The sequence below is a fragment of the Streptomyces sp. NPDC058086 genome, assembly GCF_042885015.1.
Taxonomy (GTDB): domain Bacteria; phylum Actinomycetota; class Actinomycetes; order Streptomycetales; family Streptomycetaceae; genus Streptomyces.
In genome coordinates this window covers 1-57,356 of record NZ_JBHVST010000039.1, presented here as the reverse complement: position 1 = coordinate 57,356, position 57,356 = coordinate 1, and the positions used below count along the sequence as shown (strand labels likewise).

44 protein-coding genes, 3 tRNA genes and 1 pseudogene (1 of these 48 running past the window's edge) are annotated in these 57,356 nt (G+C 71.4%); 24 read left to right on the top strand and 24 right to left on the bottom strand.

The features are described from left to right. A protein-coding gene (locus tag ACFVWD_RS27945) for a vancomycin high temperature exclusion protein (RefSeq protein WP_389599961.1) crosses the window boundary here: on the bottom strand, positions 1-546 show its 5' portion. The gene continues 162 nt to the left of window position 1, outside the view; only the first 546 of its 708 coding nucleotides appear in the window; the start codon lies at positions 544-546; its stop codon lies beyond the left edge, outside the window. Between the two features lie 355 nt (positions 547-901). Here ACFVWD_RS27945 and ACFVWD_RS27940 point away from each other — a divergent pair, with 355 nt between their 5' ends. The 5 genes from ACFVWD_RS27940 (at position 902) to ACFVWD_RS27920 (ending at position 7,910) form a co-directional block, all read left to right on the top strand. Beyond that, positions 902-1,726, top strand: coding sequence for a sirohydrochlorin chelatase (locus tag ACFVWD_RS27940; RefSeq protein ID WP_389599960.1), 825 nt, complete (start codon positions 902-904; stop codon positions 1,724-1,726). Positions 1,727-1,788: 62 nt separating this feature from the next. Next, on the top strand, positions 1,789-3,102 hold the full coding sequence (locus ACFVWD_RS27935) for a deoxyguanosinetriphosphate triphosphohydrolase (RefSeq protein WP_389599958.1): 1,314 nt from the start codon (positions 1,789-1,791) through the stop codon (positions 3,100-3,102). A 91-nt stretch (positions 3,103-3,193) separates the two neighbouring features. After that, positions 3,194-4,459: an NAD(P)/FAD-dependent oxidoreductase gene (locus tag ACFVWD_RS27930; protein ID WP_389599957.1), complete on the top strand. Its 1,266-nt coding sequence runs from the start codon at positions 3,194-3,196 to the stop codon at positions 4,457-4,459. A gap of 56 nt (positions 4,460-4,515) precedes the next feature. Next, a complete protein-coding gene (gene dnaG / locus ACFVWD_RS27925) occupies positions 4,516-6,420 on the top strand; it encodes a DNA primase (protein WP_389599955.1) in 1,905 nt (634 codons plus the stop codon). 179 nt (positions 6,421-6,599) lie between these two features. Beyond that, positions 6,600-7,910: an RNA polymerase sigma factor gene (locus tag ACFVWD_RS27920; RefSeq protein ID WP_389599954.1), complete on the top strand. Its 1,311-nt coding sequence runs from the start codon at positions 6,600-6,602 to the stop codon at positions 7,908-7,910. 169 nt (positions 7,911-8,079) lie between these two features. Here ACFVWD_RS27920 and ACFVWD_RS27915 read toward each other — a convergent pair whose 3' ends face one another. The 4 genes from ACFVWD_RS27915 to ACFVWD_RS27900 form a co-directional block, all read right to left on the bottom strand. Then, the gene (locus ACFVWD_RS27915; protein ID WP_389599952.1) at positions 8,080-10,008 is read right to left on the bottom strand and encodes an ABC transporter ATP-binding protein; all 1,929 of its coding nucleotides are present in this window, start codon (positions 10,006-10,008) and stop codon (positions 8,080-8,082) included. Further along, positions 10,008-11,741 carry an ABC transporter ATP-binding protein gene (locus ACFVWD_RS27910; protein ID WP_389599951.1) on the bottom strand — a complete coding sequence of 578 codons (1,734 nt, stop codon included), beginning with the start codon at positions 11,739-11,741 and terminating at the stop codon, positions 10,008-10,010. Before ACFVWD_RS27910 ends, ACFVWD_RS27915 begins: the two co-directional genes overlap by 1 nt. Before the next feature lie 202 nt (positions 11,742-11,943). Further along, a complete protein-coding gene (locus ACFVWD_RS27905; RefSeq protein ID WP_389599949.1) occupies positions 11,944-13,398 on the bottom strand; it encodes an FGGY family carbohydrate kinase in 1,455 nt (484 codons plus the stop codon). Positions 13,399-13,610: 212 nt separating this feature from the next. Beyond that, positions 13,611-13,916, bottom strand: coding sequence for a hypothetical protein (locus tag ACFVWD_RS27900; RefSeq protein WP_054233549.1), 306 nt, complete (start codon positions 13,914-13,916; stop codon positions 13,611-13,613). A 145-nt stretch (positions 13,917-14,061) separates the two neighbouring features. Between ACFVWD_RS27900 and ACFVWD_RS27895 the strand changes: the two genes are divergently transcribed. The 3 genes from ACFVWD_RS27895 (at position 14,062) to ACFVWD_RS27885 (ending at position 14,451) form a co-directional block, all read left to right on the top strand. After that, a tRNA-Asn gene (locus tag ACFVWD_RS27895) sits at positions 14,062-14,134 on the top strand. A 5-nt stretch (positions 14,135-14,139) separates the two neighbouring features. Then, positions 14,140-14,212 (top strand) — tRNA-Asn (locus tag ACFVWD_RS27890). A 165-nt stretch (positions 14,213-14,377) separates the two neighbouring features. Then, a tRNA-Ile gene (locus ACFVWD_RS27885) sits at positions 14,378-14,451 on the top strand. 163 nt (positions 14,452-14,614) lie between these two features. Here the strand turns inward: ACFVWD_RS27885 and ACFVWD_RS27880 are convergent. Together ACFVWD_RS27880 and ACFVWD_RS27875 are read right to left on the bottom strand one after the other, a co-directional pair. Then, positions 14,615-17,902: an NPCBM/NEW2 domain-containing protein gene (locus ACFVWD_RS27880; protein ID WP_389599947.1), complete on the bottom strand. Its 3,288-nt coding sequence runs from the start codon at positions 17,900-17,902 to the stop codon at positions 14,615-14,617. 334 nt (positions 17,903-18,236) lie between these two features. After that, the gene (locus tag ACFVWD_RS27875) at positions 18,237-19,316 is read right to left on the bottom strand and encodes a glycoside hydrolase family 5 protein (protein WP_389599946.1); all 1,080 of its coding nucleotides are present in this window, start codon (positions 19,314-19,316) and stop codon (positions 18,237-18,239) included. 1,086 nt (positions 19,317-20,402) lie between these two features. On the opposite strand from ACFVWD_RS27875, the gene ACFVWD_RS27870 reads away from it, so the two are divergent. Next, complete coding sequence (locus tag ACFVWD_RS27870; protein WP_389599944.1) at positions 20,403-21,320, top strand: class I SAM-dependent methyltransferase; 918 nt, start codon at positions 20,403-20,405, stop codon at positions 21,318-21,320. A gap of 90 nt (positions 21,321-21,410) precedes the next feature. Further along, a complete protein-coding gene (locus ACFVWD_RS27865; protein ID WP_389599942.1) occupies positions 21,411-22,166 on the top strand; it encodes an SDR family oxidoreductase in 756 nt (251 codons plus the stop codon). Positions 22,167-22,181: 15 nt separating this feature from the next. On the opposite strand, the gene ACFVWD_RS27860 is transcribed toward ACFVWD_RS27865, so the two are convergent. From ACFVWD_RS27860 to ACFVWD_RS27850, 3 genes are all read right to left on the bottom strand, one after another. Continuing rightward, a complete protein-coding gene (locus ACFVWD_RS27860) occupies positions 22,182-22,931 on the bottom strand; it encodes an SDR family NAD(P)-dependent oxidoreductase (protein WP_389599941.1) in 750 nt (249 codons plus the stop codon). 119 nt (positions 22,932-23,050) lie between these two features. Continuing rightward, positions 23,051-24,544: a GAF domain-containing protein gene (locus ACFVWD_RS27855; RefSeq protein WP_389599940.1), complete on the bottom strand. Its 1,494-nt coding sequence runs from the start codon at positions 24,542-24,544 to the stop codon at positions 23,051-23,053. 26 nt (positions 24,545-24,570) lie between these two features. After that, a complete protein-coding gene (locus ACFVWD_RS27850) occupies positions 24,571-25,608 on the bottom strand; it encodes a rod shape-determining protein (RefSeq protein ID WP_389599938.1) in 1,038 nt (345 codons plus the stop codon). 297 nt (positions 25,609-25,905) lie between these two features. Here ACFVWD_RS27850 and ACFVWD_RS27845 point away from each other — a divergent pair. Continuing rightward, positions 25,906-26,613 (top strand): annotated as a pseudogene (locus tag ACFVWD_RS27845) (peptidase S8); the annotation flags it as partial. Between the two features lie 114 nt (positions 26,614-26,727). Here ACFVWD_RS27845 and ACFVWD_RS27840 read toward each other — a convergent pair. From ACFVWD_RS27840 to ACFVWD_RS27830, 3 genes are all read right to left on the bottom strand, one after another. Then, a complete protein-coding gene (locus ACFVWD_RS27840) occupies positions 26,728-28,224 on the bottom strand; it encodes a carboxyl transferase domain-containing protein (protein WP_389599936.1) in 1,497 nt (498 codons plus the stop codon). After that, positions 28,217-29,734: an acyl-CoA synthetase gene (locus ACFVWD_RS27835; RefSeq protein WP_389599935.1), complete on the bottom strand. Its 1,518-nt coding sequence runs from the start codon at positions 29,732-29,734 to the stop codon at positions 28,217-28,219. Before ACFVWD_RS27835 ends, ACFVWD_RS27840 begins: the two co-directional genes overlap by 8 nt. A 98-nt stretch (positions 29,735-29,832) precedes the next feature. Then, positions 29,833-30,303 (bottom strand): O-methyltransferase, encoded by a 471-nt coding sequence (locus ACFVWD_RS27830; RefSeq protein WP_389599933.1) that lies wholly within the window; start codon positions 30,301-30,303, stop codon positions 29,833-29,835. A gap of 254 nt (positions 30,304-30,557) precedes the next feature. Here ACFVWD_RS27830 and ACFVWD_RS27825 point away from each other — a divergent pair, with 254 nt between their 5' ends. The 3 genes from ACFVWD_RS27825 to ACFVWD_RS27815 are packed head-to-tail and all read left to right on the top strand — an operon-like array spanning position 30,558 to position 33,016. After that, positions 30,558-31,172 (top strand): transcriptional regulator, encoded by a 615-nt coding sequence (locus tag ACFVWD_RS27825; RefSeq protein WP_389599931.1) that lies wholly within the window; start codon positions 30,558-30,560, stop codon positions 31,170-31,172. Beyond that, positions 31,169-31,786 carry a toxin-antitoxin system, toxin component gene (locus ACFVWD_RS27820; RefSeq protein ID WP_389599929.1) on the top strand — a complete coding sequence of 206 codons (618 nt, stop codon included), beginning with the start codon at positions 31,169-31,171 and terminating at the stop codon, positions 31,784-31,786. Before ACFVWD_RS27825 ends, ACFVWD_RS27820 begins: the two co-directional genes overlap by 4 nt. Before the next feature lie 6 nt (positions 31,787-31,792). Next, a complete protein-coding gene (locus ACFVWD_RS27815) occupies positions 31,793-33,016 on the top strand; it encodes an MAB_1171c family putative transporter (protein WP_389599928.1) in 1,224 nt (407 codons plus the stop codon). A 1-nt stretch (position 33,017) separates the two neighbouring features. Here ACFVWD_RS27815 and ACFVWD_RS27810 read toward each other — a convergent pair whose 3' ends face one another. Further along, positions 33,018-34,094 carry a MerR family transcriptional regulator gene (locus ACFVWD_RS27810; RefSeq protein WP_389599927.1) on the bottom strand — a complete coding sequence of 359 codons (1,077 nt, stop codon included), beginning with the start codon at positions 34,092-34,094 and terminating at the stop codon, positions 33,018-33,020. A 144-nt stretch (positions 34,095-34,238) separates the two neighbouring features. Between ACFVWD_RS27810 and ACFVWD_RS27805 the strand changes: the two genes are divergently transcribed. After that, entirely contained in the window at positions 34,239-35,156 is a 918-nt protein-coding gene (locus ACFVWD_RS27805; RefSeq protein ID WP_389599925.1) for a RimK family alpha-L-glutamate ligase, read from the top strand. Here ACFVWD_RS27805 and ACFVWD_RS27800 read toward each other — a convergent pair. The 10 genes from ACFVWD_RS27800 to ACFVWD_RS27755 form a co-directional block, all read right to left on the bottom strand. After that, positions 35,137-35,742, bottom strand: coding sequence for a hypothetical protein (locus ACFVWD_RS27800; protein WP_389599923.1), 606 nt, complete (start codon positions 35,740-35,742; stop codon positions 35,137-35,139). The two genes, ACFVWD_RS27805 and ACFVWD_RS27800, sit on opposite strands and share 20 nt — an antisense overlap. After that, positions 35,711-36,529 carry an FkbM family methyltransferase gene (locus ACFVWD_RS27795; RefSeq protein WP_389600006.1) on the bottom strand — a complete coding sequence of 273 codons (819 nt, stop codon included), beginning with the start codon at positions 36,527-36,529 and terminating at the stop codon, positions 35,711-35,713. Before ACFVWD_RS27795 ends, ACFVWD_RS27800 begins: the two co-directional genes overlap by 32 nt. A gap of 32 nt (positions 36,530-36,561) precedes the next feature. Beyond that, positions 36,562-36,813 (bottom strand): Trm112 family protein, encoded by a 252-nt coding sequence (locus tag ACFVWD_RS27790; RefSeq protein WP_389599922.1) that lies wholly within the window; start codon positions 36,811-36,813, stop codon positions 36,562-36,564. Further along, on the bottom strand, positions 36,810-37,715 hold the full coding sequence (locus ACFVWD_RS27785) for a hypothetical protein (protein ID WP_389600004.1): 906 nt from the start codon (positions 37,713-37,715) through the stop codon (positions 36,810-36,812). The genes ACFVWD_RS27790 and ACFVWD_RS27785 overlap by 4 nt, the downstream gene beginning before the upstream one ends. A gap of 15 nt (positions 37,716-37,730) precedes the next feature. Next, a complete protein-coding gene (locus ACFVWD_RS27780; protein WP_389599920.1) occupies positions 37,731-38,501 on the bottom strand; it encodes a methyltransferase domain-containing protein in 771 nt (256 codons plus the stop codon). Next, complete coding sequence (locus tag ACFVWD_RS27775; protein ID WP_389599918.1) at positions 38,498-39,904, bottom strand: condensation protein; 1,407 nt, start codon at positions 39,902-39,904, stop codon at positions 38,498-38,500. The genes ACFVWD_RS27780 and ACFVWD_RS27775 overlap by 4 nt, the downstream gene beginning before the upstream one ends. After that, positions 39,901-44,514, bottom strand: a complete 4,614-nt coding sequence (locus ACFVWD_RS27770; protein ID WP_389600002.1) for an alpha-(1->3)-arabinofuranosyltransferase family protein — start codon at positions 44,512-44,514, stop codon at positions 39,901-39,903. Before ACFVWD_RS27770 ends, ACFVWD_RS27775 begins: the two co-directional genes overlap by 4 nt. Next, on the bottom strand, positions 44,511-45,290 hold the full coding sequence (locus tag ACFVWD_RS27765) for a class I SAM-dependent methyltransferase (RefSeq protein WP_389599917.1): 780 nt from the start codon (positions 45,288-45,290) through the stop codon (positions 44,511-44,513). Before ACFVWD_RS27765 ends, ACFVWD_RS27770 begins: the two co-directional genes overlap by 4 nt. Before the next feature lie 5 nt (positions 45,291-45,295). Next, on the bottom strand, positions 45,296-46,447 hold the full coding sequence (locus ACFVWD_RS27760) for a glycosyltransferase family 4 protein (protein ID WP_389599915.1): 1,152 nt from the start codon (positions 46,445-46,447) through the stop codon (positions 45,296-45,298). 252 nt (positions 46,448-46,699) lie between these two features. Next, positions 46,700-47,677 (bottom strand): DUF3068 domain-containing protein, encoded by a 978-nt coding sequence (locus ACFVWD_RS27755; protein WP_389599913.1) that lies wholly within the window; start codon positions 47,675-47,677, stop codon positions 46,700-46,702. A 296-nt stretch (positions 47,678-47,973) separates the two neighbouring features. Here ACFVWD_RS27755 and ACFVWD_RS27750 point away from each other — a divergent pair, with 296 nt between their 5' ends. The 9 genes from ACFVWD_RS27750 (at position 47,974) to ACFVWD_RS27710 (ending at position 57,192) form a co-directional block, all read left to right on the top strand. Next, on the top strand, positions 47,974-48,126 hold the full coding sequence (locus tag ACFVWD_RS27750; protein ID WP_167552120.1) for a hypothetical protein: 153 nt from the start codon (positions 47,974-47,976) through the stop codon (positions 48,124-48,126). 62 nt (positions 48,127-48,188) lie between these two features. Further along, positions 48,189-49,412: a helix-turn-helix domain-containing protein gene (locus tag ACFVWD_RS27745; protein WP_389600001.1), complete on the top strand. Its 1,224-nt coding sequence runs from the start codon at positions 48,189-48,191 to the stop codon at positions 49,410-49,412. 162 nt (positions 49,413-49,574) lie between these two features. Beyond that, the gene (locus ACFVWD_RS27740; RefSeq protein ID WP_389599911.1) at positions 49,575-50,351 is read left to right on the top strand and encodes an IclR family transcriptional regulator; all 777 of its coding nucleotides are present in this window, start codon (positions 49,575-49,577) and stop codon (positions 50,349-50,351) included. Beyond that, positions 50,348-51,241: an SMP-30/gluconolactonase/LRE family protein gene (locus tag ACFVWD_RS27735; protein WP_389599909.1), complete on the top strand. Its 894-nt coding sequence runs from the start codon at positions 50,348-50,350 to the stop codon at positions 51,239-51,241. The genes ACFVWD_RS27740 and ACFVWD_RS27735 overlap by 4 nt, the downstream gene beginning before the upstream one ends. A 201-nt stretch (positions 51,242-51,442) precedes the next feature. Beyond that, the gene (locus ACFVWD_RS27730; RefSeq protein ID WP_389599908.1) at positions 51,443-52,801 is read left to right on the top strand and encodes an extracellular solute-binding protein; all 1,359 of its coding nucleotides are present in this window, start codon (positions 51,443-51,445) and stop codon (positions 52,799-52,801) included. Beyond that, positions 52,798-53,748, top strand: a complete 951-nt coding sequence (locus ACFVWD_RS27725) for a carbohydrate ABC transporter permease (RefSeq protein WP_389599906.1) — start codon at positions 52,798-52,800, stop codon at positions 53,746-53,748. Before ACFVWD_RS27730 ends, ACFVWD_RS27725 begins: the two co-directional genes overlap by 4 nt. After that, positions 53,745-54,602, top strand: a complete 858-nt coding sequence (locus tag ACFVWD_RS27720) for a carbohydrate ABC transporter permease (protein WP_054233582.1) — start codon at positions 53,745-53,747, stop codon at positions 54,600-54,602. Before ACFVWD_RS27725 ends, ACFVWD_RS27720 begins: the two co-directional genes overlap by 4 nt. A gap of 21 nt (positions 54,603-54,623) precedes the next feature. Further along, positions 54,624-55,592, top strand: coding sequence for an arabinan endo-1,5-alpha-L-arabinosidase (locus ACFVWD_RS27715; RefSeq protein ID WP_389599904.1), 969 nt, complete (start codon positions 54,624-54,626; stop codon positions 55,590-55,592). Positions 55,593-55,686: 94 nt separating this feature from the next. Next, positions 55,687-57,192, top strand: a complete 1,506-nt coding sequence (locus ACFVWD_RS27710) for an alpha-N-arabinofuranosidase (RefSeq protein WP_389599902.1) — start codon at positions 55,687-55,689, stop codon at positions 57,190-57,192. The last annotated feature ends 164 nt before the right edge of the window (positions 57,193-57,356 follow it).

Genomic DNA, 57,356 nt, shown 5'->3' with positions numbered 1-57,356 from the left:
GATGCCGTACGACCGCACGCCCGCCGCCCGGCACAGCGCGACGGCCCGCCGGATGTGGAAGATCTGGCTGATCAGCACGGCCTCGTGGACGCCGAAGATCTTCCGGGCCCGCACGCAGGAGTCCCAGGTGTCGAACCCGGCGTAGTCACTGACGATCCGCCGGTCCGGCACCCCACGCTTCGTCAGATAGGCCCGCATCGCGTCCGGTTCGTCGTAGTCCTTGCGGCTGTTGTCCCCGGTGACCAGCACGGCCTCGATCCGCCCGGCCCGGTACAGTTTCGCCGCCGCGTCCAGCCGGTGCGCGAGGTACGGGGACGGCTCGCCGTTCCACAGCCCGGCCCCGAACACCACCGCGACCTCGGTGCGCGGCGCGTCGGCCGTCGTGCGCAGCCCGTCGGCCGTGCTCACGTACAGCCAGGTCACCGGAAGCAGCGCCAGCACGCACAACAGCATGACCGCCTGCACGGCCCGCCGCTGTCCGGCGCGGGTGCGTGGCAGGCGGGGCAGCCGCGGTCTGAGGATCCTCGGGTGCGGCAGGCGCGGCATGGTTGTTCGTCCCCCCGGTGGCGTCCGATCGCGTCGGTATTCGACAGATGGGGACGCAGCGTAAGCCCGTTCGGTTCGCCCGGGTACCGTGACCGGGCTCACTCGGCGCCGCGCAACCGCAGGTGGGAGGCGCTCACACCGCCACGGCACCGGGCCGTGAACCCCCGGAAAACACCTGACACGTCCGTGCAACCGCGCGGCAACCTCGCACCGTCACCATCGGTTCATGACGGCGTCGAAACCCTCTCACGACGAGTCCAGGACCCTCTCCCACTCTCGGCTCCGTCCGAGCGGGGGGACCCCCACCGGCGGGCAGCCGCTCGGTGGCGCCCACCTCGACAGTACGGCGCAACTCATGAACGCGATCACCAGCCAGCTCGGCAGTCAGCTCAGCCTCGTCTCGCTGAACGGGGCCCGCCGCCCCGCGCCGCCGCCGCTCGTCCTCGTCGCGCACGGCAGCCGCGACCCGCGCGCGCTGAGCACCGTACGCACCCTGATCGAGCGCGTCCGCGAGCTGCGCCCGCACCTGTCCGTGCACCTCGGTCACATCGAGCTCAACGAACCGCTGCTGGCCGACACGCTCGCCTCCCTCGACACCGGGGACGGCGCCGACGGTGCCGTTCTCGTGCCGCTGCTGCTCAGCCGCGGCTACCACGTCAAGCGGGACATTCCCGAGGCCGCGGCCGCCGTCCCGGGACTGCGGGCCCGTATCGCCGCCCCGCTCGGCCCGCACCCCCTGCTCGTCGAGACGCTGTACGCGCGGCTCGTCGAGGCCGGCTGGCGGACCGGGACGAGCGACGCAACCCGGCGTGCCGGCGGGGTCGTGCTCGCCGCCGCGGGCTCGCGCGACCCGGAGTCGATCACCGACACCCGCCGCACCGCCCAACTGCTGGCCGAACGCCTCGGCGTGCCCGTCGTCCCCGCGTACGCCTCCGCCGCCGCGCCCACCGTCGCCGCCGCCGTGCGCGCCCTGGCCGCGCGTGGCCGCCACCGCATCGCCGTCGCCTCCTACTTCACCGCGCCCGGCCGCTTCGCCACCGAGTGCGCCGCGGCCGCCCCCTGGATCGCCGCCGCCCCGCTGGGCACCCACGCCGCGATGGCCCGCCTGATCCTGCACCGCTACGACCAGGCCGTGGCGACCCCCGAACCCGCCCCGGAACGCGAGCTGGCCTCGGCCTGATCCACGCCTCCCGACGGTAGGCCGCGCCCCGTTTGTCACTGCCTGCGTTTACTGTCGGGTACATGGACGGCACCGCACCCCTCTCCGACGAGTACGACCCGACGTCAGTCGAGCGCTGGGCCGTAGAACCCGACAAACGTCCCGGCCGCACCGCCTTCCAGCGCGACCGCGCCCGCGTGCTGCACTCCTCCGCGCTGCGCCGCCTCGCGGGCAAGACCCAGGTCGTCACCCCGGGCACCCGCAGTCAGGCCTGGGACGCCAGCGCCCGCACCCGCCTCACCCACTCCCTGGAGTGCGCCCAGGTCGGCCGCGAGCTCGGCGCCGCCCTCGGCTGCGACCCCGACCTCGTCGAGGCGGCCTGCCTCTCCCACGACCTCGGCCACCCACCCTTCGGGCACAACGGCGAACAGGCGCTGAACGAGTTCGCGGAGGACTGCGGCGGCTTCGAGGGCAACGCGCAGTCGCTGCGCCTGCTGACCAGGATCGAGCCCAAGCGCTTCGTCCACTCGGAAGAGACGGGCGAACTCGTCAGCGTGGGACTGAACCTCACCCGCGCCGCCCTCGACGCCGCCACCAAGTACCCCTGGCCGCGCGGCGCCCACCCCACCGACCCCGCCTCGCCGAAGTTCGGGGCCTACGAGGACGACCGGCCGGTCTTCGACTGGATCCGCAAGGGCGCCCCCGGCACCCGTACGTGCTTCGAGGCCCAGGTCATGGACTGGTCCGACGACGTGGCGTACTCGGTGCACGACGTCGAGGACGGTCTGCACGCCGGCCACATCGACCCCAACTGCCTGCACGCCGAACCGGAGCGCGAGGAGATCTTCAAGGTCGCCATCGGCCGGTACGTGCCCGCCGACACCGACCCGGCCGAGCTCTCCGAGGCCCTCGACCGGCTCCTGGAGCAGGAGTGGTGGCCGCACGGGTACGACGGATCGGCCGTCGCGCAGGCCCGGTTGAAGGACGCCACCAGCCAGCTCATCGGTCGCTTCTGCCTGGCCGCCGAGGGCGCCACCCGCGCGCGGTACGGCGCCGGCCGGCTCACCCGGTACGCGGCGGAGCTGGTCGTCCCGCGCGCCGCCCGCCACGAGTGCGCCGTCCTCAAGGCCGTCGCCGACCGGTACGTCATGCAGCGTGCCGAGCAGGAGCGGCTGCGCGCCGATCAGCGGATCGTCGTCGCCGAGCTGGCCGGGGCCCTCACCGCCCGCGCCCCGGACGGTCTTGACCCGCAGTTCCGGGCGCTGTTCGACGAGGCCGGGGACGATCGCGCGCGCAAGCGGGTGATCGTCGACCAGATTGCCTCGCTCACCGACGCCTCGGCACGTTCACTGCATCTCAGGTTCACCACCCGCCCCACAGGCGGCGGCGGAGTGTGACCCTGCGTGGCCTGATCGGGCCACACCCTCTTCCCGCATCACGCTGCGTGCGGGACGCTCGCTTGGCGACAACGTTACGAGGAGGCATCAAGTGGTCGACGCGGATCAGACATTCGTCATCGTCGGAGGAGGCCTGGCCGGCGCCAAGGCAGCCGAGACGCTCCGAGCGGAGGGTTTCACCGGCCGCGTGATACTGATCTGCGACGAACGTGACCACCCCTACGAGCGCCCGCCGCTCTCCAAGGGCTATCTGCTCGGCAAGGAGGAGCGGGACAGCGTCTTCGTGCACGAACCCGCCTGGTACGCGCAGAATGACGTGGAGCTGCACCTCGGCCAGACCGTCGACGCCATCGACCGCACGGCGAAGACCGTCCGCTTCGGCGACGACGGCACCCTCGTCCACTACGACAAGCTGCTCCTGGCGACCGGCGCCGAGCCGCGCCGCCTCGACATCCCCGGGACGGACCTCGCGGGCGTCCACCACCTGCGCCGCCTCGCCCACGCCGAACGCCTCAAGGGCGTCCTGGCCGCGCTCGGCCGTGACAACGGCCATCTCGTGATCGCGGGCGGGGGCTGGATCGGCCTGGAGGTCGCGGCGGCGGCCCGCGAGTACGGCGCCGAGGTCACCGTCGTCGAGCACAACCAGACCCCGCTGCACGCGGTCCTCGGCCCCGAGCTCGGCCAGCTCTTCGCCGAGCTGCACCGCGAGCACGGCGTCCGCTTCCACTTCGGGGCCCGGCTCACCGAGATCGTCGGCCAGGACGGCATGGTGCTGGCCGCCCGCACGGACGACGGCGAGGAGCACCTCGCCCACGACGTCCTGGCGGCCATCGGAGCGGCGCCACGCACGGGCCTCGCCGAGGCCGCGGGCCTGGAGATCGCCGACAGGGCGCACGGCGGCGGTATCGCGGTCGACGAGCGGCTGCGCACCTCCGACCCCGACATCTACGCCGCCGGTGACGTCGCCGCCTTCCCGCACCCCCTCTTCGACACCCGGCTGCGCGTCGAGCACTGGGCCAACGCTCTCAACGGCGGACCGGCGGCGGCCCGCTCGATGCTGGACCGCGGGACGGTGTACGACCGTGTGCCCTATTTCTTCTCCGACCAGTACGACGTCGGGCTCGAGTACTCGGGCTGGGCGCCCCCGGGGACGTACGACGAGGTGGTGATCCGGGGCGACGCGGGCAAGCGCCAGTTCATCGCCTTCTGGGTGAAGGACGGGCGGGTGCTGGCCGGGATGAACGTGAATGTGTGGGACGTCACGGAACCCATCCAGCGACTGATCCGGTCCCGGGCCCAGGTGGACACCGAGGCGCTGGCGAACCCGCACGTACCGCTGGAGAGCCTGGCCCCCTGACACCGGGGCGTTCGCCTCGCCCCAGGAGTGTCAGTCCGGCCCCGTAGAATCACCTCGTGGCTGGAAGGATCAACGACGAGGACGTGAAGGCGGTTCGGGACGCGGTCCCGATCGACGCCGTCGTGTCCGAGTACCTCCAGCTGCGCAACGCGGGCGGCGGAAACCTCAAGGGTCTGTGCCCCTTCCACGACGAGAAGTCCCCGTCCTTCCAGGTCAGCCCCAGCAAGGGTCTCTTCCACTGCTTCGGCTGCCAGGAAGGCGGCGACACCATCACGTTCGTGATGAAGGTCGACCACCTCACCTTCTCCGAGGCCGTCGAGCGCCTCGCCGGACAGGCCGGCATCACCCTGCGCTACGAGGAGGGCGGGTACAACCCCTCCCACCAGCGAGGCGAGCGGATCCGCCTGGTCGAGGCGCACAAGATCGCCGCTCAGTACTACGTGGAGCAGCTCGACATCAGCCCCGAGGCCGACGCGGGCCGCAAGTTCCTCGCCGAGCGCGGGTTCGACCAGGCCGCCGCCGCGCACTTCGGCGTCGGTTACAGCCCCCAGGGCTGGGACCACCTCACCCGCCATCTGCGCGGCAAGGGCTTCACCGACAAGGAGCTGCTCCTCTCCGGCCTCTCCCAGGAGGGCCGCCGGGGCCCCATCGACCGCTTCCGCGGCCGCCTGATGTGGCCGATCCGCGACATCGGCGGCGAGGTCGTCGGCTTCGGCGCGCGCAAACTGTACGAGGCGGACAACGGCCCGAAGTACCTGAACACGCCCGACACCGCGATCTACCGGAAGTCCCAGGTCCTCTACGGCATCGACCTCGCGAAGAAGGACATCGCCAAGGCCAGCCGCGCGGTCGTCGTCGAGGGCTACACCGACGTCATGGCCTGCCACCTGGCCGGCATCACCACCGCGATCGCGACCTGCGGCACCGCGTTCGGCAGCGACCACATCAAGATCCTCAGACGCCTTCTGATGGACAACGGCTCGGCCCGCGTGATCTTCACCTTCGACGGCGACGCGGCGGGCCAGAAGGCCGCCCTGCGCGCCTTCGAGGACGACCAGAAGTTCGCCGCCGAGACGTACATCGCCATCGCGCCGGACGGCATGGACCCCTGCGACCTGCGCCTCGCCAAGGGCGACGAGGCGGTCGCCGACCTCGTCGAACCCCGCACGCCCCTCTTCGAGTTCGCCCTGCGCCAGATCATCCTGCGCTACGACCTGGAGACCCCGGCGGGCCGCGCGGCAGCCCTGGACGAGGCGGCGCCCATCGTCGCCCGCATCAAGAACAGCGGCGCCCAGCACGAGGTCGCCGTGCAGCTCGCCGGCATGCTCGGCATCCTCGACACCCAGTTCGTGGTCAAGCGGGTCGCCCAGCTGGCCCGTTGGGCCCGCGACCGCGGCGGCAAGGGCCCGGCCCCCGCCGACGGGCAGCGCCCCCAGCAGACGTACGCCGCCGTCCGGACGTCCGCGGGCGGCCCGGCGCTCAACCTCCGCAACCCCGTCTACGCCACCGAGCGCGAGCTGCTCAAGCTCGCCCTCCAGCGGCCCGAGCTGGTCTCCCCGGCCTTCGACGCCTACGGGATCGACGAGTTCACCGCCGCGCCCTACGCCGCCGTGCGCCTGGCGATCATGGAGTCGGGCGGTGCCGAGTACGGCACGCAGGACCCCCAGGAGTATCTGGTCCGGGTCCGCGAGGTCGCCCCGGACGATGTGGTCCGCTCCATGGTCACCGAGCTGGCCGTCGAGGCGATCATGCGCAAGACCGTCGACGAGACCTACGCGGGCGACCAGCTCGTCATGGTCCGCCGCCGCGCCGTCGAGCGCCGCATCGTGGACGTCCAGGGTGCCCTGGCCCGCGCGAGCGCCCACGGCGACCCGGCCCAGCTGGCAGCCGTGCAGAACGAGTTGTGGGTGCTCCAGCAGTACGGACAGGCGCTGCGCGAGCGGGGCGCGGAGGCGCTCTGAGACCGCCCTGCCCGGATGGGCCCGGCGCACATGCCAATCCCGTACGCCCTTCAATCGGTTTCGCGCGCGCTGAGCTGCGCACTCGGACGGCACGGTAACCACCGGGTCACGGACCGGAAGCAAAAAGTCACCGCACGCCCCTCGTGGCGGCGATGTGTCGTACTCCACACTGGGTTCCGGTGCCTGAGTCCTCGGAGCGCGGCCGACCCGCACGCGACGGGTTTCCGATTCCCGCGGTTCCGCCAAACGACTACGGGATGGACTGCGGCGAGGCCGTCGACCCCATCCCCGACGTACCGCTGCCGCACGCCTCAGCAGCGACATTCCTGGAGGTCGCCCCCGTGCAGACCCAGACCCTCACACAGACCGACAACTTCACGGACACGGATACGGACGCCGAGCCCGACGTCGTCACGGCGATGCCCCCGCAGAGGGGTGCCGCGCACCACCCCGAGACGGAGCCGGACGAGCCGGCGGCGGGCGCCGCCGAGGCCGAGGCCGAGCCCGTGGAGGTCGAAACCGAGGCCGAGGTCCCAGAACCCGTCGAACTGCCCCGAGGACGCAGTACGGACACCGGAGGCCCCTCCTCGGACCTGTTCCGCCAGTACCTGCGCGAGATCGGGCGCATTCCGCTGCTCACCGCGGCGGAGGAGGTCGAACTCGCCCGCCGCGTCGAGGCCGGACTCTTCGCCGAGGAGAAGCTCCGCCTCGCCCCCGACCTGGACAGTCAGCTCGCCCTCGACCTCGACAAACTCGTCGTCATGGGCCGCATGGCCAAGCGCCGCCTCATCGAGGCGAACCTGCGCCTGGTCGTCTCGGTCGCGAAACGCTATGTGGGCCGCGGGCTCACCATGCTCGACCTGGTCCAGGAGGGGAACCTCGGTCTGATCAGGGCGGTGGAGAAGTTCGACTACGCCCGCGGGTACAAGTTCTCGACGTACGCGACCTGGTGGATCCGGCAGGCCATGTCGCGGGCGCTGGCCGATCAGGCCCGTACGATCCGGGTCCCCGTCCATGTGGTCGAGTTGATCAACCGGGTCGTGCGGGTCCAGCGGCGGATGCTGCAGGAGCGCGGCTACGAACCGACGCCGGACGAGGTCGCCGCGCACCTCGACCTTCCCGGTGAGCGGGTGAGTGAGGTGCTGCGTCTTGCCCAGGAACCGGTGTCGTTGCACGCGCCGGTGGGGGAGGAGGACGACGTGGCGCTCGGCGACCTGATCGAGGACGGTGACGCGACGTCGCCGGTGGAGTCCGCCGCGTTCCTGCTCCTGCGGGAACACCTGGAAGCGGTGCTTTCCACGCTCGGCGAGCGTGAACGCAAGGTCGTCCAGCTCCGGTACGGGCTCGCCGACGGCCGTCCCCGCACACTCGAGGAAATAGGCCGCATCTTCGGCGTCACCCGCGAACGCATCCGCCAGATCGAGTCCAAAACCCTCAACAAACTGAGGGACCACGCCTTCGCAGACCAACTCCGCGGCTACCTGGACTGACCGAGCCGTGGGGGTGGTCCTCCGGCTGCGGGCCGGTGGGGGCTGGTCGCGCAGTTCCCCGCGCCCCTCAGTAGCGGGGGTCTGGGGGCGCAGCCCCCAGGGATGGGACGGGTAGGGGCGGCGGGGGCGAGGAATCACCTCCCCGCACCCGCCCACCCACCCACACCCGCTAGTCGACCTCGGCCACCGCCTGGGCGAACTGAGCCTTGTAGAGGCGCGCGTACGCACCGTCGGCCGCCAACAGCTCCGCATGCGCACCCTGCTCGACGATCGACCCGTTCTCCATCACGAGGATGGTGTCCGCGTCCCGGATCGTGGAGAGCCGGTGGGCGATCACGAACGACGTCCGCCCGTGCGCGAGCTTCGCCATCGCCTTCTGGATCAGCACCTCCGTACGGGTGTCGACGGAACTGGTCGCCTCGTCGAGGACGAGGATCACCGGGTCGGACAGGAACGCCCGCGCGATGGTGATCAGCTGCTTCTCGCCCGCACTGACCCCCGTACCCTCGTCGTCGATGACGGTGTCGTAGCCATCCGGGAGCGTACGGATGAAGCGGTCCGCGTGCGCGGCCCGCGCCGCCTCCTCGATCTCCCCGCGTGTGACCTCCCGCGAGGCCCCGTACGCGATGTTCTCCGCGATCGTGCCGCCGAACAGCCAGGTGTCCTGGAGCACCATCCCGATCCCGGCCCGGAGTTCGTCCCGGGACATGGACGCGATGTCGACCCCGTCGAGGGTGATCCGGCCGCCGGTGACGTCGTAGAACCGCATCAGGAGGTTCACCAGCGTGGTCTTGCCGGCGCCGGTCGGGCCGACGATCGCCACCGTGTGGCCCGGCTCGACCTTCAGCGACAGGTCCTCGATGAGCGGCTTCTCGGGGTCGTAGCGGAAGGACACGTTCTCCAGCGCCACCCGCCCGCGCAGCTCGTCGGGGCGCACCGTCGGCACCGGGTCGGCCTCCTGCTCCTCCGCGTCGAGGAGTTCGAATATCCGCTCCGCCGACGCGACACCGGACTGCACGAGGTTCGCCATCGAGGCGACCTGCGTCAGCGGCATCGAGAACTGGCGGGAGTACTGGATGAAGGCCTGGACATCGCCGATCGACAGCGAGCCGGACGCGACGCGCAGACCGCCGACGACCGCCACCAGCACATAGTTCAGGTTCGACACGAACATCATCAGCGGCTGCATGACCCCGCTGTTGAACTGCGCCTTGAACCCGGCCTCGTACAACTTCTCGTTCTGTTCGGCGAACTGCGCCGCCGACTCCTCCTGCCGCCCGAACACCTTCACCAGCGTGTGCCCGGTGTACATCTCCTCGATGTGGGCGTTGAGCTTGCCGGTGGTGCGCCACTGCTGCACGAAGTGCGGCTGCGAGCGCTTGCCGATGCGCGTGGCGATGAAGAAGGAGAGCGGGACCGTGACGAGCGCGACCAGCGCGAGCAGCCACGACACCCAGAACATCATCGCGAGCACGCCGATGATGGTCAGCAGGGAGTTCACCAGCTGGCCCATCGACTGCTGCAGGGTCTGCTGGATGTTGTCGATGTCGTTCGTGGCGCGGCTGAGCACCTCACCGCGCTGGCGCTTGTCGAAGTACGACAGCGGCAGCCGCGAGAGCTTCGCCTGCAGGTCCTCGCGCATGTGGTAGACGGTCTTGTTGACGGCCCGGTTCACCAGGCGCGTCGCCACCGCCATCAGCAGGCCGGCCAGCAGGAACGTACAGAGCGCGAGCAGCAGTACGTTTCCGACGGCACTGAAGTCGATGCCCTTGCCGGGGGTGAAGTCCGTCCCGGCGAGCATGTCGGCCATGCCGCCCTCGCCGCGCTCACGCATCGAGGCGAGGACCTCGGCCTTGGTGGCGCCGGCCGGCATCTGCCGCCCGATGATCCCCGCGAAGACCAGGTCGGTGGCCTTGCCGAGGATCTTCGGTCCGACCACCGAGAGCCCCACGCTCAGGACGACGGCGACCAGCATTCCGTACATGGTGACGCGCTCGGGTTTGAACTGGGCCAGGAGCCTCCTCCCGGACACCTTGAAATCCATCGAGCGCTGATCGGGGCCGCCCCCGGCCATCATGCGTCCCATGGGCCCGGCCATCAGGCGGCCTCCGCTTCCGTCAGCTGGGAGAGCACGATCTCCCGATAGGTCTCGTTGTCGGCCATGAGCTCGTGGTGACGCCCCGTGCCCACCACCCGGCCCTCGTCGAGGACCACGATCCGGTCGGCGTCACGGATGGTCGACACCCGCTGGGCGACGATCACCACGGTCGCCTCGGCGGTCTCCTGGGAGAGCGCCGCGCGCAGCGCCGCGTCGGTCGCGTAGTCGAGCGCGGAGAAGGAGTCGTCGAAGAGGTAGATCTCGGGGCGCTGGACGAGGGTGCGGGCGATGGCGAGGCGCTGGCGCTGGCCGCCGGAGACGTTGGTGCCGCCCTGTGCGATCGGCGAGTCTAGACCGTTCTCCAGCCGCTCCACGAAGCCCTTGGCCTGCGCCACCTCCAGCGCGTGCCACAGCTCTTCGTCGGTCGCGTCCGGATTGCCGTACCGGAGGTTGGTGGCGACCGTCCCCGCGAAGAGGTACGGCTTCTGGGGGACGAGTCCGACCGTCCTGGCGAGCAGTCTCGGCTCGACGGTCGCCACGTCCACGCCGTCGACGAGGACTTCTCCGTCGGTGGCGTCGAAGAGCCGGGGCACGAGCCCGAGCAGCGTCGACTTGCCGCTGCCCGTCGACCCGATCACGGCGGTCGTCTCACCCGGCCGCGCCACCAGGTCGATGGACTTCAGGACGGGCTCCTCGGCACCCGGGTAGCGGAACCCGGCGCCGCGGATCTCCAGATGGCCGTGGCGCCGCAGCTCCACGACGGGCGCGCTCGGAGGCACGACGCTCGACGAGGTGTCCAGGACCTCTTCGATGCGCTCGGCGCAGACCTCCGCGCGCGGCACCATCATGAACATGAAGGTGGCCATCATCACGGACATCACGATCTGCATGAGGTAGGCGAGGAACGCGGTCAGGTCGCCGATCTGCATGCCGCCGCTGGCGATGCGGTGGGCGCCGAACCAGACCACGGCGATCGACGAGAGGTTCACGACGGTCATGACCATCGGGAACATCAGGGCGAGCATCCGGCCGGTACCGAGGGACACCTCGGTCAGCTGGGCGTTGGCGGACTCGAAGCGGTCCTTCTCGTAGTCGTCCCGGACGAAGGCACGGATGACGCGGTTGCCGGTGATCTGCTCGCGCAGCACCCGGTTCACGGTGTCCAGACGCACCTGCATGGTCCTGAACAGCGGGCGCAGCCTGCGCACGATCAGAGTCACTCCGATGCCGAGCACCGGCACCACGGCGACCAGGACCGCGGAGAGCGGCACGTCCAGGCCGAGGGCCAGCACGATGCCGCCCACACACATGATCGGCGCCGACACCAGCAGGGTGAACGTCATCAGGGCGAGCATCTGCACCTGCTGGACGTCATTGGTGGTGCGGGTGATCAGTGAGGGTGCCCCGAAGTGGCCCACCTCGCGTGCGGAGAAGGACTGCACCCGGTCGAAGACGGCGGCCCGGATGTCCCGGCCGACGGAGGACGCCGTACGGGCGCCGTAGTAGACGGCGCCGATGTTGCAGAAGACCTGGACCAGCGAGATCCCGATCATCAGGGCACCGAAGGACAGGATGTAACCCGTGTCTCCCTTGACGACACCGTTGTCAATGATGTGTGCGTTCAGGGTCGGCAGGTACAGGGTTGCGCAGGTCTGCAGGAACTGCAGGAGCACGAGGAGAGCTATGGGTTTCTTGTACGGACTGAGGTAGGTCCGAAGGAGTCGTATGAGCACGCGGCTTCTCTCGGAGTCGTCGACGGCAGTGCGGTCGGTGGTGCACCACCCCCTATCGTCGGACACTCCACCCGCGTTACCTCAACCGATTAATCCAAGAGCGGACCAAGAGCGGACCGGAACCGGACCTTGAGACGTACGTCATAGGGTCCATGCCGGCCTCTACGCCCACCGGGACACCTCTCCGCACACCTGTACGCCCCTATGCCCGGAACGCTCCCGGATGCGTCTGTTCCCGTACGGACACGTACTGCTGCCGTACGGCCTGACCCACGGCCAGTTCCTCACCGGGCTCCAGAATATGGGCGACCGCACCCTGCCAGACGGGTGGCAGCTGGGGGTCGAGCGTGCCCTGCGAGACGCCCAGGGCCCAGGCCGCCTGACGGGCCGCGCCCAGCGCCGCGTAGTCCGCCGGCTGGGGGACGACGACCTGCGCGCCGAACAGCGCGGGCGCCGCGGCCTGCACGGCCGGCAGCTCGGCGGCCGCCCCGAGCAGGAACACCCGCCGTACGTCCACGCCGCGCCCGCGCAGCACGTCGAGCGCGTCCGCGAGCCCGCACAGCATGCCCTCGAAGGCGGCCCGCGCCAGGTGTTCGGGCCGCATCGACTCGCGCCGCAGTCCCGCGAGCGTCCCGGCGGTGTGCGGCAGGTTCGGGGTCCGCTCGCCCTCCAAGTACGGCAGCAGGACCAGCCCGTGGGAGCCCGGCGTGGACTTCATCGCCAGCTCGGACAGGCTCTCCAGGTCGGGCAGGCCGAGCAGTTCGACGGCGCCGCGCAGGGTCCGTACGGCGTTGAGGGTGGTCACCACCGGCAGATGCATGCCGGTCGCGTCCGCCAGTGAGGTGATCATGCCGGAGGAGTCGACCAGCGCCTCGGGGTGTACGGCCATCACGGACCCGGAGGCGCCGAGGGACACGACCGCGTCCCCGAGCCCGATGCCGAGCCCGAAGGCCGCCGCCATGGTCTCTCCGGTGCCCGCGGAGATCAGCAGGCCCTCGGGTGTCGTCCCCGCCGCCTCGGACGGGCCCAGCACGTCGGGCAGCGTGGCCTGGTGGCCGAGCGCGAGCTCGACGAGATCCGGCCGATAGCCGCCGGTCGCCGCCGACCAGTAGCCGGTCCCGGAGGCCCCGCCCCGGTCGGTGGTCCGCCGCATCGGCCGCCCGAGCAACTGCCACACCAGCCAGTCGTGCGCCTGCAGCAGCACGGCGGTGCGCAGCGCGGCGTCGGGCTCGGTCTTGTTCAGCCAGCGCAGCTTGGTCACCGGCTGGGCGGCCTGCGGTACGTGGCCCACGGCCTGCGCCCATGCCTCGCGCCCGCCGAGCGCGTCGACGAGATCGGCGGCGGCGACCTGTGCGCGCTTGTCACCGCCGACCATGGCCGGCCGCACCGTGTTGCCCTGCGTGTCCAGCGGTACGAGCGCGTTCTGCTGCGCGGAGACGCCGATGGCCTGCACGCCTTCGAGCAGCCCGCCGCCGGCCGCCTCGCCCAGGGACAGCAGCCAGGCCTGCGGATCGACGTCGGAAGGACGGCCGCCGCCCTCGGTGGTTTCCACCGGATGCGGGGCATATCCCTGCCTGAGCACGGCTCCCGTGTCCGTGTCGCAGACGACGATACGAGTGAAATCGGGCGAACTGTCCAACCCGGCGACTATCCCCATGGCGGAAATTCTGCCGTACGGCGGGGGATGGGCGCGCCGGGCAGGGCGGTAGCGACCGGCTCACGGGGTGCCCGACGGGCCGGGGCGCAGGTCGGACGGGGTGGCGCGTTCGCCCACCCTGTCAGGGATCCCTCGCCCTGCCTGCCGGGAGTCGTTCGGCTTTCGGCCGGTGGGGGGCTGATCGGGTGGTTCCCCGCGCCTCTCGCGGGGCCCTACGTGTTGCTGGTGCCCCAGTCGTCCTCGCGGGTGCCGTTGGTGTTGCGTTCGCGCAGCGAGCGGACGCGGGCGGTGACCGAGTCGGGGACGTGGTCGCCCACCTTCTCGCCGACCGTGTGGAACGCCTTGCCCGCGATCTCGCGCCCCTGCTGGGCGGCGGTCTCGGCGGTGTTGCGCACCGCGGGGTTCTGCGCGACCTGGCGCGCGGACTTCTTCAGCTGCTCGTAGCGCTCGCGTCCGGCGCGCGTGCCGAGCACGTAACCCAGAGCCAGTCCGGCGACGAATGTGAGCCGGTAGCGCATGGCGGCCACCCTTCCCTTGCGTCGGCATCGGTGCGGGGGGAACCGATTGGCGGAGCACCCCCCTGCTTGCGCTAATGTATGTGTCGCAGCGAGCGCACGCCCCCTGGCGAATACCCAGGTAGGTGCGTTCGATGCAACGAGGCAATCCTCCGTAGCTCAATTGGCAGAGCAGCCGGCTGTTAACCGGCAGGTTACTGGTTCGAGTCCAGTCGGGGGAGCTCGGTCTCCTGTAGCTCAATTGGCAGAGCAGCCGGCTGTTAACCGGCAGGTTACTGGTTCGAGTCCAGTCGGGAGAGCAACGGAAGAGGACCCCTCAGGGGTCCTTTTTCATGTCCGGCGGAACCGCGCAGGCCACGCCGAAGTCCTCATGGTCATGCGTTGCCGACCATCCGAAGCAGGAGATCGTATGAGCGGCTATGCTGCGGCAGACGGCGCGCACAAATGTGCGCGACGCGCCGTAAGGGGCGGTAGCTCAGCCGGTTAGAGCAGCGGACTCATAATCCGTCGGCCGTGGGTTCGAGTCCCACCCGCCCCACTCCGCGCTACGCGTGAAGAAACGATGCCGCGTGCGCACTCGTGGTTTGCCAGCAACAAGGTTGCGGCCCTAGGAGCTGATCCGGGGGCCGCAGTTGTGCGTTTCGCGTTCTTTGCACTCGTCCGGGGGAACGGCCGGGGAATCGCCGTTCCCTGGTGTGACGTCAGTTCGAGCCGGGAGCGGCCCGATCGGGCCCCGCGCAATCGAGTCGGGCGTCGGCCCAGTCCGCGTGGTCGTGGGCGTTGCCGTCACCGCCGTCCGAGACCACGAGGCGCAACTGCTGGGCACCGGACACGTCGATGTCCAAGGGCAGGGGCTGTGAAGTGCCCGTGAGGACGGGGGTCGTGGTCAGCGTCCGGCCGTCCGCGGTCACGGAGAAGGTGGCCGAGCCGTACGGGGCGACCTCGTCGTCCATACCGACGGTGGCGGTGAACCGGCTGCAGGCGCCGCCGAGGAAGAACGCCACGTCGCTGTCGGCGTGGGTGCCGAGCCCCTTGTCGTGGGCAGTGCCGCGGATCGTGATCGGCTGTCCGTCGCCCGCCGCCTGCTCGCCGTTGGAGGTGTCCCGTTCCACGGGACCCCAGCCGTTGTCGCTGGAGACGAAGGAGAGGTCGCTGAGGTACGGGTTTCCGGTGGGCGGCGGGATAGGTACCTCGGTCTTCGCGGCGCCGTACGTCCAGTGCCGCACGCCGCCGCGGGCGTAGGTGGCGAGCGGCGAGAAGGTGACGGACACGGGGGTGTCGGACGCCGTGGGGGCGGTGACGGTCCAGCTCGCCGTGACGGAGTGGCCCGGTGAGACCTTCGAGAAGGTGGTCGGTGTGGTGGCGGTGACCGTCCAGCCGGCCGGGGCGCCGGGTCGCAGGGTGAGGTCGGTGGCCGCGTCGTCCGGCGCCGGGACGGTGAAGGTGGTCCTGAGGGTCGCCGACTCACCCCGGTGGACTGTCGGCGGCAGGTCCGCGGCGAGTGTGGCCGGGGGCTCGGCCGGGTGCCGTACGGGGGTGACGCTGAGGTTGTCGAACTCGTCGGTCCGGTAGCCGACCACGCCGATGCCGACCTGCCCGGAGGCGTACGTGGAGTCGTCCACCGCGCCGAGCGGCCTGCCGTCGACGCTCGCGGTGATCGTGGTGCCGCTGAAGCTCAGGCCGAGTCTGTGCCAGCGATGGGTGCCGAGCGCTCGGGTGGTGCCGTCGGCGAGTGTGGTCAGCCGGCCGCCGGTGTCGCTCTTGACCACCGACCATGTGCCGGTGTCGCCGACCCGCAGGAAGTAGCCCGCCTGGTGGGACTGCGGCCGCTGCTGTTCGCCCGCACGGCCGATGAGTTCGACCGTGCCGGGCTTGTCCAGGTAGACGTCCGAACCGACCGTGTAGTTCTTCCAGCCGGTGTCGCCGAGGAGGGCGAACGCGTCGCTGTCGTCCTGCCACTCGATGGGCTGCTGCGCGGCCATCTGCCGGACGCACCGCCCCGGTCGTCCGCCCCCGCATCGCGCGGTCTCGAAGGAGCCCTGCATGTCGGAGAGGTACTTCGCCTCCCGCCCGGGGGTGTTCCGCTCGAAGGAGTCGTTGTAGGGGAGCGCGAGGTGGCCCTGCGGTGGGCTGACGGCGCTGCCCCTGCCCTGGCCGGTGGTGGTGGTCAGGGAGTAGACGTAACCGGGCTGGAGGGTGACGGAGAAGTGCCCGCCCTCGGGGATGACGTCAGCGGTGTGCACGAAGCCGCCGGAGGTGCTGCCGGACTTGAGGTCGGTGGCCCAGACGTGGACCGTGCCGGTCGGCAGTCCGCCGCTGACGGTGAAGTCGGCGGTCTGGGCGCTGCTCGCGGTGGAGGTTTCCAGGATGGTGCTGTACGCCGAGTCGTCCGGCGACTTCAGCGTGACGTAGCTGCCACCCGTCCGGTCCCCGCCGAGGTAGCCGCTTGCCTTGTCGACGAACTTCCACCCCGGCTGCGTGACCTGGGTGACCTGGGCTGTTGTCCAGAGGCTGGTGCCGATGTCGTACGCCCCGGACCACGGCTGGTTCGCCACCGCCAGGCCGACCGTGTCGTAGGGCAGGTTGGGGTAGATCGCCGCCAGCAGGGGCCAGTTGAGGTAGGCGGTGTACTTGCCGTCGAGGTAGCCGCGGGTGATGGAGCGGATCAGGGCGCCGGCGCCGGTGTTCTCGTCCAGGGAGCCGTTCTCGCTGGCCCACAGGGGCTTGCCGGTGGCCTGGGCGTTGGCCGAGCTCTGGCAACTGTTCGCGGTGCCGCCGTCGCCGCCCTCGCAGGGGTAGTGGACGCCGACGACGTCGACGGACTTGGCGAACTCCGGGTCGGAGACGATGTCGTCCGCGACGTCCAGGCCCGAGTCGGCCGCGACGATCTTCACCGGGAGATTCCGGGCGGCGAGCGCCGCGTGCAGCTTCTCGTACCAGGCGGTGTCGTAGCCGCGCTCGTTCCAGCCGCCCAGGTAGTCGATGTCCAGGCCGTGCTGCCGGGCGCAGCCCAGCCAGGCGGTCAGGTAGTCGATCATGTCCTGGGACCAGAAGTGGCCGCCGCCCGGGGAGTTGCCCGTGTTGCCGATCCAGCCGGGAGCGCCCCAGGCGAGACCGTAGAGCTTGAGGTGCGGGTTGCGCTTCTTGGCCTGCTCCATCAGCCACCACTCGTAGCCGCTGTCGCAGTGGACGGTCCCCTTGGTGTGTTCGATGCTGGGCTCGGCCCCGTCGGTGGAGTTGGTGTCGCCGCCGATCTCCACCTTGAGCAGGTGCAGGGCGGCGCCGTAGCCCGGTTTGAAGAGATAGTCCAGGATCTGACTGCGCTGCGGCTCGGGATAGTTGATGAGCAGCCGTGAGTTGCCTCCACCGCCGCTGATGGCACCGATGCCGTCGAAGGTGCGACCGGTGCCGGAGCCGTCCACCGTGATGTCGGTCCTTCCGGGCACGGGTGCCTCGCCGACGAAGTCGATGCGGTCGACGGTCACCGCGGTGCCACTGGAAGCCTCGTTCCTCCGCCCGGTCGATGTGAGCGTGAAGGTGTGCGGGCCATCGGGCAGCGTGGGACTGGTCCACAGGGAGACGTCGCCGGTGCGGGTCGTGTTGTAGAGGTCGATGTCGACGGGGGTGCCGCCGTCGACGGAGACGGCGGCGATGCCATGGCCGGGGTCGGTGACCGCGCGGAAGGTGAGCCGGGTGCCGGTGAAGGTGAAGTCGACCGAGTCGCCGGCGTGCTCGGTCCAGCTGTTGGTGCCCTCATAGGGAAGGGCGGGCGCGCCTTCGCCACTCGCGTGACCCCAGCCGGAGCCGTGGTAGTCGAACTGGTCCCGCCCGCTTCCCTGGACGGAGTCGTCCACGGTGACGGTGGTGGCGGTGTCGTCGGCGCCGACACCGTCTGCCCCGGCCCTCGCCGTGGCGGACAGCAGCAGCACGAGTGCGGTGAGGAGCGCGCGGCCCAGTCTGGGTGCACGGCTCCGTACGGACTGGGACATGCGCTCTCCCGGTGTCAGAGTGACGGGGGAACAGCTCCGCGCACAGTGCTACAGGAACTCACGTAGTCGGACAATGGTCCGGACAGGATTCAACAGAGAGTTGCGCTGGGTCGCGTCCAGGGAAGTGGTGCGCGGGTTCGCCCTGATCCGGGGCCGCAGCCCGGGCCCGCGGAACGATGCCGTTTGCGCACTCGTGGTTTGCCGGCGACAAGGCTGCGGCCCCCGGAGCTGATCCGGGGGCCGCAGCCGTGCGTTTCGCGCGCTATGTATTCGTTCGGAGGGGCGGACGGGGAGTGGCCGTCGCCTGGTGCGGGGTCGGTTCGAGCCCGCCGGGTCAGGGCTGGACGGGCTTCCCGCGGCCCCAGGCCCAGGCGAGGCGGTCGGCGCCGGACTGGTTGGTGGTCGCGAGCCACGGGCGGGCGGGGTCGCCGGTGAGGGTCTGCAGCGAGTACGTGTCGTCGGTGCGCAGGCCGGGCCAGTAGACGGAGCCCATCTTCAGCTGGCGGAAGGTGTCGGTGACGGCCTGGACGTAGTTGACGTAGTTGTTGGAGGCGTCCGGCTTGTTGTAGTCGAGGCCGGTGGTCATCGGGGCGCCGAACTCGTCGGCGACGGTACGGCCCGCGCAGTCACCGATGCGCTCCTTGAGGTCGGACACCCACTGGTCATAGGTGGCGTAGTCCTTCCAGAACCCGTAGTGGTGCAGGGAGAGGTAGGTGCCCTTCAGGCGCGGGTCGGCGCAGACGGAGGTGACGTGGTCGTTGTAGCCGGCGCCGCTGACGAACACCCGGTCGCGCGGGACGGAGGGGTAGGTGGCCAGCCACTTCGCGGCGATGTCGGCCCACTCGGTGTCGGTGTAGCCGTGGGGCTCGTTCATCGGCTCGAAGTAGACCTGCTTGTCGTTCCTGTAGGTCTTGACCACCGTGTTCCACATGGGCCAGAAGGTGGCGGGGTCGTCGATGAACCCGTCCTTGCGGGCGCCCGTGCCCTCCCAGTAGGAGACGATGACCTTGAAGCCCTTGTCCGACGCGGCGTCGATGACCCCGCGGTAGGACTTCCAGTAAGAGCCGTTGACCGTGTACGGGTTGATGGGCAGCCGGACGGTGTTGGCGCCGAGGTTCGCGCGGAACGCCGAGATGATCCGGCTCGCCTTGGCGTAGGTCCGGGCGTAGCTGTCGGAGGTCGACAGGCCGGACAGTACGACGGGGTCGTCGGCGAAGTTGTCACGCGGGTCGGCCCAGTTCACGCCCTTGAACTGGGTCGTGTCCTTGCCCGGCGCGGCGTGGACGGGGCCGCCGGCGACGGCCGTGCCGCTGGTCGCGGCGATGGCCGTGCCACTGGTGCCGGCGATCAGGAGCGCCACGAAGGCGGCGCGCAGGCGGGGCGTGAGGCGGGTTCTGGCGGGGGTGTTGCGCATCGACTTGCCCTTTCAGATGACTGCGGCTCAGCGCCCGGCGGAGCCTGCGCGGGGCTGGGCGGCCGTCGGAAGGTTCGCCGGGCCGGACGGGACGCGGGGGCGTCGGCTCGCCGTCGTGGGCCCGGTGACGACCGGTGCTGTAGCGGTGGTGCGGTGGTGCTTCGCCGGTGGCGCTTCACCGGTGTGGGGAAGGGTGCGGGGGAGCGCGGGGCGGTCCTGTCGCCCGCGCGGGTGGGTCTCGGCGTGCTCAAGGCAGGTGCGAGGCGCGGTTCTTGCGCCGTCTCGACCTCGACGGTCTCCAGACGCCGTGAACCCTCGCCTGCGGCGCTGAACCCATCCGTCCGCTCCTCCCTGATCCACCGACCGGAACGCTATGTTTACGTAAACATCGGCCGGCACGGCGAGGCCTGATCTCATGGCCGGGGCTGGGTCGGTGGCGATGTTTACGTAAACATGGCGGCGCCGGAATCGTGGCACCCGGGACAGTGATCGTCAAGGTTTCCCGCACGTAACGTCGTTGGGGTCCTGCGGTGGATTCCCGGCACCAAGGTGAGAGGGGGAGCGGTGGTGAAGTGACGGAACTGGACGTCAGTCCAGGTCGTCGGGTGTGTGGAGGTGGGTGAGGACCTCCTCCAGGGGGAGGTCGAAGCGGTCCTTGTCGGCGGTCCAGTGGCGCAGAACCGTGGCGTCGGCCTCGGTCCTCGTGGAGTCGGGGGCGATCGATGAGGGAGATGGATGAGGGGGAGGCGGGCGACAGGGGAGAGTTTCACGGTGCGAGGAAGATCCACCGGGCGCGGGGTGTCGCGGCCCGACCCCGCTCCGTGATCCTCTCTCCCTCCTGACCCGTCATTCAGCTGCCGGCGCGCCGCGCATCGACGCACGTAACCCTCCCGTGGCCCAAGCATCATTCACACGTTCCCCTTTGGGGGGCCGGTGTTCGCTGTGATTTATCTGTGGGACGTTTACGCTTTACCGTCCTTTGGGCGTTGGGTCCCCACTGCGCAGCCGGTCGTCATCAGGGTGTGCGCACCTTCTGTCCCCCCGTGTACGCAGCACTTCTCCTATACCTGCGAGGGTCAAAGAGCCATGCGAGCGTTCCTCACCACCAAGACCGCCAGGCGCGTCCTGCGTCCGATCGCCGACCTCATCGATCAGCGCATCGAACGCCAGATCCGCCGCTCCCTCGGGGACGGATCCGAAGGCGGACTCCAGCGCGAGCTGGCGACACTGCGCAATCGTCAGCGCCCCCTCGAACTGCTGATCGACGGGACGGGGCGCGGCGTGTCGCGCATGCCGGCCCAGGTCCATCTCGACCGCGCCATCGAGGAGTTGGCGCAGGTGAGCGGGGACAGGGGTGGTGCTGAGCGGAACATCGCCCAGGCGTTCCGGCTGCTCATCGCTCTGGAGGCGCTCGGGGTCGGCCGGATCGCCGGCGGCACCATGAACATCTGCGGCAAGCTCTCCGCCGTCCCGCTGCTCGACCCGCCGAACGACGAGATCCTCGAAATCGGCACCCTGTACGGGATGTTCGGCGCGGCCCTGATCCGGATGATGGAGCGCGCGGGACGCGACCCGCGTCTGACGATCGTCGACCCGCTCGCGGGCCTCCAGTTGCAGCCCGGCACCACCGAGGGGGCCGACCCGACGGGCACTCCCGTGCGTGGCGCCGCGGTGCGCGCCAATCTGGCCCTGGTCGGCGCGGCCGGTGCGGCGGCCCGCGTTCAGCAGGGCTTCTCCGAGGACCCCGAGGTGCGCGCCCTGGTCTCCGACCGTTCCTACGGGGTGATCATCGTCGACGGGGACCACTCCGCCTCCGGTGTCGCCGCGGACCTGGAGTGGGCCGAGCGGATCGTCGCACCCGGCGGGATCGTCGTACTCGACGACTTCGGGCACCCCAAGTGGCCCGGTATCAAGGAGGCCTTCGACAAGCACATGGCGACCGACACGCGGCTGACGTTCCTCGGCCAGGTGGCGAACTCGGGGTATCTGCGCGCGAGTGCGTAGAGAGGTGTCGCGGGGGGTCTGCCCATCGGCCCCGACTCGTGATAGAAGCGGCGGAAGGGGATTGTCGGATACTGAGAATGAGGTTCTGGCATGAAGGCTGTCGTAGTCGGGGCGTCGAGTGGACTGGGCCGGTGCATAGGGGTCGACCTGGGGCGCCGCGGCGACCAGGTCGCCCTGCTGGCACGCCGGCGCGACCGGCTGGTCGACGCGGCGAAGGAGGCGGGCCCGGACGCGCTCGCCGTCGCCTGTGACGTGACCGACGAGTCGTCCTGCCGGGCGGCGATCGAGGAGGCCGCCGCCGGGCTGGGGGGCATCGACGCCCTCGTCTACGCCACCGGCATCGGCCCCCTCGCCCCGGTCGAGAAACTCGACGCCGACGCCTGGCGCCGCGCCATGGACACCAATGTGATCGGCGCGGCGCTGGTCACGAGCGCCGCGCTCCCGCATCTGACGAAGTCGGGCGGGGTCGCCGCCTACCTGTCCTCCGTCGGCGGCTCGCTCACGCCGTCCTGGCCCGGGTTCGCCGCCTATCACGTGAGCAAGGCGGCCCTGGAGAAGCTCGTCGAGGCCTTCCGCGTCGAACACCCGAGCGTGGGCTTCACCCGGTTCGTGGTCGGGGACTGCGCGGGCGGGGAAGGGGACTCCAGGACCGGGTTCAACGACGGCTGGGACCGGGAGTACGCGGCGCAGGTCTACCCGGTCTGGCGGCAGCGCGGCTATCTGACGGGTTCCCTGCTCGACGTGGACGAGTTCCTCCGTGTCCTCGACGTCGTACTGCGCTGCGGCGGCACCATCCCGGAGGTGACCGTGACACCGCGCCCGCCCGTCCAGGCGTCCCGGGCCTGATCCAGAAGGCCGGCCCTAACGGCCCAGCGCCGCACCCCCGTTGATGTGCAGCAGTTGCCCCGTCAGGTAGGCCGCCTCGGGTGACGCCACGTACCGGACGGCGGCGGCGATCTCGGAGGGGTGACCCGGCTTGCCGGTCAGGGTCTGGCCGACCCGGGAGGCGACGAACTCCGGTGTCGCGCGGGCGCCGAAGAACTCGGTGTCGCCGACGAAACCGGGGGCGACCGCGTTCACGGTGATGCCCTCGGGGCCGACGCGCTGCGCGAGGGCGTAGGTGTACGTGTTGACCCAGGCCTTGGAGCCGCCGTACGAGCCGGGCCCGCGCAGCGAGGCGATGGAGGAGAGCTGCACGATACGGCCGCCGGGGCGGCGCATGTGGGGGAGCAGGGCCTCGGTGAGCAGGACCGCGGTCAGTACGTTGGCGTCGAAGTTGTCGCGGTAGCTGTCCGCGATGGAGGCGAGCGTGCCGTCGGGTTCGCGGGCCGCGTTGCCGCCCGCGTTGGCCACCAGCACGTCCACCGGGGTCTCGTCCGCCGTGATGAACTCCCTTGCCCGGCCGACCTGTTCGGGGTCGGCGAGGTCCGCCGCGCACCAGCTCGCCGTTGACTCGCCGTACTGGCCGTTCAGGGTGTCGGCCGCCTTGCGCAGGACGTCCTCGCGGCGGCCCAGGAGCACCACCCGGTCCCCGTCCGCGGCGAACGCCTCCGCCGTCGCCAGGCCGATCCCGGTACCGCCGCCGGACACCACCACACGTCGCTGAGCCATGGCCATCCCGTCCTCGGATGTGAATATCGGTCATGTGGACGTACGGGCTGCGACGCTACGGAGGACCTGAGGGGACGTCAAGTGGGTTGTGGGCGTGGCTCACAGGGACTCACAGGGGCTCACAGGGGCGACCGCCAGGTGACCGTCGTACCCGGGCCGCCGCCCTCCGAGCCGCCGCCCTCCGCACGGCCGTTGCCCGTGTCGCCGTCGTCGAAGACCGTCAGGTGGACCCCGGGGCGTCCGTCGGGGAGGGGCGCCGACGCGTCGACCGTGATCTCGACGCGGGAGACACCGGCGCGGCGGCAGGCGGCGGCCAGGGCGCGGCGCAGCGCGGTGAGCAGCCGGCCGGCGACGGGCTCCACGAGAAGGTTCTCCACCGCGCCGGTGAACCGGGTGGACGGCTGGAAACCCAGCACCGCGGCCGCGCCCGCCGCCTCCCGCAGGACCTTGCCACGGAAGGTGGTGGGGGCGTCGGCCGGCGGCTGCTGGAGCGCGAAGATCGCCGTGCGGACGTCCTGGACGGTGGACTGGAGTTCGTCGACGGCACGGCCGAGGATCGCGTGCGCGTCGTCGTCCGCACCGACGCTCCTGCGCTGCGTGGATTCCAGCATCATGCCGGTCGCGAACAGCCGTTGGACGACGAGGTCGTGCAGGTCGCGGGCGATCCGGTCGCGGTCCTCGTAGACCGCGAGCCGCTCCCTGCTGTGCTGGGCCTCGGCGTGGACCAGCGCCAGCGCGGCCTGTGAGGCGAACTGGGTGGCGAGCAGCCGCTCCACCGCGGTGTACGGACGGCCGCCGCGCCGGCGGGGGAGGGCGAGCGTGCCGAGGAGACGGCCGCCCGCCTGGAGCGGCAGCATCATGCTCGGCCCGAACCGGTGCCGTACATGCGTGGTCATCCGCGGGTCGGTCGCCGAGGCGTCGATGAACACCGGTTCGCCGCCGAGGAGTTGTTCGAGGACGGGGCTGCCCGGCTCGATCATGGCGCCGACGATGTCGGAGGGGCCGTCGAGCGTGGAGGCGGTCACGACCTCCATGCCGCCGTCCTCGGTGGGCCGCAGGATGACGCCGGCCTCGGCCTTGGCGAGACGCCGGGCCCGTTCGGCGACCGTCATCAGCGCGTCGGCGGCGCTCTCGCCGCTGAGCAGCGCGGTGGTGACGGCCGCCGCGCCCTCGATCCAGCGCTCGCGCTGTCGCGCCGTCTCGTACAGCCGGGCGTTGCCGATCGCGATGCCGGCCTGGGCCGCCAGGACCCGTACGAGTTGCTCGTCCTCGTCCGTGAACGGGGCGTCGCGCTTCCCGGTGAGGCGCAGGTCGCCGAACACCTCGTCGTCGACGTGGATCGGCACGACCAGCTCCGACGGCTCCGACGGCTCGGACAGGTCGGGCGGCTCGGGCGGCCGGGGAGGACCGGCGAGATCGGGGCGTTTTGCCGTACGGATCTCCTTGAGCCCGTCCCGTGCCGGATCGGTCATGTCCAGCGCCGCGTACCGGGCGTCCGTGAGCTCGGCGGCGGCGTCCACGATGTGCTGGAGCGTGGCCCGCAGTTCGAGGTCGGTGCCGACGCTGAGGACGGCTTCCAGGAGCGACGGCAGGCGGGGGACCGGATCGTGCATACCGGGGACTTTCCGGGGTCCGGCCGTCAGAGCGCCAGCGGGTTCAGGATCAGCGGCTCGATCTTGCCCTCCAGCATGTAGCCCAGGCCCTGCACCGCGCACACGTCGGGACGCTCGGCGATGTGCACCGGCATGCCCGTCGCCTGCCGCAGCATCTGGTCCAGGCCCGGCAGCAGCGCGCTGCCGCCGACCATCATGATGCCGCGGTCGGCGAGGTCGGCCACCAGGTCGGGCGGGCAGGCCCGCAGCACCTTCCCGATCCCGTCCAGTACGGCGGTCAGCGGGGTCTGGATGGCGTCGCGTACGGCGGCGGTGTCGACCTGTACGGAACGGGCGAGGCCGGTCGCCACGTCCCGCCCGTGGATCTCCGTGGACGTCGGGCCGTGCGGGGTGAGGCCGTTCCCGGAGAGGGCGAGCTGCAGGGGCCGTACCGACTGCGAAGGAAGCATCAGCTCGTGCTGGTGGCGCAGGTGCTGCACGATCGCGCGGTCGACGGCCTCGCCGCCCACCGGAATGCGCTCGGCGGTCACGATGGACCCCAGGGACAGCACGGCGACCTGGGTGGTGGCCGCTCCGCACACCATGATCATGGTGGCTTCCGGCTGTTCGACGGGCAGCCCGCATCCGACGGCGGCGGCGATCAGCGTGTCGACCAGTTCGACCCGCCGTGCCCCAAGGCCGACCAGCGTCTCGATCGCGGCGCGCTGCGCCAGCGGGTCCGCGTCGTGCGGGGTGCAGGCCGCGGCACGCAGCCGGGGCTTGCGGCGCAGGGAGCGGCGGACCTTGTCGCCGAGCAACTGGCGCAGCATGCGCTGGGCCATCTCGATGTCGACGACCGTGCCGCCGGACACCGGCCGCATGACCCGGATGTAGTCGGGGGTGCGGCCCGTCATCTTCTCCGCGAACTCGCCGACCGCGAGCAGCGCGCCGGTCCTGGTGTTGATCGCGGCGACACTCGGCTGGTCGACGACCAGCCCCGCGCCCTTCACATACACCCGGGTCCGGGCCGCGCCCAGGTCGACGGCGAAGTGGCAGCGGCGCAATCGCTCGAGACTGGCGGTCATGACAGGTCCTCCCGAGAGCAGACCGTGCGGGCTCCGCCGGATGGCGGTCCTTAATCGCATCGTGGACGGGCGCCGGACCAGGCGCCTTTTGTGGGGGGCCGGGCGGGGTGCCGCTGGTTGGGTGGTCCTGTCCGGGTGCTGGATGGATGGTCTTGTCCGGACGGGTGGGCTCGGCGCCCTGGCGGAAACCCGGCAGGGCAGTTTCTCGCCAGGTTCCGTCAACTCCCGCGCACCACCGGCCCCCCGAAACTCTTCGCAGCACCGGAGCCACCATGTGCCGACGAGGAGAGGTCGTCGATGACCAGAGGACCAGTCAGACGGGGGGCGGCTCGGCTGTCCGCCGGGCTCGTGCTCGCCGTGCTGCCCACAGGGCGGGCGGGCGCGGCCGAGGCAGCCGCCCCAGCCCCGACGCGCACCGCCTCCGTCACCCACACCGTCACTCTCGTCACCGGCGACAAGGTGACCGTCACCGACCTCGGCGCCGGAAAGAAGACGGTCACGGTCGAGCGGCCCCGGGAGGCCACGGGGGCGGTCCGCACGCAGGTGACGAACGGCGCCGTGACCGTCGTACCGGACGAGGCGCTGCCCTATCTGCGGGCGGGCACCCTCGACCGGCGGCTGTTCGACGTGAGCGAGCTGATACGGCAGGGGCTCACCGACGGGAAGGCGGCCGAGCTGCCGCTGATCGTGACGTACGGGAAGGGGGCGCGCGCTGCTGCTTTGCGCGGGGCCGAGCAGAAGCGCGCGCTGCCCAGTATCCGGGGTGCCGCCGTCGCCGCCGACAAGGGGCGCACCTTCTGGCAGTCCCTCACCCGGCGGGGCGGGACGCTCGACAAGGTCTGGCTCGACGGGCGCGTGCACGCCGACCTGGCCGAGAGCAACGCCCAGATCGGCACGCCGCAGGCCTGGGAGGCCGGGCTCACCGGGAAGGGCGTCACGGGGCGGCTCGGTGAGCCAGGAGGTCATGCGGGCGGTGGGGGTGCGGTAGCCCGCCTCCGTCCCTTCTGAACGGGCGGCGCCGGTTCCCCTTGGGAGGGGGGAGCCGGCACCGCCGCTTCACTTCGGTTCAGTGCGCTGGGTGGCACGCTCGGCATCCCGCGAACTCCACGACGGGCACGCTCAGCGTCCCGCGGGCTCCACGATGCCCCGGACCACGCCCAGTTCCACCAAGTCCTGCGGCCGGATGCGGAGTTGGTCCGCCGTGGCGTGCACCTCGCTCGCCGGGCGCTTGAGGATCGCGGCCGCGAGCTCCGGCGCGATGACGGAGAAGTAACTGTCCGGCGTGGCCCAGGTGTTGCCGGGCGCGGCCAGCGCGAGCGCGCCGCCCGAGCCGCCCTCGCCGATCACCAGCGTGGTGACGGGCGTACGGGCGGTGGCCACCGCGGCGAACAGGTCCGCGATCGCCGAGCCCGCGCCCTGCCGCTCGGCCTGAGCGTCGTTGGCGGCGCCCGGGGTGTCCACCAGCGTCAGTACGGGGACGCCGAGCCGGCCGGCGAGCCGGATCAGCCGGGCGGCGGTGCGGTATCCGGCGGGGCGGGTCGCGGTCCCGCACTGGGCGGCGTATGCCACGGTCCGCCCCGCGGGTCCGGAGCCGAACCCGCACAGCATGCCGTCGTCGCTGCCGCCGCAACGGTCGCCGCTGATCGCGGCGCGGCGCGAGAAGTAGGCGTCCAGGTAGGCGGCGGCCCGGGGGCGTTCGGGGGAGCGGGCGTGCCGGACGGCGTCCCAGCCGGTGGCGGGGAGGCCGGGGGCGCCGAGGGCGGCCGGCGGAGGGACGGGCTCGACCTCGACCTCGGGCTCGGACTTGGACTTGGACTGTGAGTCGGACTTGGACTGTGAGTCGGACTTGGACTGTGAGTCGGACTTGGACTGTGAGTCGGGCTTGGACTTTGAGTCGGGCTCGGACTTTGGCTCGGGCTCGACCTCGCCCCCGGCTTCGGCCGCGGGTGCGGTCAGCAGGGCCAGCCACAGCGCCAGCGTCTCCCGCAGCTCCTCCTCCCGTACGACGGCGTCCACCGCGCCCGCCGCCACCTGGGCCTCGGCCGTGTACGCCGCCGGGTCCGCGTCGGCCGGGCGGACCCGGGAGCCGGCGAAGCCGACCTGGGAGCCGGGCAGCGCCAGGGTCACGTCGGCGCCCGCACCCAGCGTCGCCCAACCACCACCCGTCGTCGGATCCCGCAGCACGGCGATCTGCGGCAGCCCCGCCTCCCGGGTGAGCGCCGACTGCCGTGCCACGCGCTGGAGCTGGGTGAGCGCGAGCATGCCCTCCTGCATCCGGCTGCCACCCGTCGCGACGAGCGAGACGACCGGCAGGCGGTGCTCACGGGCGTGGGTGTAGGCCGCCTCGACGCGGTCGCCGGTGCGTTCGCCGAGCGAGCCGCCGAGGTAGCCGAACTCGAAGGCGATCAGTACGGCGCGGGTGCCACCGATGACCGCGGTGCCGCAGACGACGGACTCGTCCTCGCCGGTACGGGTGACGGCGCGGCGGCGCGAGTCGTCGTACCCCTGCCAGGACAAGGGACCATCCGGCTTGAACACCCGCATGGGTACGGGCAGTTCACGAAAGTCATCGCCGGCCAGGGCGATGGCCTCGCGGGCGGAGAAACGCTCAGTCATGCTTCGGGGCCTTTGCGACGGCGTCGGGGAGGGCTCGCTTGAGAATCTTGCCCATGTCGTTGCGCGGCAGCGACGTGAGGAAGCGCACGGTCCGCGGGCGTTTGTGCGGGGCGAGCCGTCGGGCCACGTGGTCGGCCAACTCCTCGGCGGCGGGCGGGGCTTCCGGATCGGCGGGGACGATCCAGGCCACGATCCGCTCGCCCAGGTCCTCGTCGGGCTCACCGGTGACGGCGGCCTCGCGCACGGCCGGATGCTCAAGCAGCGCGTTCTCGATCTCCCCGGCGCCGATCTTGTAGCCGCCGCTCTTGATCAGGTCGGTGGCCTTGCGGCCGACGATGCGTACCGAGCCGTCGGGGTCGACGACCGCCATGTCGCCGGTGCGGAACCAGCCGTCCTCGGTGAACGCGGCGGCGGTCGCGTCGGGCCGGTTCAGGTACTCGGTGAAGAGGTTCGGCCCCCGGACCTGGATCTCGCCGACGGTCTCGCCGTCATACGTGCCGGTGGGAGTGCCGTCGGCGTCGTACGAGGCGATCGTCGTCCCGTCCTCCTCGACGAGCCGCACGTCGACGCCGGGCAACGGCACTCCGACGGTGCCGGGCCTGGGTTCCCCGTCCACCCGCACGCTGGTGTTCATGAGGGTTTCGGTCATGCCGTACCGCTCGACGACCCGGCGTCCGGTCGCGGCCGTGATCCGCTCGTGGTCGTGCACCGGCAGCGCGGCGGAACCGGACACGAGCAGCCGCGCCCCGCCGAGCGCCTTCGCCAGTTCGGTGTCCTCGACCAGCGCCTCGGCGAGCCGGTGGTACATCGTCGGCACCCCGAACAGCATCGTCGCGCCCGTGCCCAGCTCCCGCGTCACGCCCTCCGCGCTGAACCTGCCCAGATGCCGCACCGCCGCGCCGCGCCGCAGCGGGCCGAGGATGCCCAGGATCAGCCCGTGCACATGGAAGAGCGGCAGCCCGTGCACGAGCACGTCGTCGCCGGTCCACTGCCAGGCGTCGGCCAGCGCGTCCAGAGTCGAGGCGATGGCGCGTCGCGGGATGACGGCACCCTTGGGCGGGCCGGTGGTGCCGGAGGTATAGACGACGAGGGCGGGGGCGGCGGGGTCGTCCGGTTCGGTGCCGGGGCGTGCGGGGGTGTCCTGACCGGCCGCACCCACCTGGACGTCGACGCGCTCCAAGTCGCCCACGGGCGAGGGGAGTTCGACGCCCGGCTCCGCCAGCACCAGCGACGGCGCGCTGTCGCCCAGAATGTGCCCCAGTTCACCCTCCCCCGACTTGGGGTTGAGCGGCACGGCGGGCACCCCGGCGAGCAGCGCGGCGACGACCCCGACGGCGGTCTCCAGGGACGGCGTCGCCCACACGGCGACCCTCTCCCGGCCGTCGAGCCGCGCGGCCAGCGCACCCGCCGAGGCGGCGAGCTCCGCGTACGTCAGGGACCGGTCGCCGAAACGCAGGGCGGGCCGCGGTGCGGTCGAACCGCTGACCAGGGCGGGGAAGAGGGAGGACACGCGGGGTACTCCTTGCCGTAGGGACCTGCTGGAGGACGTGTTGCCGGTGACAGTCACCACCGTTCCTACACCAGCGCGAGGGAAACCCGCCGCCGCGCTCACCCCGATGACGCCCTCGACCCGGTCGAGGCGAGCCGTCGCCGCGTGCCCACGAGCGTGGCGAGGTCCTCGGCGAGGCGGAGTTCGATCGTGTGCAGGGCGAGGTGTTCCAGCCAGTGCAGCCGGGCCCGGTCGGGGGCGCCTTCGTGCAGGGGCGGCCATCCGGTGGCCGGGGTGAAGTCGTCGACCACCACCGTGCCGCCCGGAGTCAGGAGGCGGGCGGGGTCGGCCGGGTCGTCGCCAGGCGTCTTGCCGGTGCCGCCGCCGTCCAGGACCAGCAGGTCGTACGGGCCGTGCTCCTCGATCCGCCGCCAGTCGCCGTGGATCACCTCGACCTCGGGCCGGTCGGCGAAGACCTCGGCCGCGACCCGGGCCCGCTCGGCGTCGCGCTCCACGCTGAACAGCCGTACGCCCTCCCGCGCCCCGGACGCCGACCACGCGAGCCCCACCCCGCACCCCGTACCCGTCACCGATCCGCTCCCGCGCACCGCCCGCCGGACGAGCGGGGGGAGAGTGGCGGGGTCCGTAGCGGCGTGGGCGTCCGTCTCTGAGATCGACAGGAAGGAGATCGTGCACTGTCGTGGGGCCCGGGAGGTGGGGAGCGGGAGCGATCGTTCTTGAATCGGGAACGATCGTTCGGAAAGCATGGCGCGGGCCCCGCCGGGGACCGTAGTCTCGGCCCACAGCGTGACAATTTGACGGGTCAACTGCCGGGAGTGCATGGGTGAGTGCGTCGCTGCCTCCTCTTCGCGAGACACTCGCGCGTCTCGACGCGCATATCGTCGAGAAGGGCCTCGACCGCGGGGAGTTCCTCGACGTACGGGAGTTGTCGAGAAGAACGGCCCTGGCCGAGGAGGAGGTCCGGGCGCTCCTCGACGGCGCGGGGGTGCTTGACGACAAGGTCGACGACCGGATCCGGGGACGCGTCCGCGCGCTGTACGAGGCGTATCTCGGCGAGAGCGGGAAGCGGCCCGCCGATGTGTGCCGGGACGTCGCCGGGCGGCTCGGCATCAGTGACAAATGGGCCCGCAGCCTGCTCAACGGCGACAAGATGCCGAACGTGCCCGACCTCACCCGGCTCGCGGAGTTCTTCCGGATCGAGGAGGGCACGAAGTTCTTCACCGATCCGGCCCCCGTCGTCCTCAACGGCGCACTTCAGCGCGTCGTCGGTGAGCTGGAGGGCGGCGCCGAGGACGGGCCGCTGCTCAGGTTCACGCTCAAGCACGGAGTCGTCACGCTCGCCCTGCGGGGCCGGCGGCTGACGCCCCGCAAGCAGGAGGCGCTCGCGCTCATGCTGGAGGGTCTGCTGAGCGGCGAGAGCGAGGAGGTGGATCGATGAGGCCTTTCCACACCGTGTGGAAGCGCGCCTGCGCACTGCTCTCCCGCCGGGCCGACTCCGAGATGCGCGGTCTCGCCGTCGAACTCACCCGCGCGCTGAAGAAGCGACTCGACGCGCCCGTGGACGTACGGGAGTTGGCCGAAGCCCTCTGCCAGGAGATGAGCCGGCGTCGCGACGACCGCCCCATCCAGCTCCGCTTCGAGCGCTTCCCCGACGAGATCGAAGTCACGGGTCTGTGGATGGAGTTCCACGACTTCGACCTCGTCATCGTCGAGGAGCGCGCCGAGACGGTGCAGCAACTCGTCATTCTCGGACACGAGTTGTGGCACATGATGGCGGGGCACTCCCACTCCCACCACCACTACGCGGGTGCGGCGGCCGCCGCCGGCGCGCTGTCGGACGACCCCGGCTGGCAGGAGATCGCGCTCACCGTCGCCGCCCGCAACGGCTCGCACGAGGCCGACGAGGCCGAGGCGGAGGACTTCGGCCTGCACCTCGCCAGCGTCTTCCGCTCCTGGGTGACCGGCCCGCGTACGAAGGGCCCCGTCGACCCCGTCGACCCGGTCCGACAGGCCATCCAGGCCTCCCTGGGCTACCGCGGACCCCAGGACTGACCGGCGATGAATCCTTCCCGCTTCTTCGCCGGGCTCTACATCTCCTTCTGGATCCCGACGGCGGTCCTCACCGCCGCGCTGGCGATCAAACTGCCCAGCATCCTCAAGCTGTGGAAGGACCCGCTGCTGCGTGCCGTCGGCGGCCTGCTCGTCCTCGCCTGCGGAGTCTTCGTCTTCGCGGCACCGGCGACCATCGCCTGGACCAACCGCGTCACCGGCGTACCGAACTTCGCGGCCCCGCTGGTCTACAGCCTGATCACCGCGTTCTGCGGCGCCTGCCTGCTCATGATCACCGCATGGCGCAACGGCATCTCCGACCGCTCCGGCGCCACCCGCCGCGCCACCCGCTGGGTGGTCACCGTCTACGCGAGCGTGATCGTCGCGCTGTGGGTGCTGTTCGCGCTCGCCGACGTTCCCGTCGAGCGGATACGGGACCTCGACACGTACTACGCCAACACCCCCTTCATGCGTGAAGAGATCGTGCTCTACCTGCTCGCGCACACCGCGGCCGCCCTGATCACGTCCAAGCTGATCTGGAACTGGATCCGCACCGGCGGACTCGACGTCTGGCTGCGCGGCGGTCTGAAGTTCCTCGGCGTCGGCTACGCGATGAACCTGCTCTACGACGGTTCCAAGTTCTCCGCCGTCGTCGCCCGCTGGACCGGCCACGACCTGGACTGGCTCAGCACCGGGCTCGCCCCGCCGGTCGCCTCCCTCTCCGCCATCCTCATCGCGGTCGGCTTCATCCTTCCGCACACCGGCCAGTATCTGCATCGCCGGGTTCGCACCCGGCTCGGCCACTGGCACCTGCGCCCCCTGTACCGCCTGATGGGGACCGTCACGGGCGGCGGACGCGTCCCCTTCAGACTCCGGGCCACCCCCGAGCTGCGCCTGACCCGCCGTGAGACGTTCATCCGGGACGCGCTGCTGCACCTGTCCCGGTTCATCGACGAGGACCTCCGGCGGAAGGCGTACGACGCCGCCCTCGGCCTCGGCTTCGAGTCCGGCCGGGCGGGGGCCCTCGCCCACGCCGTGACCATCCAGGACGCCATCGCGACCAGGCAGCGCACCCGCCAGGACGCCGCCGCCGCGTCCCTCAACACGCCGGACACGGAGAACCTGCTGGCGGAGATCGATGCCGTGTCCCGGGCGCTGCGCCGCCCCGCCGACATCAGGGCGGTACGCGAGGCCGCGGCCGTCGCGGCGCAGAGCGTGCCCGCCTCACCCTGAGTCAGCCGAGCCGTTGACCCCCGTCGGCCTCCACCACGTCCGCCACCACGCAGCTCACGTTTTCGGGCCCGCCGCCGTCGATCGCGGCTTCGACGAGGGACCGTACCGCCGCGTCGGGAGCCGAGGCCGAGCCCAGCCGCCGCCGGAGCTCCTCGTCCGCCACGACGGTGGAGAGCCCGTCCGAGCAGAGCAGGTAGCGATCCCCGGGCAGGGCGTCGCACAACCGCAGATCGGGTACGACGGCGTCGGCGCCGCCGGTGAGTGCCTTCAGGAGCAGGGCGCGTTGGGGATGGACGGTGGCTTCCTCCGGAGTGAGCCGGCCCTCGTCGATCATCGACTGGACCATGGTGTGGTCGTGCGTGATCCGGAACAGCTCGCCGTCGCGCAGGAGATAGGCGCGGGAGTCGCCGATGTGGACCAGCCCGAGCTGGGATCCGGTCCACACCATGGCGGTGAGGGTGGTGCCGTCGTCCTTGCCCGGTGCGGCGTCCTGGACGGCCCGAGCGGCCCCTCGCACCGCGTCCTCCAGAAGGTTGAGGACGCTCCCGCCCGGAAGGGGTTCGGCGTCCAGGGACTTCAGGGCCTCCACGGCCGCCGTGCTGGCGGGCGCGCCGCTCGTGCCGAAGCCGTCGGCCACGGCGAGGACGTGGGCGCCCGCGTGGGCCGTGTCCTGGTTGGCAGGGCGGACCAGACCGGTGTCGGAGAGTGCGGAGTATCGGAGTTCGAGCATGGTGGTGTCCTTCCTCGACGTGTACGAGAGGTGATCCACGAGGAACGTCACGAGCTCCCGCCGGCCGGCGGTCTCGGCCTCGACCTGTGCCCAGTAGGCGCGGATCTCCCGGGCGGCGGACGCGCCGTCCAGAGCGCACACCTGCCGGATCCGGGCCAGCGGCATCCCGATCCGGCGCAGCCACGCCACCAGCCGCGCCCGCTCCAGCTGTGCGACCGCGTAGTACCGGTACCCGGTCTCCGGGTCGACCCGGGCGGGCCGCAGCAGCTCCAGCTCGTCGTAGAGCCGCAGCGCCTTCGGCGACAGCCGGCACGCCTTCGCGAACGCCCCGATCGTCAGCATCTCCATGCGCCCACCCGTGGTCGTGTCGTGCCCGTCATGCGTTCCTCGTTCCGCCACCGATGCTGCGGCTTCACCGAAGGTGAAGGTCAAATGGGTTGCCGGAGTTCCCCCGGCGGTTGTTAGCCTCCCCGGGGATCAGCCGTTACCAGGATGGAGTCCGCCGTGGCCCGCACCGCCGCCGTCCGCGCCCGTATCGCACTCGCCACCTACCGGCCCGAGGAGGGCGCGGAGAGCCTGGACCGGGATCTGCCCGTGCTGAGGGCGGCCCTGGAGGACGCCGGGGCGGAGGCCGTCATCGGGTACTGGGACGATCCGGACGTCGACTGGGCGGCCTTCGACCTCGTGGTGATCCGGTCCACCTGGGACTACAGCTGGCGGGTGGCGGAGTTCGTGGCGTGGGCCGAGCGGTGCGGGAAGCTGACGCGGCTCGCGAACCCGGCTGCGGTGGTGCGGTGGAACACCGACAAGCGGTACATCGGCGATCTCGCGGAGGCGGGGGTGCCCACCGTGCCGACCCGGTACCTCGCGCCGGGTGCGCCCGCGGAGTTCCCCGACGACCGCGAGTACGTCGTGAAGCCCACCTCCGGCGCGGGTGCGCGGCTCGCCGCCCGCTACCGTCCCGAGGAGCGGGAGACGGCTCTGCGACAGTTGGAGCGGATGCACGACCGGGGGCTGACCGCCATGGTCCAGCCCTACCTGACCAGCATCGACACCGCCGGTGAACGCGCCCTCCAGTTCTACGGCGGCCGCTTCCTGCACGCCAGCCGCAAGGGCGCCGTCCTCGAACCCGGCACGGCCTACGACGCGGACAAGGTCGCGCACCCCCGCCTGGAGCCCTGGCAGCCGACCCCGGCCGAACTCGCCGTCGCGGAGCGCGCGCTGGCGGCCGTACCGGAGCGCACGGACGGCTCGGAGCTGCTCTACGCCCGCGTAGACCTCGTCGACGGCGACGACGGGAAACCGTGCGTCATGGAGCTGGAGCTCGTCGAGCCGAACCTGTTTCTGTGGCTGCACCCGGAGTCGGTGCCCGTGGTCGCGGAGGCCGTCGTCAAGGCCGCTCTGCGCTGACGGCCACGCGCTGCAGCAGCCCCCACGTGAACTCCGCCGCGCACTCCCGCGGCACTCCGGACGCGTCCGGGGCCGTGAACGCCAGGCCCCAGCGGGTCGGGGCCGTGCCCTGCAAGGGGCGGGCGGGGGCGAAGGCGCGGGCGACCTCGTCGACCGTGCAGGACCAGGGGGTGAGGTCGTCGAGGGTCTCCAGCCGGGGGTTCGGGACGCCGGGGGCGCGGACCAGCCACTCGTTCCAGGCGACGCCGTTCGGGGCGACGAGGACCTCGAAGCGGAGGTCGGGCCAGAGGGGGACGGGCCAGAGCCGGGCCTCGCAGGCCAGGTCGCCGATCCGGCGCGGGGTGACGGACTCGGGGGCGCCGAGGATCGAGCGGTAGCGCGACACCGCGGCGCGGGAGCGCGGGGCGTGCAGCATCGCCTGCCAGCGGCGGTTCGCCTCGCGCATGTCGGCGATGGAGACGCCCAGCTCGTGGCGGGCGTCCTCGACGAGGCCGGGGTTGTGGTCGGCCATGCGGCGCAGCAGGACCAGTTGGAAGTCGAGCGAGGTGAAGGGGCTAGCGGGTCGCTTGGCGGGCATGGGGTCCATGGTCGCGTATCGGGAGGGAGCCCGGTCGGCGGCCGTCCGGGAGGAACAGGACCGAGTTGACGTAACGGGGGCCGCGCGGGGGCAGGACGCGGCGCAGCAGGCCCTGGGCGACCACGTGGGAGGTGCGGGCCTGGTGGGCCTCCAGGGGGAAGGTCGCCAGGGGCAGCCAGGTGGCGGCGGGCAGGACCCAGCCCGTGTAGCCGCGCTGGGTGAGATGGTCGACCACGGGGGCGATCGGCTGGATTCGGGACTCCAGTTCGATGAACAGGGCCGGGCGGTCGCGGGTCAGGAGGGCCTCCGCGCCGCGCAGGACCGCGAGTTCGTTGCCGTCCACGTCGATCTTGACGAAGTCGACGTCGTGGAGGCCCAGGCTGTCGAGGGTCACGCAGGGGACCTCCAGCGCGCGGGCGTGTATGTCCCGGCGGACCAACGACGACACGCCCCGGTCGCCCGCGTCGTCCGGCGGGAGCCAGAGCCGCGCCGTGCCCGGGCGGTCGGAGGCGGCGGCGCGGACCACTCGGACGTTGGAGGGGGAGGTGGCGCAGAGGAGTCCGGCCAGGTGGGGGACCGGTTCGACGGTCACCACGCGGTGGGCCAGGACCGAAAGACGGTGGGTCCAGGGGCCGTACCAGCCGCCCACGTCCACCGCCGTGCCGCAGCCCGGCGGGCAGAGGTCCGTGAGCCGGGCCAGTTCGGGTTCGAAGCGCGGGTAGACCAGCCGGGCGGTCGCCGCGACGAGGCGGGTGGGGAGGCGGGGAGCGAGCCGGGCGGCCCAGGTCCTCGTCATCCTCATCGTGCTCGTCGTGCTCCTCGTCCTCGTCACGGGACCATCCGCTTGAGGAGTTCCTCGTGCTCGTCCTCCGTGACCTGCTCCCCGGAGGACGGCAGCAGCTGCGGGATGCCGTCGACGATCGGGTAGCGGCGGCGCAGGCGCGGGTTGTACAGCGCCTCCCCGGCGCTCGGTTCCGTCCCGGAGCCAGGCGCCTCGTCGTCACTCAGGGGCAGCAGGTGCAGTGGGCCCTTGTCCAGCGGGCAGGCCAGGATCTTCAGCAGCGGGTCGTCGGGGTTCATGGTGGCGTCAGCTCCTTGGCCACGGTGGGGGGTTGGGGTGCCGCGTCGTGTTTGGGCATGACCAGCAGCACGGACACCGCGAGGGCGGTGCCCGCCAGGCGCAGGGTCAGCCGCACCGGGTCGTGCGGCAGCGCCTCGCCGAACGCGAGTGTGCCGAGCACCGCCGTGAACAGGCTGGTCACCGTCGTACAGACCGGCACGATCAGCGAGGCCCGGCAGCGCTGCAGCGCCGCCTGGGACATGACCAGGCCGAACGCGCCGGTGAAGAGAAGGAGGTAGGGGTACGGGGAGCGGAGCACGTCGACCACCGCCCCCGCCAGGTCGCTGGTCGTCAGATAGCTCGACACGCCCTTGATGGCCAGCGAGCTCACCCCGTACAGCAGGCCCACCGCCACGCCGTACTCGACGCCCGTCGTCGGCATCCGGTGCCGGTGCCGCGCACGGCGCTCGGCGGCCCCGTACAGCCACAGGCCCGCCGCCAGCGACGGCAGACAGACGGTCAGGATCAGCGGCGCTGGGGCACTGCGGCTGACCCGGTCCGAGCCCTCGCGCAGGGAGAGGACCACCATCAGCAGGGCGAGCAGGATCGCGCCGAGCGCGTACCGCTCGCGGCCCGACGTCTCCTCGCCGAGCAGCCGGGCGGAGAGCAGCACCAGCAGCACGAGCCCGGAGACGAAGATGCCCTGGGCGGCGGCGATCGGCAGCGTGCGGTAGACGGCGAGCTGGGCGCCGAAGCCGGAGGCCAGCGCCAGTGAACCGCCGATCCACAGCGGGCTGCCGAGCACCAGCCGCAGCAGCCGGGCGGGGCGGCGGATGTCGACCTCGGGCAGTGCGGCGAGCGCGCGCTTCTCCAGGACGAATCCGGTGCTGTACAGGACGTTCGCCAGCAGGGCCGCGGCCACTCCCCACCACATGGGCTACGTCCTTCGGGCGTGCAGGAGCAGGATGGAGGAGAGGGCGGGCGCCGCGCAGGCCAGTCGGTCCAGGGGGCGCAGCGGACGCGGTACGCCGTGGAAGGGTGCCCCGCTCAGTCGTACGACCTCGAAGCCCGCCGCGGTCACGAACTCCCGCAGCGCGCGGGCCGTGTAGAGCCGCAGATGGCCCACGACCTCCCGCCCCGGGCGGCCGTGGATCGCGCGCAGGCTCACCTCCGAGAAGACGGGCTGGACACCGGCGAGCAGCAGGGCGCGGTTGTACCAGGCGGCGAGGTTCGGGGTGGAGAGCATCAGGTGGCCGCCGGGGCGCAGGACCCTGCGGATCTCGTCCAGAGCGCTGTCAGGGTCCACTAGGTGCTCGATCACCTCGCTGAACAGGACGGCGTCGGCCGAGGCGTCGGCGAACGGCAGTCCGCCGTCGGTGAGTTCGCCGCGGATCGCGTACGGCAGCCGGACGTGGGCGCGTCTGAGGGCGTCCTGCGACCAGTCGACGCCGACGAGACGGTGTCCGGCGAGCAGCGGTGCGGCGGTCGCGGCGGCGGTGCCGTCGCCGCAGCCGATGTCCAGCACGGTCCGCGCGCCGGCCGTGGCGGGGCCGAGCGCTGCGGCCAGCATCCGGGCCTGGCGGAGACTGCGGGGGGTGCCGGAGGCGACGGGGACGCTCGGATCCTCGTAGAAGTCGCGAAGTCCCCGGCGGACGGCGGCCGTTGCCGAAGCGGCGGAAGGGGTGGGGGTCGAGGTCGTGGGTGTCATCGGCTGCCGTCCTCCTCCGTCGCGTGCAGATAGTGCTCGAAGAGGTCGCGGAGGTGGGCGCCGTCGCCGTGGCTGAGCAGGGTGCGCGACCAGCGCAGGGCGACGTGCAGGCGGCCCGCGGTGGAGGCCGTGGTGACGGTCAGGCCGCGGGGTGTCCGGGCGGGCGCCGAGAACCACACCGCGTGCGCGCGGCCCGCCTCCGCGCCGAAGTCCAGCGCGTACGGGATGCGGCCGATGTTGCTCAGCAGCGTGGTCGACGTCCAGGGGCCGGCCGCGCGGCGCAGGCCCCGGGTGAGGGCGGCGCGCCAGGCGACCGGGACCACGGGGGCGGTCAGGAGGGCCGCGCCGTGGCCGAGTTGGGGCCGGGACAGCGACTTGAGCGCACGGGTCCGTTCGGCCGTACGGCGCAGCAGCTCGCCCATGCGTCCGGCGTCCAACTCCTCCACCGTGAAGGGGACTTCGACGAGTCGCGTCCCGTTGCCGATGGGCATGTCCGTGCCGCGGGGGCGGTCGTCGACCGGCATCGTGATGCGCAGGGGGCGCGGGCGGGCGCCGTGTTCCCTGTTCCAGTGCGTGATCATCAGGGCGGTGGCCGCCATGAGCTGGTCGTTCACGGTGTACGGGGCGCCCTTGGCGCGATGCGGGACGCCGAGTTCGGTGACGAGGAGGCCGTTTCCGGGCGAGGGCTCCGGGGTGCCGTGGGCCACCCGGGCGGGCGGGGTCCAGGTGGACGGGGTGTCGACCTGCACGGCCTTCGCCTCCGTCTCCGGTGGTCGTACGGGGGGTGCGGTCGGGGAGTTGTCCTTGCCGCCGTACAGCTCCGCGGCGGTGGCGAGGACGCGGAGGCAGGCGGGGCCGTCGAGGGCGGTGTGGTTGACGGTGAGGAAGAGGACGGTGCCCTTGGGGCGGGAGCCGGTGTGGGTACGTGGCGCGGCGCTTCGGCGCGGCGCCGTGCCCACCGCGTCCGTCGCCTCGCTGCCGACGGGCGGGCCCGCGCCGTCGACCACCTCCAGGCGGATGGGCGGCGAGGCGGACAGCGGCGGGGCGGTCAGCAGGGCGCGGGTCCGTGCGTGCTGGAGGGCGCCTGGGCCCGGTGGGGGGAAGGAGACGACCTCCAGGTCCGGATCGGGGGTGAGTTCCCACTCGTAGCGGCGGCGGTACCAGGGGCCCGCGGCCTCGCGCATCAGGATGCGGGGGTGCCGGTGCAGGGCCTCGGTGAACGCCGAGGTGAGGCGGGCGGGGTCCAGGTGGCCGGGGAGGTGGACCTCGATGTGGACGGTCTCGGGTTCCTCCTCCTGGAGACAGTGCCGGGAGACCTCGTCCACGACGGGGAACGGCACGCGGGCGGGGGGCCGGGACGGTCCGTCGGTACCGTCCCGTGCCGGGTGCTCCAGCGCGGTCATCGGGGTTCGTCCCTTCCCGTGTCGTCGTCCGCCGGGTTCCCCGCCTTGCGGAAGGCGATCCGCGCGGTGGGTGGATCGACCTCACGAGCGTCCGCGTCACCCGCACCCGCGTCACCCGCACCCGCCTCGCGCGGGGCGGAACCTGGGCCGCGTGCGGCCGGGCCGGAACCTGGGCCGCGTGCGGCCGGGGCGGAACCCGGGCCGCGTGCGGAGATGGTCGGGCTGGAGGCACGGTCGGGGCCGGGGGCCGGGGGCTCGGCTCCGGCTTGCGTGGCGCCCCGCCCGGGTCCGTGAGCCGGTGCCTCTCCGAGCGACTTGGTCTGCGTGCCGGGTATCTCCCCGGGGGACGTGGTTTCCGGGTCGGGTTTCCCCTCCACCGCCCCGGGGCCGCCGCTCTCGCCGCGGCGGCGTCGGGGGAGCGGTGCCGTCGGGGCCTCGGAGCCCGGGGGCGGGCCGGGCGGGAGGACCGGGCGGGAGCCCCGGGGTGTCGCTCCGGAGGGCTCCTGGACGCTCACCAACGCGGCGAACAACCCGATCAACGCCAGCAACTGTGCCGCGGGCCCGAACGCGCCCTCGCTCGCGCCCGGTGGCGACCCGGCGCCCGTGGCGGCGGCGATCCCCGCCCCGGTGAGCGCGAGGAACGCGATCGGTACGAGGAGCGCGTGCCGTTTCCACGCGAGCAGCGCCAGCGCGGGGACCAGCAGCGCGAACGGTCCCGCGATGACCACGCCCACCAGCGTGAGCGCCACCGTGCCGAGCCAGAGCCCGGCGTCCGGCGCCGCCGGCTGCGGTTCGTCGGTGTTGGCCTCGCGGCGGCGCCACAGCACGAGGCCCGCGAGAGCCGCCACGCCGACCCCGCCGCCGATCAGCCCGGCCTCGTACGTCGTCGAGGGCTCGTACGACAGCTTGACCGTGCCGCCCGCCCCGGCCGGGATCTGCCAGCCCTGCTGCCAGCCGTCGAGCCGCAGGGGCGTCAGCTTCTTGCCGCCCAGCGTGGCCTGCCAGCCGTCGTTGTAGTTCTCGTACGTCGTGAGGTACGAGGCGGCGCCGGAGCCGACCTTCACCTCGCGGCGGTCGCCCAGCCAGTCCACGATCCGCAGTTCGCGCCCGGCACCGGCGGCGGCCTCGACGGTGCCACGGGTGAGGGTGACGTCCGTGACCGCGAGGGGCCCTGCGTCGCCCGCCTCGACCCGGTGTGAGCCGGATCCGAGGTCCAACGCGGGGTTCGAGGAGCCTTCTTGGCACAGCGTCAGTTGAACCGGCCGCCGTTCGGTGAGATCCCCCACCGTGCCCTTCGCGCTCGTCTCGTACAGCTTCCCGTCGACCGCGAGCGTCGGTCCCTTCCCGCAGGGCAGCGAGAACTCCTGCGTCTCCAGGGCCTGTGTGGTGCGGTACTCGGCGAGGGCCGGGAGGTACACCTCCGTCAGGCCGACCGGCAGTTGCAGGTCGGCGCCCGCGACCGGGTTGTGGAGGGTCAGCGGCGCGGTCTCGGTGACGGTGATGTCGAGGTGGTTCGTGGTGATCGGGTCGAAGCGGGCCCAGCCGTTCTCGTCGACGCCGGCCACGGTGTCCCCGTCCGGGGAGCGGATCTCGATCTTCGTCGGGCGGGTGGAGAGGCCGCCGGCCGCGGCCAGGACCATGGACGAGACGGGCTTCTTGTCGGGCCAGCTCAGATGGATAGTCGGCCTGTCCCCGGCGATCCAGGCCGTGGTCAGGTTGCCGTCCGTGAGGTTGCGGGCGTCGAGGCCGGGGCCGAGGGCCGTCGTGGAGTCGGCCGTCGCGACGATCCGGTTCGGCTGTTGGGGCGAGACGTCGTACAGGAGCTTGTCGAGTGCGTCGCCGCTGATCGCGACGGCGCTCGCGTTCACCTCGTACGATCCCGCCGTCGAGGTGGAGAAGGTGCGGTGCAGACCCGCCTCCGTGCCCGTGGGGGCGAGACCGGTGGGGTCGGTGGTGCGGTGCAGGGAGACGATCTCGGCGGCGGCGTCCGAGCCGGCGGCGTCGGTCGGGAGCTTCAGCAGGCGGGTGACCTGGACGTCCGGGAGGGCGATCTCGGAGAAGCCCGCGCCGGTGAGACCGGCGCGCTGCGCGGTGGAGCCGACGATCGTCAGCTTCACCCAACTCGTCGACCCGGCGGGCGCCTTGATGGACTGGGTCGTGCCGTCGGGTTCGAGATAGCTGGTGGCGGAGCCCTTCTCCGTCTCCACCCGGACCCTGGTCGCCGCGGACCGCATGCCGTCCTGCGGCAGCGGGGTGACCTTGAAGGACTTCGGGATGTCCAGGGACCCCTCGAAGCGGATCCGCAGCCACTGCCCGTTCGCGGAACCGGACGCGCCCTCCGCCCACGCGGTGTCGGGGTTCCCGTCGAAGGCGTTCACGGGGTCGTACTGGGGGAGATGGAACAGCCAGTTGCCGGTGGAGGAGGCGGTCACCGAGCGGGCGCCGCGCAGCTCGGCCACCGTCTGGTGCTGGATGCCCTTGGTCGGCAGGATCTGGTGCGGTTTCTTGCCGGCGTCCTGGGCGCTGCCGCTGTCGTTGCGCTGGTCGGGCGTGTACGTGTACGAGGTGTTGGAGTTGACCAGGCCGAAGCGGGTGTCGGCGCGCCGCAGCCCGTCGCCGATCACCTGGACCGCGGCGGTGCCGAGGCCGGGATGGTTGTCGCCGGTCAGGACGGCGGGGCGGCCGCGCATCGAGGGGTCGGCGGCCAGCGGCAGCAGCGCCTCGGGGCCGCCGGAGACGACGGCGGTGTCCGCGATGGCGCTCAGCCCGGCCTGTCCGGGGCGCGGTGCGCCGTTGCCCGCCGGTTCGTAGATCTCGACGGCGCGCTCGCGCGGGTAGAGGCCCTCGACCTGGAGCGGGGTGTGGTTGGCGATCCGGCCGCCGGTCACGACCGGTCCGAAGCCGGTGACCCGCTGGTAGCCCGACTGTTCCAGGGTCCGCTTCACGGTCTGGGTCGGGACGTAGCCGACCTGGTCGGGGTCGAGGTCGTTGCGGACGACGACGTAGTAGAGCCCGGCGCGGCTCAGATAGTCCCCCAGGCCGGGGACGTCACTGCCGGTCATGAGCGCCTGCTCGACGGCGTCCATGGCACGCCGGTTGCCGGGGGTGCCGAAGGGGACGTAGTCCCGCTCGGCCCAGCGGGAGTCGGCGAGCACGTCGAGGGGCTCGTCGATGGGGGAGCCCCAGGTGTAGAGGCCGTGCGCGGTGGCGGGGACGACGAGGGCACGGGAGTCGGGCGAGTACTTCTTCAGCCAGTCGGCGGTGGTCTGCCAGTACTTGGGGAGCTGCTGGAAGGAACCCGGGTTGAGGATCGACCCGTTGAGGTACGGCCAGGCGAGGCCGGGCAGGATCAGCACGGCCGCGACGAGGGGCGCGTAGCGGCGGCCGCGTACGGGACGGGCTCCGCGTGGCTCGGCGGCGACCCCGACGAGATGCGCGAGGCCGAACACCAGCGCCAGGGCGAGGCCCGTCTGGAACTTGTAGATGTTGCGGAAGGGGACCAGCCAGCCGTTCAGCCAGTCCTGGACGACGCCGTGGAAGGGCGCGCCGAACGCGCCGCCGTACCCCGCGAGGGTGAGGAGCGCGACCGACAGCACGGTCAGGACCAGCCAGCGGCGCTCGGGCATGTCACGTCTGGCGAGCCCGGCGAGACCGAGTCCCGCCGCGAGCGCCGAGCAGACGATCACGATCACCGAGGCGGCGACGGTCCAGCCGGCCGGCAGCCAGGCCTCGCCGAAGTGGAGGTACGCGACCCAGTTCCCGGCGCCGCGCAGGGACTCCGTGGCCGACATGGTGGCGGTCGTGGTCCCCGAGGTCTCCACGTACGGGAGGAAGTTCTCGCCGTAGACGCCGAGCATCAGCAGCGGGATCACCCACCAGGCCGTCGCCAGGATCACTCCCGGTACCCACCAGGTGATCAGCTTGCGCTGTCGGGGTCCACGTGGACGGGACAGCAGATACAGCCCGACGGGGAGCAGCGAGGCGAGGGTCGCCGCCGCGTTCACGCCGCCCATGAAGGGAATGACGAGCGCCGAGCGGAGGGCGGCGACGCGGGCGCTGTAGCGCTCGTCGGTGAGGGGGAGCAGGACCCAGGGGAGGAAGGCGCCGGGGAGCGCGGCGGCGGAGGTCGAGCCGACGACGATCGTGAAGACCGGCCAGAGCGCGTAGGCGACGGCGGCGAGCAGCCGGGAGGAACCGTTCCCGATCCGCAGCCGTTCGGCCAGCCGCAGGGCGCCCCAGAAGGCGACGGACACGACGATCGACAGCCACAGCCGTTCCGCCAGCCACACCGGGAGGTGGATCAGCTTGCACAGGCCGTAGAACGGCAGCATCGGCCAGACGTAACCCACGTACTGGTCCTGGATGCCGCCGAAGCCGCCCCGGTCGTGCCACAACTGGCCCAGGTCGGACAGGAACTGCCAGGGGTCGAGCGCGACACCGAGCTTGGTGTCGAACGTCATGCGTCCGGGGTGCACGGCCAGGAACAGCACGAACACCACGGCCCAGAACCCCAGCAGCCAGCGCCTGGACCGCGGCCCGTGCGGGGGGCCGGACGTGGTCGAGACGGGGCGGACGGCCGCCGGGGGAGGAGCCTGGACCGTGGTCGTCATGGTGGACACCGCCGGAGGATGAGGAGGAGGTTCCAGGTGGCGAACTCCCGCAGCCCCGGCGCCCTGGTGACGGCGGAGGCGAGGATGGGCCAGTAGCGGGAGCGCGCCGAGACGACCGTGACGTCGTCGCGGGCGCGCACCTGCCGCAGGGTGGTGCCGATGTGCACGGCGAAGAGGTTCTCGCCGAGGGTGTGCTTGGCGGGCTTTCCGGTACGGCGGTGATAGCGGGCCCGCGCCCGCTCCGCACCGAGGTAGTGCCAGGGCGCCCACTCGTGACCGCCCCACGGGGAGAGCCAGTTGGTGAACGAGACGTAGATCAGCCCGTCGGGCCGGGTGACGCGCACCAGTTCGCTCAGGAACGTCTGCGGATCGGCCACGTGCTCAAGGACGTTGGAGGAGAAGGTGACGTCGGCGACCCCGTCCGCGAGCGGCAGCAGATACCCGTCCGCGACGACCGCCGAGCCGTCGGGCTTGGCCCCCAGCTCCCGTACGTCCGGCTCGAAGAGATACGCCTGTGCGCCGCGCCGCCGGAACTCCGCGGTGAAGTACCCGCCGCCGCCCCCGACGTCCACGACGGTACGTCCCTCGACGCCGCCGTACGCCTCGACCTGGTCGGCGGCGTCGCGGGCCAGCAACGAGTAGCAGCTCTCGGGGTCGTCCTGCTCCCGCATGAAGGCCCGGAAGAGCGTGAACGAACGCCGGAAGGAGGGGTCCTTCCATGCGGGGGGCCCGCTTTTGGCGGGGGCTCTGCGGGGTATCTCGGGGTCGCCGTCCATGGGCGTCACCTCCGCCAGGAGGTGGCCGCCTCCGTGGCCACCGCCCTGAACTGGCGGACCGTGTTGTTCCAGCGGTACTGGGCCGCGCGGTCGCGGGCGGACTTGCCCATGAGGGTGCGGCGGTGGGTGGACAGGGCGAGGGTGCACCAGGCCGCCGCGAAGGAGGACTCACCGCGCGCCAGCACACCCGTCTCGCCGTCGACCACGGAGTCGCGCAGACCGGGCACGTCGAAGGCGATCGCCGGGGTCTCGCGCGCCGCCGCCTCCGTGACCACCAGGCCCCAGCCCTCCACGGCGGAGGGATGCAGCAGCAGCCACGCGGCGCACAGCAGCCGGTGCTTCTCGGCCTCCGAGACACGCCCGGCGAACTCCACGTCGGGGCCGGCCAGTTGTTCCAGTCTCTTCCGCTCGGGGCCGTCGCCGACGATCACCAGCCGGCCTCCGGTGACGGGACGGACCCGCTCCCACAGCCGCAGCAGCAGATCGATCCGCTTGTACTCGACCAGCCGTCCCATCGCCACGAACAACGGCTCCGGCGAGCGCTCGGCGAGCGGCCCCGGCTCCTCGACCCCGTTGTGCACGACCCGGATGCGCTCCCGCTGCACCCCGATCGCGCGCAGCGCGTGGGCCGTCGACGGTGAGACGGCGACCAGCAGATTGCCGCGCTGCGCGCCCGCCAGTGCCCAGTGTTCGAGTCTTCGGCCGATCCGGGCGGCGGGCGCCAGCGGCCCGCCGAACCGCATCCGCCACAGGTCCGTGTGGACGTGGTTGACCAGGCACAGGGTGGGGCCGTGGTGCCAGAGCGGGGCCAGGTACGGCATGCCGTTGCAGACCTCGACCAGCAGGTCGCAGCCGCCGACCTGACGGTGGAAGGCGGAGCGGGCGCGCAGGAAGTGGCCCAGGTCGCCGCCCGCCGACACGACCCGGTAGTCGTGGTAGGCCGCGGGCCCGCCGCACACCAGGGTGACCTGGTGGCCGAGCGAGGTCAGTCCCTCGGCGAGCCGGTCGACGAGGATCTCGGATCCGCCCGCGGACCGGTTTCCCAGGTCCCGGTGGGCGAGGAAGACGATGCGGCGCGGCTGTGGGGGAAGCGCCGGGAGGGACTGCGCGTCGCGCGGGACCGCGGCGCGCAGCGGGGAGGGCACGTGCTGGGGCATGGGTGCTCCAACTCGTCTCAGGGTGCGGAACTCAGCGTGGGGGGTGGGGCGTAGGGCGGGTCGATCGCTTCGAGGGTGAATTCGCCGATCTGTGCGGGGTGAATCTGCCGATCTGTGGGGGATGTGGGTACTGGCTGTATCGGGAGTGTGGGCGGGCTGTGCTCGGGTGGGGGTGGATAGTTTTCGCCCGGCGCTGGGAAGCTGCTACTCACCGAGGTGACAAATTCTGGTCTTTGTGGAGCTGACAGACCATCACATTGTGAGTGGTGAAGGGGAGTTACCGGGCGAACCGGGATCCCGTCGCCCTCGTACCACCAAAACGCCGCCCACAGCGGCGAGGACGAACCCGAGCACACCGGCACCTATCGGCAACGTCTGCCCCACCAGGCGCAGTCGACCGCTCTCCTTCTTCGCCTGCTTCACCTGGTCCTTCTGGGTGGCCGTGGTGAAGGCCAGCTTGTCGGCGTCCAGGAGCAGCGTCGAGTCGTACGTGGAACCCGGGGCGCGCAACGTCCTGCGCGGACCGACCTGGGCGTAGAGCACCCGGCCGGTGCGCTGGTCGACGACCAGCTCGATGCCGTGGTTGGAGTACCACTCCTCGGCCAGCACCTGGGGGCGACCCGGCAGGTCGACGATGCTGCCGGGCACCAGCCGGGTGCCGATCTTCGTCGGGGGGACCGTGCCGGTGAAGCGGTATCCCGTGTAGCCCTGGATCTTCTTGGTGCCCCGGTAGGCCAGCGTGATGGGTGCGCCGAGGGAGTTGTCCCACCAGCGGTACGCGTGTTTCCGCACGTCGAAGGGGAACTTGAGGTAGGCGTCGCCCTCGAAGTGCGGGTTCTCCTGGCAGCAGTGCACCGGCTGGTTGGTCTTCCGGTCGGTGACCCAGCGGTTCGGGAAGAACTCCAGCGCGTCGTGCGGGTCGGCCGCGGGCAGCGACTTGTCCGTGTCGACCGTCGTCGTCACGTCCCAGACGGCGCGTCCGCTGTGCTCACCGTCGGCGACATCGCCTCTGACCTGCTGGGTGATGGTGATCCGCTTGTCGTACAGGGTCTGGATCTGTGCGGTGTCGAAATAGGCGCCCGTGCCGGTGTAGACGGCGGTCGTGTCGATGTCGATGGGATTCACGGCGGCCCGCGGTTCCACGTACCACGCGAGCATCGGAGCCAGTACGAGCAGAAACGTGCCGAGGCCGAGCAGGACCAGTGCGAGGGGTGAGGGTTTCCGGCGCATCCGGGCACTCCAGGGGCGTGAGGAGGCTCGACACACGGGTCACCACTGCTGATCACGGCCGGTCTCGGCCGGTCACGGGTGATGCGGGTGATACGGGTGGAACGCGGTGATACAGGTGCGTCGACACCAGGAGGGAAAGTGCACGTGCGGTATGGGCCGGGAACCGTACGGGCACCCTTGACGGAGTGTCAATGCATTGTCGAGACTGAGGACTTGCCGGACGGGACCGGCGAAACGGGCTGCGCGGATCACGGGAACGGGTGGGGACGACCTCCGACAGAGAGGCTCACCCTGCGATGTCCAGACTGTTGGCCGCCGTACTCACCGTCGCGGCCGCCGCCGCGCTCGCCGTGGGTGCCGCACTCGGCATCGTCGCGCTGCTCGACGCGACCCCCGACCAGCCGAACACCCCCCTGATCACGTACGAACATGCCGACCAGGAGCACTGACCGTGCCGAGGGGCGCGCCGGAGACGGACCGGAAAGCGCAGGCCGGCCACGGGACCGTCGCGATGCGCTCGGCCTGGCATGACGTTCCCCGCGCCCAGGTGCGGCAGTTCGCGGCGATCGCCCTGGCCGAGGCGCCGGATCTCGCCGAGGAGATCCTCCGGGAGATCCGCCGCGAGTACCCGAACGTGCCCCTCGTCCTCGACGACTCCGGCGAGCCGATGGCCCTCGTCGGCATCCGCCGGGCCATCGAGGTCTTCGTGCAGCACCTGGAGACGGCGGAGGGCAGGCCTCGCGTCCACCCCGAGGTCTTCCAGGAGTTCGGCCGCGGCGAGGGACTGCACGGCCGCAGCCTCGACTCGCTTCAGGCGATCTACCGGCTGGGCGTACGCCTCGCCTGGCGTCGGTTCGCTGAGATCGGGCAGCGGGTCGAGATCCCGCCACCGGCGATGTACGAGCTCGTCGACGCGGGATACGAGTACCTGGACGGTCTGGTGGACCAGTCCGTACGGGGTTACGCCGAGGCCGCGGCCCGGCAGGCGGGGGAGCGCCTGCGCCTCCAGCGCCGGCTGATGGAGCTGCTGCTCGCCGAGCACCACCACCGGGGCGACCCCGCCGAGGCGCTCGTCGAGCGGGCCGCGCGGATCGGCTGGCCACTGCCGGACAAGGTCGCCGTCGGGGTGCTGCTGCGGCCGGCGCGGGAGGCCGTGGCGCCCGCCGTCGGGCAGGGGGTGCTGCTCGACATGGAGTACGAGCAGCCGCGGATGGTCGTGCCCGAGCCCGACGCCGCCGGGCGGCCGGAGCTGCTGCACCGGGCGCTCACCGGGTGGTCCGGGGCGATCGGGCCGCCGGTGCCGCTGGCCGACGCGGCGAAGTCGCTGCGCTGGGCGGATGCGGCGGTACGGCTGATGGAGCGGCGGCTGCTGCCCGGCGGGGAGGTGCTCCACTGTACCGAGCACACCGAGGCCCTCGTGCTGCTCCAGCCCGAGGAACTGATCGACGACCTCGCCCTGCGCTGCCTGGCGCCGCTCGCGCACTGCGGGCCGACGCACGGGCGGCGTCTCGCGGAGACGTTGCTGGCGTGGCTGGAGACGCGCGGAGGTGCGCCGGAGGTTGCCGCGCGGCTCGGTGTCCACCCCCAGACCGTCCGCTACCGCCTCCGCCAGATCAGGGAGCTGTGGGGTGACGAGATCGACGACCCGGACCGGCGGTTCGAGCTGGAGCTGGTACTCCGCGCGCAGCGTCTCCGCGGTGAGCTGGGCGATCCCCACCCCCACCCCCGCCGCTGACCTCCCGTCGTGCGTGGTCGGCTCCGCCTGCGCGCCAGTGCCCCTGTGACCCCCTGCACCTCACCGTTACCCACCCATTGCCCGTGCAAGAGCACTATGAGTAGCCTGTGTTCGTCATGCCGATCGGCTGTTGAAATTTCGAACATAGAGAGGGGGCCGGTTGTGGGACGCCTCGTACCTGCCGTGACCCGAGCTCTCGACATACTCGAGCTCTTCCTCGACGGGGACGGGACGCTCTCCGCCCCCGACATCGTGCGCAGGCTCCAGCTTCCCCGGACGACGGTGCACGAGCTGGTCACCACGCTCGCCGCCCGCTCGTACATCGTGCAGGTTCCCGGCCAGCCGGGACGCTACCGCCTCGGTGTGCGCCCGTACCAGCTCGGGAGCCGGTACGCCGAGCAGCTGGACCTCGCCGCCGAGGGCCAGCAGGTCGCCCGCTCCGTCGCCGAGACCTGCGACGAGACCGTCCACGTGGCGATCCTGGAGGGCACGGACGTCATCTACATCGCGAAGGTCGACTCCACGCACGCCGTGCGCATGGTCTCCGCGGCGGGCCGGCGCCTGCCCGCCCACTGCACCTCCGTCGGCAAGATGCTGCTCGCCTCGCTCCCCGACGTCGAGCTGACCTCCCGTATCCCGGACAACGCGGACCTGGTCGCGATGACGCCCAACAGCATCACCGAGCCGGGCGCCCTGCGCGAGGCCCTCGCCGAGATCCGCCGCCGCGGCGTCGCCGTGGAGAGCCGCGAGTCGAACCCGGACGTCAGCTGCGTCGCCGCCCCGGTGCGCGACCGTACGGGCCAGGTCGTCGCCGCGCTCTCCATCTCCGTACCGATGATCCGCTGGAGCGACGAGCGCCGCGTGGAGCTGGAGCAGCTCGCCGCGAAGGGCGCCGTCGAACTGTCCGAGCGGCTCGGCCACCGGAGCGTGGTGGGATGACCGCGACGAGCGGGAAGACCGGGACGACCGGCAACACGGGCAACGCGCCCTTCGACGTCGCGGTGCGCGCCGAGGCGGCCCTCGGCGAGGGCCCGACCTGGGATCCGGACGCACAGCGGCTGATCTGGGTGGACATACTCGGCTCCCGGGTCCACACGTACGACCCCGTCTCCGGGCGCCGCACGGTCATGGTCACCGAGCAGCACGTGGGCGCCGCCAAGCCCCGCGCGGGTGGCGGCCTGGTCGTCAATCTGCGGGACGGCGTGGCGACGTACGGCGGCGCCGAGGGCTTCCGGTGGCTGCACCGCGACCCCGTCCCCGGCCGCCGCGCGAACGACGCCGCGGTCACCCCGGACGGCTCGCTGCTCTTCGGCACCATGCGCTACGACGAGGCCCCGGGCGGCGGCACCCTGTCCCGGATCACCGCCGACGGCACGGTCACCGCGATCCTCGACGACGTCGCCGTCAGCAACGGCACGGGCTGGAGCCCGGACGGCCGGCTGATGTACTACATCGACTCCCCGACCCGCCGCGTCGACGTCTTCGACGTGGGTGACGGCCAACTCCCCCTCAACAGACGTCCGTTGGCCGTGATCGAAGAGGGCGCGGGCTGGCCCGACGGGCTCACCGTCGACGCCGAGGGCTGTGTGTGGGTGGCCCTCTGGGACGGCGGAGCGGTCCGCCGCTACACACCGGACGGCGAGCTGGACCGGGTCGTGGAACTCCCCGTCCCCCGCCCCACCGCCTGCGCCTTCGGCGGCGCGGACCTGTCCGACCTGTACATCACCACGGCGCGTACGGGCCTGGAGGCGCCGCATCCGCTCTCCGGCTCGGTGCTCGTCGTCCCCGGCGCGGGGAAGGGCCTGCCGCAGCCGCCGTTCGCCGGCTGACGGCCCCCTTCAGGATCAAACCCGGGTCCCCTCAGAGGTCCCCGTCCGGTCGTCGACCACCGGACGGGGACCTTCGATTTTTGTGCAAACCATTGACGAGAAAGCGCTTCCTATCTACGGTCCCGTTCGAAGTTACGAGCGATCACCGAAATTTCGAACAGCGAATCTCGAACAGTGAATCTCGAACAGTGAAGGCAGGGCATGGGACGACCTGACCTGAACCGCAGGAACGTTTTGGCCGCGCTCGGCGGCCTGACCGTCGCCGGCAGCCTCGGCTTCGCCGCGCTCGGCACCGGCGCGGACGCGCTCGCCTCCAGCGCGCGCACCCGGGTCCGCTACTGGAACCTCTTCCAGGGCGGCGACGGCACCAACCAGGTCGCGATGGTGGACGCCTTCCGCAAGGAACATCCGGACATCGCGGTCAAGGACTCCACCCTGACCTGGGGCGGCCCCTACTACACCAAGCTCGCCATGGCAGCGGCCGGCAACCGCGCACCGGACCTCGCCGTCATGCACCAGGGCCGCGTCCCCGGGTTCGCGCCCGGCCGCCTCCTGGACCCCTGGGACATCGGCCTCCTGGCCAAGTACGGCGTGCGGGAGGCCGACTTCAACCCCGTGCTGTGGAAGCGCGGCATCGTCGGCGGCAAGCTCTACGCCCTGCCCCTCGACATCCACGTCCAGCTCTGCTTCTACCGCAAGGACGTCTGCAAGAAGGCCGGGCTGCTCGACGCCGACGGCCGGCTGCCGGCCGCCGGTTCCACCGACGAGTGGTTCGCCCTCCTCAAGGCGGCCAAGAAGCAGCTGAAGAACGGGCAGCAGACCCTCGGACTGCACGCCAACGACCAGAACTTCGCCTGGTGGTTCTTCGTCGCCTTCTACCAGCAGCTCGGCGGCGGCTACTTCAACGACGACCAGACCGACGTCACCTTCGACACCGACAAGGCCACCGAGGTCCTGGAGTTCTTCCGCAAGCACGTGACCGACGGCTACGTCACCGTCGGAGAGGCCGACGGCGAGGCCTTCCTCGCCGGGTCACCGTTCACCTGGGAGGGCAACTGGTCGGTGCCGTACTTCAACGGCGAGAAGCTCGACTTCGGCGCCCAGCCGCTGCCCCCGGTGTTCGGGAAACCGGCCACCCACGCCGAGTCGCACTCCTTCATCCTGCCTCACCAGTCGGGCCGCGGCGGCGCCGCCGACGAGGGTGCCTACCGGCTCGCCGCCTACATGGTCACCCACGCCACCACCTGGGCCGTCGGCGGCCACGTCCCCGCCTATCTGCCCACCTTCAAGGACCCCGCCTACCTCAAGCTCAGCCCCCAGAACGAGTACTCCAGGCCCGCCATGGAGCACCCGGCCACCGAACCGCACATCTGGTTCGCCGGTTCCACCGGCGTCCTCGCGCAACGTGTCGGCCCGGTCGTCGCCTCCTCCAACCTCGGCTCCGCGAAGCCGGCCGCGGCGGCCCGCCGTATGAAGTCCGTCCTGGAGCAACTGCTCGCCATGAAGAACCCCATGGACGGCAGGACGGCCGCCCAGGAGCTGAAGGGAGCAGGCGCATGAGCAGCGCCACGAGCACGGTCGCCGCCACCACCCTGCGCCCCCGCGCGACCGCCGCCGCCGACTCCGCCCGACTGCGCTGGAGCCGTCGCTTCCAGCACGGCGGCTGGTTCGTCGCCCCGTTCTTCGTCCTGTACGGGCTCTTCGTGCTGCTGCCGGTGGTCCGCGGCCTCTACCTCAGCTTCACCGACGCCAACATCTCCGGCGACCACACCGACTTCGTCGGCCTCGCCAACTACCGCGAGGCCCTCAAGGACGACCTGGTGTGGAACTCGCTGTGGCACAGCGTCCAGTTCACCCTGTACGTCGTCCCGTGCATCGTCGTCGTGGCCCTGCTGATGGCGCTGATCGCCCACCACACCGTGCACTTCAAGTGGCTGTGGCGGCTGTGCTTCTTCGCACCGTTCCTGCTGCCCTCCGCCGTCATCGGCAACCTGTGGTGGTGGCTGTTCCAGCCCACCAACGGCATGGTCAACCACGTCCTCGGCCTCACCACACCCTGGCTCACCCAGAAGTCCACGGCCCTGCTCGCCGTCGTCGTCGCGACCCTGTGGTGGACGGTCGGGTTCTCCTTCCTCCTCTTCCTCGCCGCCCTGCAGAACATCCCCCAGCACCTCTACGAGGCGGCCGAGCTGGACGGCGCGAACGCCTTCCAGCGCATGCTCCACATCACCGTGCCGAACCTGCGCAACATCACCGGCCTCGTCATCGCGCTGCAGATCCTGGCCTCGCTCCAGGTCTTCGACCAGGCGGTGGTCATGTACCAGTTCGGCCCGGGGCCGGAGGAATCGACCCGCACCTTCGTCCAGTACACCCTCGAACAGGGCTTCACCAGCTACCGCGTGGGCTACGCCTCCGCGATCTCCTTCGTCCTGTTCCTCATCATCGCCGCCGTCGCCCTCGGGCGGATGTGGCTGCTCCGCAGCCGAGAGGAGGGCATCTCCCGATGACCACGCCGTCTCCCACCCTCCGTAAGCCCCGCAGCACCTGGACGCCCGCGCAGATCGCCCTGACGGTCGTCGCCCTCGCCCTGTCCGTGATCTGGATGGCGCCGCTGGCGTGGGCCCTGTCCACCTCGCTCAAGACCCCGGCCGAATCGGTGGCCTCGCCGCACTGGATCCCCAAGGACTTCACCCTCGACTCCTGGCGGAAGGTCTTCGAGGCCGGCAACATCCCCAACTGGTTCGTGAACTCGCTGGTCGTGTCGGTCTGCGTCACCTTCATCGTGCTGCTGGTCGCCTCCCTCGCCGGATACGGCTTCGCCCGCACCGAGTTCCGCGGCAAGTCCGTCCTGATGGCCGTGACGATGGCGGGCCTGATGTTCTCCCCGGCGATCCTCGGCGTCCCGCTCTTCACCACCGTGCAGTCGCTCGGCATGGTCGACACCTACTGGGGCATGATCCTGCCGCAGTGCGCCCCCGCCGCGATGGTGTACATCCTCTACAAGTTCTTCCAGTCGCTGCCCCGCGAGCTGGAGGAGGCGGCGTTCATCGACGGCGCGGGCCGCTGGCGGATCTTCTTCACCCTCGTCCTGCCGCTCTCGAAGCCCTCGCTGTCGGCCGTCGGGATCTTCACCTTCATCGCCTCGTGGAACAACTTCCTGTGGCCCTACATGGTGACCAACAACCCCGACCTGATGACCATGCCGAACGGCATCGCCACCGTGCAGAACGCCTTCGGCATCGTCTGGCCACAGCTCATGGCGGGCGGCCTGATCGCGGGACTCCCGCTGATCGTCGTGTTCGTCTTCTTCCAGAGCCAGATCGTGCGGGGCGTGGCCCACACGGGTCTGGCAGGCCAGTAACAGCCATGAGGAGAGTGTGAGTTGAAGCGCTTCAGGCTCGCCGCGCTGCTCGCCGCGGCCACCATCGCCCTGCTCCCGTCCACCGCGTCGGCCGACGTCACCTACCCCGACCCCCTCCCGCTCACCGGCCAGCAGATCATCCACGACCCCACGGTCACCCACCTCAAGAACGGCCGCTACGTCGCCTACTCCACCGGCGGCGTCATCGGCGCCCGCCTCTCCGCCGACCTCCACCACTGGGACGACGCGGGCAACGCCTTCACCACGCCCCCGGCCTGGTGGTACGACTACAACTCCACCGCCGATCCCTGGGCCCCGGACCTCTCCTACCGCGACGGCCGGTACTGGCTCTACTACGCCGTCTCCTCCTGGGGCACCAACATCTCCGCGATAGGCGTGGCCACGTCGAAGACGGGCATGCCCGGCACCTGGACCGACCACGGAGCCGCGTTCACCTCGGGGACCACCGACACCTGGAACGCCATCGACCCGGCGGTGATCCGGGCCGACGGCAAACTGTGGATGGCGTTCGGGTCGTACTGGACGGGCATCCGCATGGTCGAACTGGACCCGGGAACCGGCAAGGCGCTGCCCGAAGCCACGGTCCACCACCTGGCCACCCGCCCGGACGCCCCGTACGCGGTGGAGGGCCCGTACATCGTCAAACACGGCCGCTACTACTACCTCTTCGCCTCCTACGACGCCTGCTGCGCGGGCGTGAACTCCACCTACAAGATCCGGGTGGGCAGATCGACGTCGGTGACCGGCCCCTACGCGGACAGCACGGGCAAGCCGATGCTGGAGGGCGGCGGCGACCTGTTCCTGGCCAGACACGGCAGGTATATCGGCACCGGAGGCGAGTCGGTCTTCCACGACCGAGGCCAGGACTGGCTGGCGTACCACTACTACGACGCGGACGACAACGGCACGCCCAAGCTGGGGCTGAACAGGCTCAGCTGGACGAAAGACGGCTGGCCAAGTTTGCGCTAGGGGCGCGGGGAACTGCGCGACCAGCCACAACAAACCCGCACTCGCCCACGAAACACAAGCCACCCCCCACCAATGGCGCACTCGAAAGGAAAACATGCGTACCGCCCGCTTCGCCCTAGACCCCGCCTTCACCATCGGCGAGGTCAACCCCCGCCTCTTCGGCTCCTTCGTCGAACACCTCGGCCGCTGTGTCTACACCGGCATCTACGAACCCGACCACCCCACCGCCGACGCCGAAGGCCTCCGCACCGACGTACTGGAACTGGTCCGCGAACTGGGCGTCACCACCATCCGCTACCCCGGCGGCAACTTCGTCTCCGCCTACAACTGGGAGGACGGGGTGGGCCCGGCGGAGGAACGGCCCCGCCGCCTCGACCTCGCCTGGCGCTCCACCGAGACCAACCGCTTCGGCCTGTCCGAGTACATCGCGTTCCTGAAGAAGATCGGCCCCCAGGCCGAGCCGATGATGGCGATCAACCTCGGCACGCGCGGGGTCGCCGAGGCCCTGGAGCTCCAGGAGTACGCCAACCACCCGGGCGGGACGGCCCGTTCGGACCTGCGGGTGGCGCACGGTGACAAGGAGCCGTTCGGCATCGGCCTGTGGTGCCTGGGCAACGAGATGGACGGGCCCTGGCAGACCGGCCACAAGACGGCGGAGGAGTACGGCCGTCTCGCCGCCGAGACCGCCCGCGCGATGCGCCAGATCGAGCCGGACCTCGAACTCGTCGCGTGCGGATCGTCGGGACAGAGCATGGACACGTTCGCCGCGTGGGAGGCGACGGTGCTGGCGGAGACGTACGACCTCGTCGACCACATCTCCCTCCACGCCTACTACGAGGAGACCGACGGCGACCGCGACTCCTTCCTCGCCTCCGCCGTCGACACCGAGTCCTTCATCGAGAACGTGGTGGCGACCTGCGACCACGTGGGCGCCCGGCTGAAGTCCAAGAAGAAGATCAACCTCTCCTTCGACGAGTGGAACGTCTGGTACCAGAGCCGGCCGAACCCGCATCCGGTCGAGGACTGGCAGGAGGCCCCGCGCATCCTGGAGGACGTCTACACCGTCACGGACGCGGTCGTCTTCGGCTCCCTGCTGATCGCACTGCTGCGGCACGCGGACCGGGTGACCGTCGCCTGTCTCGCCCAGCTCGTCAACGTCATCGCGCCGATCATGACGGAGCCGGGCGGCGCGGCCTGGCGGCAGACGACGTTCTTCCCGTTCGCGCAGGCGGCGAAGTACGGGCGCGGGGAGGTCCTCGACGTCCGCGCGGTGTCGCCGACGCACGAGACGAAGAAGTACGGCGAGGTCGACCTGCTGCACGCCACCGCCGTGCGTGCCGAGGACGGCTCGGTCACCGTCTTCGCGGTCAACCGCAGCCAGACCGAGCCGCTACCGCTCGAAGTCGCCCTGAACCGGCTGGGGTTGACGACGGTCGTCGAGCACAGCGCGGTCGCCGACGCGGACCCCGACGCCCGCAACACCCTTCAGGACCAGGAACGGGTCACCCCGCACCCCGTCGAGGGCACCAGCCTCCAGGACGACGGCACCCTGACCGCCGTCCTGGAGCCGCTGTCCTGGAACGTGATCCGGCTCGGCTAGGACCTGTCTGGCCGATCACGGTGGAGGAAAGCTGCCACACCCCGCGTCTCCGCCGTGATCGGCCGGACAGGTCCTAGGCCCTGTCGTCAAATTCCCGTCTGCCCCGCGACGCCATGCACGTACTCTCGCCGCACCGGGCACAGACCCAAGTACGTCCAGTACGA

Excerpts from the sequence above, each read along its gene's own strand:
- ACFVWD_RS27915 (WP_389599952.1), bottom strand. The coding sequence starts at position 10,008 with ATGGCCGGGCCCATGGGACGCATGATGGCCGGGGGCGGCCCCGATCAG.
- ACFVWD_RS27780 (WP_389599920.1), bottom strand. The coding sequence starts at position 38,501 with ATGACACCCACGACCTCGACCCCCACCCCTTCCGCCGCTTCGGCAACG.
- ACFVWD_RS27805 (WP_389599925.1), top strand. The coding sequence starts at position 34,239 with ATGGAGTCCGCCGTGGCCCGCACCGCCGCCGTCCGCGCCCGTATCGCA.
- ACFVWD_RS27860 (WP_389599941.1), bottom strand. The coding sequence starts at position 22,931 with ATGGCTCAGCGACGTGTGGTGGTGTCCGGCGGCGGTACCGGGATCGGC.
- ACFVWD_RS27755 (WP_389599913.1), bottom strand. The coding sequence starts at position 47,677 with ATGCGCCGGAAACCCTCACCCCTCGCACTGGTCCTGCTCGGCCTCGGC.
- ACFVWD_RS27775 (WP_389599918.1), bottom strand. The coding sequence starts at position 39,904 with ATGACCGCGCTGGAGCACCCGGCACGGGACGGTACCGACGGACCGTCC.
- ACFVWD_RS27735 (WP_389599909.1), top strand. The coding sequence starts at position 50,348 with ATGACCGCGACGAGCGGGAAGACCGGGACGACCGGCAACACGGGCAAC.
- ACFVWD_RS27765 (WP_389599917.1), bottom strand. The coding sequence starts at position 45,290 with ATGGACGGCGACCCCGAGATACCCCGCAGAGCCCCCGCCAAAAGCGGG.
- ACFVWD_RS27750 (WP_167552120.1), top strand. The coding sequence starts at position 47,974 with ATGTCCAGACTGTTGGCCGCCGTACTCACCGTCGCGGCCGCCGCCGCG.
- ACFVWD_RS27745 (WP_389600001.1), top strand. The coding sequence starts at position 48,189 with ATGCGCTCGGCCTGGCATGACGTTCCCCGCGCCCAGGTGCGGCAGTTC.
- ACFVWD_RS27840 (WP_389599936.1), bottom strand. The coding sequence starts at position 28,224 with ATGACTGAGCGTTTCTCCGCCCGCGAGGCCATCGCCCTGGCCGGCGAT.
- ACFVWD_RS27710 (WP_389599902.1), top strand. The coding sequence starts at position 55,687 with ATGCGTACCGCCCGCTTCGCCCTAGACCCCGCCTTCACCATCGGCGAG.
- ACFVWD_RS27880 (WP_389599947.1), bottom strand. The coding sequence starts at position 17,902 with ATGTCCCAGTCCGTACGGAGCCGTGCACCCAGACTGGGCCGCGCGCTC.
- ACFVWD_RS27725 (WP_389599906.1), top strand. The coding sequence starts at position 52,798 with ATGAGCAGCGCCACGAGCACGGTCGCCGCCACCACCCTGCGCCCCCGC.
- ACFVWD_RS27865 (WP_389599942.1), top strand. The coding sequence starts at position 21,411 with ATGAAGGCTGTCGTAGTCGGGGCGTCGAGTGGACTGGGCCGGTGCATA.
- ACFVWD_RS27870 (WP_389599944.1), top strand. The coding sequence starts at position 20,403 with ATGCGAGCGTTCCTCACCACCAAGACCGCCAGGCGCGTCCTGCGTCCG.
- ACFVWD_RS27905 (WP_389599949.1), bottom strand. The coding sequence starts at position 13,398 with ATGGGGATAGTCGCCGGGTTGGACAGTTCGCCCGATTTCACTCGTATC.
- ACFVWD_RS27875 (WP_389599946.1), bottom strand. The coding sequence starts at position 19,316 with ATGCGCAACACCCCCGCCAGAACCCGCCTCACGCCCCGCCTGCGCGCC.
- ACFVWD_RS27850 (WP_389599938.1), bottom strand. The coding sequence starts at position 25,608 with ATGACCGCCAGTCTCGAGCGATTGCGCCGCTGCCACTTCGCCGTCGAC.
- ACFVWD_RS27935 (WP_389599958.1), top strand. The coding sequence starts at position 1,789 with ATGGACGGCACCGCACCCCTCTCCGACGAGTACGACCCGACGTCAGTC.
- ACFVWD_RS27940 (WP_389599960.1), top strand. The coding sequence starts at position 902 with ATGAACGCGATCACCAGCCAGCTCGGCAGTCAGCTCAGCCTCGTCTCG.
- ACFVWD_RS27730 (WP_389599908.1), top strand. The coding sequence starts at position 51,443 with ATGGGACGACCTGACCTGAACCGCAGGAACGTTTTGGCCGCGCTCGGC.
- ACFVWD_RS27810 (WP_389599927.1), bottom strand. The coding sequence starts at position 34,094 with ATGGAGATGCTGACGATCGGGGCGTTCGCGAAGGCGTGCCGGCTGTCG.
- ACFVWD_RS27900 (WP_054233549.1), bottom strand. The coding sequence starts at position 13,916 with ATGCGCTACCGGCTCACATTCGTCGCCGGACTGGCTCTGGGTTACGTG.
- ACFVWD_RS27800 (WP_389599923.1), bottom strand. The coding sequence starts at position 35,742 with ATGGACCCCATGCCCGCCAAGCGACCCGCTAGCCCCTTCACCTCGCTC.
- ACFVWD_RS27770 (WP_389600002.1), bottom strand. The coding sequence starts at position 44,514 with ATGACGACCACGGTCCAGGCTCCTCCCCCGGCGGCCGTCCGCCCCGTC.
- ACFVWD_RS27790 (WP_389599922.1), bottom strand. The coding sequence starts at position 36,813 with ATGAACCCCGACGACCCGCTGCTGAAGATCCTGGCCTGCCCGCTGGAC.
- ACFVWD_RS27820 (WP_389599929.1), top strand. The coding sequence starts at position 31,169 with ATGAGGCCTTTCCACACCGTGTGGAAGCGCGCCTGCGCACTGCTCTCC.
- ACFVWD_RS27855 (WP_389599940.1), bottom strand. The coding sequence starts at position 24,544 with ATGCACGATCCGGTCCCCCGCCTGCCGTCGCTCCTGGAAGCCGTCCTC.
- ACFVWD_RS27795 (WP_389600006.1), bottom strand. The coding sequence starts at position 36,529 with ATGACGAGGACCTGGGCCGCCCGGCTCGCTCCCCGCCTCCCCACCCGC.
- ACFVWD_RS27720 (WP_054233582.1), top strand. The coding sequence starts at position 53,745 with ATGACCACGCCGTCTCCCACCCTCCGTAAGCCCCGCAGCACCTGGACG.
- ACFVWD_RS27815 (WP_389599928.1), top strand. The coding sequence starts at position 31,793 with ATGAATCCTTCCCGCTTCTTCGCCGGGCTCTACATCTCCTTCTGGATC.
- ACFVWD_RS27760 (WP_389599915.1), bottom strand. The coding sequence starts at position 46,447 with ATGCCCCAGCACGTGCCCTCCCCGCTGCGCGCCGCGGTCCCGCGCGAC.